Raw genomic sequence first — 55,905 nt, forward strand, 5'->3', positions numbered from 1 at the left:
AACGCTCCCAGCATTAGAGACCGATGGGAAATAGACTTATCGCCAGGCACCTGGAGCCGCCCTTTTAGCCCTCGACCATTGGCCGTAATAGTCCACGCCTGGTGAGAGGCGGCATCAGTTTCAATAAGCAAAGCAGAAGACGAGGTAACCATGGCGATGGAATCAGCAAGCGGCGCTATAGATTCTATCGTGAAGGCCTACCTATTCATCGGCAGGTGCTGCGGGAGCCGTTTCTTCAGTGCCGATGGGGACCTCGGCACCACAATAGGTATTAATGTCATTCACCAGGGTGGCTTCGTTTTGCGACAAGGTTTGCAAATTGGTGAATGCATTGTTGGCTTTGCCTTGAAATTCCTCCAATACATTGCTGAGGTCAGTTTCTGATTCGGCATTGGCCACCAGCTGCATGGCTTCACCGGCCACATTGAGTTCTGTGGCTGAGCCAGAAATGATTTCGGCGTAACCGTCACGGTATTGGGATAACTGTTCATCAGCCAGTTCTAACTCACCCAGGCTAGTGACCATGCCATCGATGCTAACCACCACCTTTTCGACTGCACTGATGTATTGGGTGGCCGCGGTTTGGATGTCCCCTAGACTTTCAGCACCTTGGGCCTGTTGGGTGAAGCTATCGATTTCAGTTTCAAATTCATCCTTGAACACCTGGGCCTGATTGATCACATCGGCAAACGCGTTGCACTGAGCGACCTTTGAAGGGCCACAGCTGGCTAGTGTTAGGGCTGCTAACCCCACTGGCAAAATCGAGCGTGAAAGGCGCATTAGTATCGGTTTCCGTTATGGTCGCTACAGCATTAACCATTAAGTAGTTAATGCGGAATAGTAATCTCTTTTACAATTTACCCGGCCTGATAGTAAATAGGTTCAGATCGATTTAACCTCCATCCGGAATCTGTAAAAAACCCCCAGAAAGCCTGTCTTTACGGACAAAATAACCGATGCAGGATAGATTAAACTTGATAAATCTTTAACTGGCTTGGTTGTGCCTTCATGAGTGTCAGCATTGCGCAATATCGTCAGACAATTCCAGCGCTGCAAAACAAATCTTATTTCAACTACGGTGGTCAAGGCCCGATGGTGCTCAATGCGCTGAAGGCAATTCAGTTTGCCCATCAGACCATGCAAACTCGCGGTCCCTTTGGGAGTGCGGTTAATACATGGATGCAGGTTGAAGGGGAGAAAACCCGACGTGTTTTGGCGGACGAGCTAGGTGTGTCACCCCAGACCATGGTGCTGACGGAGGATGTTACTGTTGGCTGTAACATTGCGCTGTGGGGGATGTCCTGGCGTAACGGTGATCATATCCTGCTATCGGATTGCGAGCATCCTGGTATTTTTGCGGCGGTGTATGAGCTACAGCGACGCTTCGACTTAGAGGTCAGTATTTTTCCTCACCTCAGTCAGATCAATAGGGCCAATCCGGTGGCCATGATTCAATCCCAATTGCGTCCCAATACCCGTTTGGTGGTGGTGAGCCACGTTCTTTGGAATACGGGTCAGGTGATGCCACTAACGGAGATCTGTCAGCTGTGCCATGCGCAACCCCAGACGGTGCGTGTTTTGTCAGATGCTGCTCAATCGGTAGGTATGTTACCCCTACAGATGGCTGAGACCGGTGTGGATTTCTATGCATTTACCGGCCATAAATGGTGTTGCGGTCCGGCTGGCTTGGGGGGGCTGTATGTCAGTCCCGCAGCGATGGAGGATCTGTCACCGACGTTTATTGGTTGGCGCGGCATTACTATGAACAAAGAGGGACAGCCTACGGGGTGGCAGTCCGATGCCCGGCGGTATGAAGTGGCTACCTCTAATGTGGCGCTATGTAGTGGCTTACGGGTTGCGATCACAGCCCATAATAGCTGGGGCACTGCGGAAGAACGCTACTTTCGCATTTGTCAGCTCAGCAGTTATCTCTGGGGTAAGCTCAACAGCCTGCGGGCAGTCCAGTGTCTTTTGAAGTCGCCTCCAGAGTCTGGTTTAGTATCCTTTCAACTTTTTCAAGCAGGAGAGTATTCCCCAGATCTGCATCAAAAACTTGTTACCTATTTGGAATCGCAACAGTTCTATCTACGCACCCTATTGTCACCCAGCTGTGTGCGAGCTTGTGTCCATTACTTTACGACTGAGGCGGAAATTGATCGCCTAATTGATACCATAGAAGCCTTTCTGCATGGTCATTCTCTATAAATAATCAAGATCGAAAACAGCTCCATCTACACGACGGTTGCGGTCCAAGCTATCATTTCTCCATCCTAAAAAACTGGAAAGGGGCTTGGTGCTTAAGGGACTTAGTGAAGGATAATTTCTCTACATACCCTGTACTAGCAAAAGATGCTGCTAATGGCCAATCAGGAAATCAAAGGCGAAGATTACGTTGTTCACTACGATGCCGATGCTGTCGTTGTAACGTTTCAGGGTGAGTTGGCATTAAGCGGTCCCAAAGATTACGCTCCGATTAAAGACTTGCTACAGGAGATAGCCAGTGGCAACCCTGCTGTCATGACCATCGATCTAAGACAGTTAGGGTTTCTCAACAGCTCTGGTATCAGTATGTTGTCTAAATTTGTCTTGGGTTTACGCAAAAAGAAAGAGATTCAGTTAACCATTTTGGGTTCCCATGAGGTGCCTTGGCAGGGCAAATCATTGAGAAATCTCCAGAAATTTCTTCCTAGCCTACGGTTGGACGTAGAGTAGTTCTATTAGTCTGCCTCAAGACTTGATTGTCCCCAGCAGCCAAGGTGGAGTATAAGCATGAAACGCTTGTTTAGTGGATTACCTAGTGATTTTCGCATTCCTATGCGCAGAATCCTGGTGGTTCCATTTGTTCTCCAAATTTGTGCCACTGTAGGGTTAGTTGGCTATCTTTCATTTCGCAATAGTCAACAGGCTGTACAAGACTTAACCTCTCAGCTACGCACCGAGGTGTCAGCCCGAATTCAGAGAGAACTGCAGGGCTACTTTGAAACCCCCCACGAAATCAATCGATTGAATTCAACGGCATTGATTCATGGCGTGATTGATGTCACAACTGCCACCCGTGGCGAAGCCCAGCTTTATCAACAAATGAAAATTGCCCCAAATGTGGCGTTTGTTTACTGTGGTAACAATCGAGGAGATTTCTTTGGTGTTTTACGAGACCCAGAAGATGGTTCGTTACAGCTGTCCTATAGCAATGCTGCAACTAAGGCTAAGCGTCAATATTACACCCTCAATGTCCGGGGGCAACGGACTTATTTTCTACGTCAGTTAAAAACTATATTTGATGCTAGACAGCGCCCCTGGTATCGGTCAGCTACCCAAGCCCAGCAACCAGTTTGGACAGATATTTATATTGCGTTTACCACAGGTCTACCCAATATCACAGCGGCATTGCCTGTTTACGATAGAGCAGGGCAACGTTTGTTGGGTGTGTGTGCGGCTGATGTTGTCTTACCAGAAGAGTTTCGGGATTTCTTAAGAGATTTAGATATTGGTAAGTCAGGCCAGGCGTTTGTTGTGGACCGTGAAGGTCGTTTGATCTCGAGTTCGGCGGATGAACCCTTAATGTTAGGAGATGAAGAAGATCCCCAATTTTTACAGGCTGTGGATAGTCAAGATCCTTTGGTGCAGGGAACCACGCAACATATTGAAAAACGGTTTGGCAGCCTTAAGGAAATTTCGCGATCGCAACAGCTCAACTTTAAACTTCATAGACAGCGGCATTTTGTCCAAGTTCTCCCATTTCGTGATGGCCGTGGTCTTGATTGGCTAATTGTGGTTGCCATTCCAGAAGCTGATTTTATGGGACAAATCTATGCCAATAATCGTAATACCATTGCACTAACATTACTGGCCCTTGGGGTTGCAGTCGGTGTTGGGTTATTAATTACCCGCTGGCTGACCCAGCCTGTATTACGTATTACTCAAGCGTCTAAAGCCATTGCCAGCGGAGACCTAAAACATGGAGAGCTTAGACTGAGCGATAGTGAAACAGGTCCCATCCGCGAATTACGCACGTTAGCGTACTCGTTCGATAGCATGGCCAGTCAGCTCAGAACATCTTTTGAAACATTAGAAGATAAAGTTAAAGAGCGTACGGCAGAACTTGCTAATGCTAATGCTCAAATTAGTACCTTAAATGACAAATTAAAGGCCGAAAACCTGCGGATGGGGGCAGAACTCGATGTTGTTAGACAAATTCAGCAAATGATATTGCCTAAGGCTGAAGAACTAAAAAATGTGGACGGCCTCGATATTGTTGGCTTTATGGAACCTGCCGATGAAGTGGGTGGAGATTATTATGATGTTTTAGAGACGGAGGGTATCGTTACCTTAGGCATTGGTGACGTCACAGGGCATGGCCTGGAAAGCGGTATGTTGATGCTCATGACCCAAACGGCGGTGCGAACCCTCAAAGAAATTCAAGAACATGACCCCATTAAGTTTCTAGAAACCGTGAATAGTACGATCTATCAGAATGTCCAGCGGATGGACTCTGAAAAGAACTTAACCCTTGCTATTCTCAACTATTCAGACGGATACGTTAGTATTAGTGGTCAGCATGAAGAGATTCTTATCGTTAGAGTCGATAGCACGGTTGAGAGCATTGATACGATGGACTTAGGGATGCCAATTGGGTTGGACGATGATATAGGTGGCTTCATTAGCTATGTCAAAGTTCAGTTGCAGCCTGGTGACGGGATTGTACTCTACACTGACGGAATTCCTGAAGCCTATAATTCACATAAAAAACAATATGGTATGCCTCGTTTGCGCCAGGTGATATCCCAAAGTTGGCATGGTAGTACGGCTGAAGATGTTCAACGAGCTATTATTAACGATGTTAAAGCGTTTATTGGTGAACAAAAAATATTTGATGATATTACCCTGCTTGTCCTCAAACAGCAGTAATACTTTCGTATAGTTTGGCCCTTCTCTCTGAATTAACCCTTAACCAAAGATTCCCCTAACAGATCTTATATAAATCGACGTTCCAGGAGAAAATTGGATGCATCAGATCTTTGGTGATTATATTACTATTCTTCCTCCTGAGCGCGATTCCCTAGAACTGAGTTTTACCTCTACATCAGAAGATATTAAAAACCTTTGGCGTAATCAACGGCTGTCAGCGCATTTTTTGGCCAATTGTTTTATTAATTTTCTGCCATTAGATGAGAATAACCCTGAAGAGGAACAAAGGATAAAAGAAGCCCAGGGCTCCATTAGCTATGTCGCTAATGAACTCATCGAAAACGCTGTGAAGTTCAATTTAGAAACGTCTACCCATCAAGTAAAACTTGGAATTTATTTTCTAGAGAATCCAGAGTTAGTTGCTGTTATATTCGCTACCAATAGTGTTAATAAAGTCCAAGCAGAGGAATTCCAGATATTTATTAAAGAATTATTAGCATCTGATCCCCAGGAGTTATACCTACAACAAGTGGAAGAGAGCGCTATGGAAAACGATACTACGCGCTCAGGATTAGGGTTTCTCACAATGATTAATGATTATCAGGTTCGCCTAGGTTGGAAGTTTGAGCCTTTACCAACACTCCCTGATGCGATCGCTGTAACGGTGATGGCCCAAGTCACCGTATAGCCTATTTTTTTGAGTAGGTTTTCCCTACAGTAGAAAGTCTACACAAACATCGGTTTTCGTTGTGAATGGGATGGAAGCGGTCGCTAGAATGTCTGAATCCTTTAAAGATTGGGCGTTGCTGAGCTTCCCCCATGATTCCATCCGTTGAATTTAGGCTGTTTGAAAGTTCCACAGACGATTCATCCTCTAAATCGGCAACGGCAAAAATTGATTTTTGCTGCATTTTTATGCACTATCCCTGGCTCTGTGCTAGCGTTTGGTCAGATTTATTTTCGGCTATGCAATCTTTTCTAAAATGGTTCTCCGAATATAACTCTGTGTCCTTTGAATTTGAATGTTTGGAGAATCTCATATGTCAGTGTATGTTGGCAATTTGTCTTACGATGCCACCAAAGAAGATGTGACTGATGTTTTCGCTGAGTACGGTACCGTCAAAAGTGCTCATCTACCTACCGATAGAGAAACAGGTCGACCTCGTGGGTTTGCCTTCGTTGAGATGGAGACAGATGCGGAAGAGACCGCTGCCATTGAGGCTTTAGACGGTGCTGAGTGGATGGGACGCGTACTCAAGGTTAACAAAGCTAAGCCCCGTGAGCCTCGGGGAGGATCAGGGGGAAATTGGGGTAACAAAGGGGATCGCCGTTACTAATTGTTATTGCGATTACCGCGATTAAATTGTTTTTGAGCCTTGCAAATAGAAGTCATGTAGGTTGATCTGCATGGCTTCTATTTGTGTCTGATATCCACTCCGAATCCATTAAACCCGGTTAAAAATGGATAATCCTGTAGGGGCGCTCCCTTGTACGGTTCGGCTGAACTCACCGTTGAAGCCATACCCTTCGATACTGGGTGCTATTAGTCAGGATTTTGTATCAGTGGGATTAGTAGGATAAATTCATTGGCGTGTGATTAATGTCACATCCTCAAGCCAGGAATCTCTTCTGGTGACGATGGAGCTTGTTTGGTGTCCTGTGGCTAAGTATTGCAGCCGTGCTCTAAGCAATCTCTGTGGTTGTTATAGCCTGTATATTCTGAGTTCAATAGTCAGTACATTCTCCCTCTATTGTCTGAATTCAGTGTTTTGCTTACTCACCTGTTATTCAAAGGAGCTGTCATAAATGTCTGCACTAAATGGTGTCATGATGCAATATTTCCATTGGTATGTGCCGGGGGACGGCAGCCTATGGAATCAAGTCAATACTCGATCTAAGGAATTAGCAGATGCGGGATTTACGGCGATGTGGTTGCCTCCAGCCTATAAAGGCATGGGTGGTGGCTACGATGTGGGATACGCCGTTTACGATATGTATGACCTGGGTGAATTTGATCAATGTGGCTCGAAGCGTACCAAGTACGGTACCCGAGACGAGTATTTAAGTGCCGTTCAAGCGCTTCAAGCGGCTGGTATCCAGGTCTATGCCGATGGTGTGCTGAACCATCGGATGGGGGCCAACCAGACGGAAGTTGTGAAAGCTACCCCCTTTTGGCAGAATGATCGCTTAAATCCCAAAGGTGGGCAGCAGGACATTAATGCCTATACGCATTTCACCTTTCCAGGACGCGTGTTGCCGGACGGGAGTAAGAAATATTCTGATTTTGAGTGGCATTGGTGGCATTTTGATGCCGTTGACTATGATGACTACTCCAAAGATAGCAATACGGTTTATCTCTTTGAAGGAAAGGCATTTGATGATGATGTCGCCCTAGAGAAAGGAAATTTTGCCTATCTGATGGGAGCCGATGTGGACTTTCAAAGTGTCGATGTGCAAAAAGAAGTTGAAAACTGGGGTAAGTGGTATCTAGAGCAAACCGGTGTAGATGGTTTCCGGCTTGATGCAATTAAGCATATTTCTGCCTGGTATTTTCCGCTGTGGATTGATGCTCTGGAACACTATGCTCAGAAAGATCTGTTTATGGTGGGTGAGTACTGGTATAACGACCTTGGTACCCTCCAATGGTATGTAGATGCTGTGCAAGGTCGGATGTCGGTGTTTGACGTGCCTTTGCACTATAACTTCCACTATGCCAGTAAAGCGGGAGGGCATTATGACATGGGCAAAATTCTGGATGGGACGATGATGCAAACGCGTCCTACCCAGGCAGTCACGTTTGTTGAAAACCATGACTCTCAGCCACTACAAGCGTTAGAGGCTCCGGTAGAGGCTTGGTTTAAACCCTTGGCCTATGCCCTTATCTTGTTGCGAGCAGAAGGTTATCCCTGTGTTTTCTATGCTGATTACTATGGTGCTCAGTATGAAGACTATGGCAAAGATGGCAATAAGTATCCCATCACCCTTCATGCTCATCGTTGGCTGATTGATAAGTTTTTGTATGCCCGCAAGCACTTCGCCTATGGTCCTCAGTATGATTATTTTGATCATTTCAATACCATTGGTTGGACTCGACTAGGAGACCCAGAGCATCCCCAGGCGATGGCTGTGATTATGAGCGATGGTCCTGAGGGTTCTAAGTGGATGGAAGTGGGTAAGGCAAATACTCAGTTCTATGACCTGACTGAGCATGTGAAGACGCCGATTACTACTAATGAGTCGGGTTGGGCAGAATTTCGCTGTAATGGTGGTTCTGTCTCTGTTTGGGTAGAGGCGTAAGTCGGTCAGTATTGCCAAACTACTGTCAAACTATGTTTTGAGACAGTGATTGATCAAAAAGCCGCTTGTTGTTGATGCAAGCGGCTTTTTGAGATCTTTGGTGCTGTTAATCAGTGTGACAGTTTCCCGATGCGTCCTTAAATGCGTTGCACAATGCTTATCCCTTCTGCGGTAATAGTATCTGTATAGCTGTAACTGTAGATGTCTTTGTCAACCTTCTTGAGGGTCTATTGGGGCTGACATGATAACGATCGATTATCTAGAACTCATCGAGCAGGGTGTAGAAGCCTGGAATCATTGGCGTGAAGAGCATCCTGATGAGTGCCCCGAATTAGAATCTGCTTACTTATTTGAAAAGTCGCTACAGGGCATTAACCTGCGCAAAGCCAATCTCAGTCGGGCGTGTTTGATTGGTGCAAATTTAGATGGCGCTGACCTGGCGGAGGCCAATCTTAGTGGTATTTATGCGAATAATGCTAGTTTGCAAGGGGCTTGTTTAGCGGCGGCTAATTTGCAGGATGGCAACTTTGTAGAGGCAAATCTGAGTGAGGCAGATTTGTCCGATGCGGTGACTGATAATGCTAATTTTACAAACGCTAATTTACAAGGTACTTGTTTAGAGGTGGGGGCTGAGAGCGCCTCGCCACCACCTGCACCTGTTGAACAGCTGACGCCTTTGCCGTCTAAACAGCCTACAGTGGCTCCTGATGTGTCACCGGTTGCTTCCCAGGTGCAGGTATTGGTAAAGCCGCCGCCTTTGTTACCTCGAATAGTGATGATAGGCGGTGCGATCGCAACCGCCGTCGTCGGCCTCTACTTTATACTGCGCCCTAAAGGTCCTAAATTTGTGACTCCTGATGGCACCATAACGATTCAGCTCGTGTGTAACGAGCCTGACGTTACGCCCATTAAGGCCGACGAGCCCGATCACATTTATCAAAACGGTACCCGATTTTATGGCCCGTTTGCCGATGGTAAGCCAGCCAACGGTCGTGGCAGCATGCTTTTCACCAATGGTAATCGCTACGATGGTGAATATCGTGACGGTCGACGCAATGGTTGTGGCACATTTACCTTTGAAACTGGCCGTCGATATGTGGGCGAATTTCAAAATGATTTATTTAGTGGTCGTGGTGTGTGGATGTTAGAAAATGGCGATCGCTACATCGGCGATTTTGAGTTTAATAAGTGCAATGGTGAGGGGGTGTATATCTTTGCCGATGGCACCTCAGAATCAGGCATATGGCAACAAGGACGCTTGGTCGATGGCAATGTGACATGTGATCACAGGCCGATCGATTTACCTGAATCGTGACATTGTTTTTGCAGGAGCATAGCTATGCTTACTTTTTCCAACCGATTTTCCAAGGTTCGTCTGTTATTAGCCGTGATCTCAGCCATTAGTTTCACCCTAGGAGTGACCCCTATCGTCTATGGTCAGGACGTCCCGACTCCCACACCGCCGGCAGATGGAGGAGAATTTGAAGGAGCGCCTGATCCTACCCCAGGTGCTGAACTAGAGCCAGAACCGACTGACGTTTTACCTGAGGACGATGAGCCCACATCAATCGATTTACCGGATGATGCTGACTCTGAATCTCCAGGGGAAGATACGGATGTGGACGACCCCGATACCGCCGTTGAAGAAAATCCTGATGAGCCAGCTGCAGCGGAATCACCGGAAGATTCAGACGCCGCTCCAGACGATGAAATTGCTGACGACCCTGATGCCGAAGACGCGGATGCCGAAGACTCAGCGGTTGAAGACTCGGATGCCGAAGACCTGGCCAATGAAGATACTGAGGACGCTATTGGTGGTGAAGGCCCCCTTAACAACAGCCCTCGGGGGCTATGGTAGGTGAGGCGGCAGCGCCCTGCTTAAGGCAAAACGGTTACTGCAAAACGGTGACTAATGTGCCGGGGGTAACCAGCTCATAGAGTTCGCGGATGTGTTCGTTATACAGACGAACACATCCATGGGAAGCTGCCTGGCCAATGGAGTCCCGATTGGGGGTACCGTGAAACCCGATTTCATTGCGGCCATCGGTCCAAAAAGCAATCCAGCGTTCCCCTAATGGGTTATTAGGGCCAGGGGGCATCAAATCGCCTGTAAATGGATTGGTCCAGCCTGGATTTTCGAGCATATAAGACACTTCAAAGCTGCCGGTAGGTGTTTCCCAGCCAGTTTTACCCACCGCGACAGGAAACGTCTTTTCAAGGGTATCTCCCCGATAGACATGCAGCTGACGTTGGTCGAGTTGGAGCACGAGTTCAACGGTCTGTGTGTCAGTCAGTTCATCTATTTGTTCATTGGGGGGCGGCCATTTTCTCAGCTCTGAAGCAGGTAATTTGACCGGTTGAGGATCTCGGTCTAGGTGGTAAAGGGGCGTCGGCAGTGGTGCCAGGGCCGTTGGTGCCAGAGGCTGCTCTGGGGCAGGAGTTTGAGCCACACCAGGCAGTGCCAGTAGACCCCCAAAGAGGGGCACTGTCAAGCTAACTATCAAACTGCGAAGAGTGTTAGTCACCGAGTATCTCTATTGCGTTTTACAGCTTTTTTGATAGTGACAAAATTCAGCCATGGCATGTAGGGGAGTAGACAGAAATTCGCCACTGGCACCCTCCGGTGACCATGAGCTTTTGATTTTAACTGTGAATTTCCAAAATTGGAAAAAATAACATTCCAGGTTTCCCCAAATGGAAAACCTGGGAATAGCAATGTCGGCATACTGTTATCAAGCGTCCGATATCGAAGGGCATGGCTTTGACGGAACTTAGCCGAACCCTATAAGGGAGTACCTCTACAGGATTATCCACCTCTAACCTATCGCGGCAGTCGCTACAACGCCCAGGGCTTAGTAATCTCCAGCGTTCGATTCGCACAGTGCACCAGCCCCCGACAATACTGTCGGAGGCTTTTTTCTTGAGAGATAATCCGCAATCCTGATGACCGGCACCTCATAGGGCATGGCTTCGACGGAGTTCAGCCGAACCGCACAAAGGAATGCCCCTAGAAGAGTGTCAGACTTTGGCCCCTGCTTGGGGTCTGACCTGTTTGTAATTGATGGCTGCACCGATCAGATAGCCTGCTGTACATAGCATGAGGCCATACACATTCACCCCCAGATCGATGGCATATCTACCGGCTCCGATGATGACCCAGTCTGGAAAAATTTGAGTGCTAAGGGCACTTTCTAGCACCCGTAGAATGCCGAAGATGAGACCGGGCCAAAAGGCAAAGTGAAAGCTGAGACGCCCAGCACTGGGAATAAAGGACAATAAGAAAATGGGAGCCAAACCCATGACCATGGTGCCACTGATGGTGGTTGCCAGAATAATGGCTGGTCCAATCTGATCGCCTAGATAAATGCTTAGCAACGGTACATTACCAAGGATTGCGATCGCAACAATCCACCAGCGGCCTATGGATGCCTGACCCTCTGTGGGGTGATCTCGACGATTGGCCCAATCGCGGGCTCCCAGTTTGGCCACACTGGAAAATGTGGAATCCAGGGTGGAACCGGCACTGGTGAGCATAATGGCATTAAACACCAGCAACATTGGCAAACTAAATAAGACGGGCACTGCCAGTATCGGTGACCCTTCAACGGCAAAGGCACGGGCATAGAGCCCAACAAAACTGAAGAGAAAGATAAAGCCGCCGCTGATCACACCCGCCAGTACAAATCCCTTGAACATGACTTTGGGAGACGTAATAAAGGCGCGGTCTGTCATGACCGGATCATGGAAGGGATAGCTAAAGATTTGCACAAAGGCTAATCCGCAGAAGGTTAATCCTGCGAGGGTGGTATCTCGATCCGCAGGGGGTAAGCCTTGACTGACCAGCCCTGGGCCTAACACAGCCAAAATAATAACGAGTAAAACAGCCGCCAGCAGCATCTGGGCACCATCGGTTAATAAACTGCTGCGCAACCCACCTAGAAGACTGTAATAGACGGTAAACGAGGTTACCAGTAGTGCTGCAAACCAATATCCACCGCTGCCTTCAGGACCAAAATATAGAGAAAACACTTTGGTGTTGGACCATACTTCATTGAGAAGACGTATGGCAATGGCTAACAAAAATAATCGAGAACACAGGGTGCCATACTTGCTCACTAAAAATTCGGAAATGGAGCGGTAGCCGCCCCGCGTGCGAATCAGATAGAGCGTGACTGCGGCAGTCACAAAGCTCAGGTAGTAAATGGCATAGCCGATGCCACCAGTAATACCAAAGGCATTGCTTAAGCTCGCCGCATTATCAATGGATTTAGCAAAAATCCATGAGATCGTCGCACTAGATACCAGTAACCAGAGGCCAGGATCGTTCCCTTGACGTGAATGTCCCTGAAAGAATTCAGAGGCTGAGACTTTTCCAGGTGTTGTTGTTTTAACAATGCGATAGATAAACAAACCATACCCGGCTAATAACGCCCAGGTGAGTGTTGCGGTGGACATATTGTTGTTATGAGTTTTGAGTTGTTGTTGGTTGGCGAAACAATGGGGTGATTAAGCCATTACCCTTGTTCTTACAGCCTTTTCAGCTGTTTCAATTTCCCAGACAAAAGCCACAGTCACGTAGCCCGTGACCAATCGATAGGGTTTGTCAGCAGTAGTTGTTAAAAATGCAGTAACAGCCGCAAAGTTGCTGTAGGGACCACCACAGATGACAATGCGATCGCAAGTATCAGGAACGTGAACATGTTGAACAGATGCAACCATTGGCACAGATGCAGGGAATGAACAGCCAGTAAGACTCGATCTAACCACAGATTGTCTGAATCAACGCTGAGTTTTTAATTAGAAATGTGGCATAAAACGCCCTCAGTCTTTTATAGACCGCATAGAAAAGATCAGGGGTTCTTGTTAATAATTAAAGCAATAAAGTATTACTCACCCTGGGTATGATGTCATCTGCCAAATTCAGGCAGTTAGCGGGCTTTACAGATCAACTGATCTCTTCGATCAGTAACGATGGCAACAAAAACAACAACTTTTGTATCCCGAACTAGTACCCGATGGCGGAAAATTGGCAGCGATGCCATCCACCCATCACCCTGTCCCTTACCGGGCTTCGACTCCGCTCAGCCCTTGTTTACTCACCCCATCATTCCATCATTTGGCAGTTAATATACTGGGGACAGATAGATAGGACAGATTAACCTGATTGCTTTCGCCATGGGCCTATTTTATGGATAACCCAGCTCGTTATCAACGTTGGTGGCGCTATATCATCGGTTTTCTACTGGGGATATTGCTGGTGTTTGCCAGTGCCTACCCAGTAGCCGCACAGCAGCCGCAGCCGCAGCCCATTACCTGGCAGGACCTGCAGCCTGAAACCACCCGGTTGCAGAATCCCTATGGGCATTTATCTATCGACCAGGCCTACGAGTTATCGATGTTGGTACGTCTTCAACTCTGGTTGGATCAAAATGAGACCTACCCAGAGGAGTTGGAGACCGAGGAAGTACAGCGGCTGAGGCAAGACCTTGAGGAACAAGGGTTAGACGTTGATAAACTCCTCACCCAGGTGGATCAGGCCCAAGCATATTGGCAAGAAAAGTCCCAATCTACCAATACTGTTTTAGAAGAACAGTCAGTCAATCTGTCAGGCTATGTTTTACCGCTTACTTGGGACCAGGAACAGCGGGTTACCCAGTTTCTGTTGGTTCCCTATGTGGGAGCTTGCATTCATGTACCCCCACCCCCACCCAATCAGATTGTCTATGTAAACCCTCCGGTTGCCATTGCGGCCCCTGGCTTGTTTGCACCTGTTTCAGTAACTGGCCAACTCCGACGACAACCTGCCAGCTATGACTTGTTTCGTGTTGATGGCTCGCGGGCGGTTGATGTCAGTTATGCCCTGACCCCCACAGACATCGCCTTGAATCAGACCGACTCTGTGAATCCTCAACCCCCTCAGGTGGTGATACCCGCTGGGCCAATTTGGAAAACATTGCCAGTCAGGGTGTCTGCTATTTTGACGCAAGCTATGGGCAATTTGCATAGCCAGCGTTCAACCGGAGCGTTTCTGTTGGGACTGCTGATGGCGTTTAGTTATGGCGTGCTGCATACCCTCGGCCCAGGCCATGGTAAAGCCGTGATTATTTCCTATTTTGTGGGTAAAGGCGGCAGCTTACGACGGGGAATCACGATGGGTGTGCGCATTGCCGTATTCCATGTGTTGTCGGCCATTATTGTGGTGGTGCTTACGGATACCATTGTGCGTCAGACAGGGGGCGGTACATCTGAGAACTATCAGATCGTGCAGTTAATTAGCTATGGCGCGATCGCAATAATTGGTGCCTGGCTACTCTGGCAATCGTTGCCAGTTGCAAAGAATTTTCACCCGGTGACCCCTAATGTTGTCTTATCGCCACCCCTGACTCACCAGGTTTTAGCAACGCAGCCGCCCCAGGCTAAACAAACGAAGGCAAGGCTGTGTAATTGTTTTACGTGTAATGATCGTGAAGGGGGCGGCTGGCTCTCCCTGGCGGTGGGTGCAGTACCCTGTAGTGGAGCCCTGCTGGTGTTACTCTACGGTCTGGCCAATAATCTATTGTGGCCCAGTGTAGCCATGGTGCTGGCGATTTCGGCAGGTATGGCCATCACCTTAGCCTGGATTGGCACTATGGCCATTATGGGACGACAATATGCTGATCGTCGTCTGGGAAAAAGACGACAACAGTTCACCCTGTGGCTCAGGGTATTAGGCGCAAGCTGCGTGATGTTGCTGGGGATAGGCTTATTTGGGATAACCCTTGCATCTAGTAGTGTATTAGCCACACTCTAGTGGGCCCAGAACAGCTAGCTGCCTGGGCCCACTGAAGTTATATTACAGCTGCAAACGCCTACATGGAGGTCTGTTGCTGTCCCCATAGACAGCGGGCACAGCTGCAAGTCAGTGCATCTGTAATTGGGTTGGAGTCTGCTTGTACTAGATTAGTGAGTCCATCCTCAACAGTGTGCTCTGTAGGTTGGCTGGCTACGGCAGGCTGAGTTACTGATAGGGCTAAAGCTAAGGAACCTGAGCATCCAAGTGCCGTTAGTATATTGCGCTGATTAAGCATAGGAATTGCGATCGCATCCATCTCCCACATCATATATAACCACCCAAACCCTGGCAATGCGTAACAGTTCCTAATTTGCGAGCATACCCTTTAATACCGAATTTGTAACGTTACCCTGGCATTGACGGTTTGTTCTCCGCCTTCTACGGGGGTGCTACTATGGGCAGCGGCTTCATCAGCTAATCTGGCTTGAGCTGCATAGGGTATGGGTTTGGGAGGAACCGCATTATTAACCTGAATGCTGACAATCTCTCCGGCACTTAGATTAAGGCTCTCCAGTACTGCATTTGCCTGAGCTTGGGCATCGGCTGTGGCCTCTTGCAGAGCGGTATCGCGGGCACTGTCGATGGCATTGTCTTCGGCAATAAAGCTAACGTTGTTGATCTGATTGGCTCCAGCGGAAATCGCATCATCCAACAATGGGCCAACTGCATCTGTTGGCATTTCAAAACTAACGGTATTAGAGCCGTTGTATCCTGTAATCCGTGGGCGGCTACTTTCATAGTCATACTGTGGATTTAGCCGGATACCGGTGGTCTGGAGTTGTTCAACATTGTTCGATTTTAATAGCTCAATCACGGCGGATGAGCGTTGGGCTATCTCTTGTTGCACAGCCTCTGCAGTATTCCCTTGTGCTGTAACTCCAAGCTGGACCTGGGCTAGGGTGGCTGGAATGCTTTCATTACCTTCACCGGTAACGGTTAATACTCGCAACAAGGGTTCCTGCGCGTTAGCGGGGGAAATTGTTGCTGTATTGATCAACCCTAGGGCCAGGGCTGTGGCCCCTAGTACTAAACCTGCTGATGGCAAAATCCATCGTTGTAATGTGATCATTGGTTCTATATCCCCTTTTCACGTTTGTGGAAGCACCTTTCTAATGTGTCATGGGAAAATGCTTTTGTTAGCTTTGTTACGGTTTCCGTAACCTAGTGATCGGTGGGGGTGGAATGGATGTCACGGGGGCAATGCCAACCCCATGGATACATGATATGTGTGGATGAGATCGCGATTGATGGGTTGCGATTGTAAGATTATGGGTTATCATCCCCCATAGGGGATAAAATGCCCTAATTAAATTCTTCTTCCCGCTCAGCTGGGCGACGTCGAAGCTATGCCGCGTACTAAAAGATCAGACACCAGCCTCAATCTCTCTGCTAAGACCTACTGGCCTAAAACGACTGAGGTGGTCAGTTTAGAATTTGTCCTTAAGCCTGTGGCTAATAGCGATCTCTATGCTCAATATACCATTGGGCTCCATGCTTGGTTGCTGCACCAGATACAAGGTATTGACCCGGAGCTATCTGCCTATATGCATGATGGTGAATCAGAAAAGCCGTTTAGCCTCACCGGATTAGACGGGCAGTTTATTTCCCAAAGTCAATCGCTGCAGCTACAAAAAAATAAACGCTATCGTTGGCGCGTTAGTTCTCTTTGTAAACCTGTCACTCAGGGACTCGTTACCTGGCTGCGACAATTGCCTAACGAGATTGTCCTAAGAAATACACCCCTGATCATAGAATCGGTTAATTTGGCACAGCCGCCCACTACCTATGCCAAACTTTTGCGGCAAGGGCAAATGGGAGAAGGCAGTGTTAGCCTTAGCTTCCATAGCCCTACCAGTTTTCGGCGTAAGGGCCATCATCTACCCTTACCCTGGCCTCCCAATGTATTCCATAGTTATCTACGTCGTTGGAATCATTTTGCTAAAAAGCCTGTTAATCAGGATGACTTTCTCGACTGGGTTGATACCTATGTGATTCTGACCCAACATCAGATAGCTACAGAAAAAGTAGCTGTCGGCAAACGGGGCTCTGTAACCGGGTTTACCGGTGCTGTGACCTATGCGCTTGACCGACGCGGTATCACTGAACGACCTTTTGTGGCTATGTTTTATGCCCTGACTCAGTTGGCTCCTTATTGTGGCACAGGTCATAAAACTACTTTTGGTTTAGGGGAAACTCAGTTGGGGTGGCATACGGCCCAGGCCTCACCCCAGATGCCGACTCAGCAGCGATTGCTGGCTGAACGGATGGACGAATTGACGGAGATATTTCTCTCTACTAAAAAACGTCAGGGTGGTCGTCGTGCCATTGATACGGCTGAGACGTGGGCGACGATTCTGGCGCGTCGGGAGATGGGGGATTCGTTGCAGGAGATTGCGGATGATATGGAGTTGGCGTATGAGACGGCGAAGACGTATTCGAAGTTGGCGCGGCGGGTGATGCGGGAGTTGGGGGAGATGGAGTGATGGGTGGGTTGATTGTGACTCCAGGTGGTTGGAGGAAAAACTATAAAAGCTTTTATGTTTCAATCCCCGTGAGAGGCTACGGTGTATACATAAGTCGGAGAGTGGTTCTAAGTATCGAGCCCTTCTCCCCCAACCCCTTACTCCCTGGGGGAGAAGGGGGGCCTGACCTCAAAGTCCTTCGCCCCCAGGGAGAAGGATTTAGGATGAGGGCCAATTCAAGGTCAGGTCTATCTTTTGGGACATTATCTTCTAGATGTGTATACACCGTAGCTTACCAAGGGAGGGATTAAGGTGGTAGTTCAGGATTTTGAACCTCAGTCTGAGATGTGTGTACACAGTAGCCCGTGAGGGGAAGTGGTTGATTGTGACCAATAATTTTAATGGTGGCTCTGGACAGCGCTGTGTTTTAATCCCCGTGAGGGGAAGTGGTTGATTGTGACTGGCTCTACGCTTGCTTAGTTCACAAATATCATCCGTTTCAATCCCCGTGAGGGGAAGTGGTTGATTGTGACCTGAAGGTGCTTGAGTTGCTGTACTCGCAACACTCAGGTTTCAATCCCCGTGAGGGGAAGTGGTTGATTGTGACTGTTGAAGGTAGTCGAGCCGGTAAGCAAAGATGGCGTTTCAATCCCCGTGAGGGGAAGTGGTTGGTTGTGACCCGCTAATTGTTCTGAAGAGGTAGAAAAGGAAGTCTTGTTTCAATCCCCGTGAGGGGAAGTGGTTGGTTGTGACGTTTGTGGGGGAGTCTGAGGAGAGGAGAGCTAGGCGTTTCAATCCCCGTGAGGGGAAGTGGTTGGTTGTGACGTACCCTGTGTACCGGCTAACGTTGCCCAATAGGGTGTTTCAATCCCCGTGAGGGGAAGTGGTTGGTTGTGACATCAGGCCTGGGCAGCTACCATAGGCGCGCTTAAACGTTTCAATCCCCGTGAGGGGAAGTGGTTGGTTGTGACCCGTAATTCAGAAGCCCAAGTCGTTGGGGTGATGGGTTTCAATCCCCGTGAGGGGAAGTGGTTGATTGTGACGGCAGCCCATTGAAACGTTGGCTGCATTTAGTTTTCAAGGTACATTTGCGCGAATCTACCCCATTATAGTTCTCAGTCAAGTCAAAGTGCACGTCTTTAAGTTACCTTCATCCCACAAAACATTGCACTGATAAGCCTTCCAGCGTTTGCGCGGATCCCAAAGACGAGCAAAAAGCCGCTAATCCGCTCTGACAAAGCTTTTCACCCCCTTTATTCAGTCTGCCACAGAACACAGCCCCACAGTCGCGCAACCTATGACAGCACAAGACATGAATATGATAACCGTCTTAGATCAGTAGGTAGGTAAAACTCAGATCTTGCACCAAGGTCGGTTGTGAAGCTCAAACCCACGTTGGGTTCAAAACCCAACGCTAATTGAGGGCTGTCCACTAAAGGGACAAGATTGGCTGGGCAGCCCTAGATATAGAGCTTCTAGGGAGTCTTTAACCGCTTGAGCGGTTTTGAGCCAGTTAGCCTTGCAACTTTGAGTCCAAGGCGGGTTAATGCTTCCTTGCCAGGTGCAAGATCTCAGTAAAATAGATTACACCCATAGAGGCTGCACAATACTGTTGCCGATGATGGAGGCTATTTCACTGATAGACCAGCCTTGGTCGATTGCCTGAGAAATAAAACTGTGTATGGCTGGCGATAGGGCACATTGGCAGCGGCCAGCGCTGGTGTCCAATGCCGCTTTCTAAGCCCATAAGGGAAAGTGGCAATGCCATCCTTTCTTACGTTGTTGAGGTTGACTGCACCTCCGGTAATTTTGCACCGCAACGTCGACAGTAAACGGCGTCGCTTTCATGGCCTGACAAACCACAGTGTTCACACCTCATGGCATTGACGGTTTGAATCCGGTTAATGTTTTGAATCAAACTACCAACCTGAGTCGGGATGAGAGTAATCCCTGTCAAAATCATCATGACTGTAAGGGTACGTCCAGCGTCAGAGACGGGGGTAACATCGCCGTAGCCCACAGTGGTCATGGTGACAACAGCAAAGTACATCGCATCCAAAAACGTGCCAAAGACGTTGGGTTTAACGGGATGCTCTACCTGATAAATAGCACCCGAATAAATAAAAATAATAGAAACCAGGGTAAACACAATGCGGGCAATGATCAGCCCCTCACGCCCTAGCCAGCGTTCTTCTTCTAGAAATCGAGCCAGTTTGAGCACACGTAACCAGCGGATGAGCCGCAGCAAGCGCATGTCAAAAAAACCAACTAAAATTGGCAAAATTGCCACCAAATCCACAATCGCGTAGGGGTTAACGATATAGCGTAGCGGTCGCTCAGCCGCCCAGAGGCGCACACCGTATTCCACCATGAAAATAGCCAGAATAAGCCAGTCAAGGTAGGTTAAGGCCACACCCACAGTCGTGGGCAAGGGATAGGTTTCAACGATAAACAGTCCGGCTGAAATCAGGATTAGGGTTGCGATCGCAATATTCACCCCCAGCCCCAGTTTCGTCTCTGCCTCCTCCAGCTCGGATCTTATGCGTAGTTTCAGCGATTCGACTGGGCCTCCCATTGCAGATAAAAAACCTATCGATTAAAGAAAAGTCATTCTACAGTTTCATACGTCATGACTATAAACCCAAGCCTCATATCATTCAGTAGCAGAAGAACTCTAGTGGATAAACGGTGACACCACTTAAGAGATTTCTTTTAAGAGATTCCTTTAAGTAGCCAAGAAAACCTTGGCTACGAGATACAGCTGCCCAATAGTTTTGCAGTGAAATCAAAGACTTACGTTGGTATTTTTCTGTCAATGCTATAGGTTAGGGTAATTCTGTTGAAGTACCAATAACCTGCCATGGCTGACAAGCTATTCACGGTGGGCGATCGCGTCACGGTCACCACCCCACCTCCCTATCTCAAAACCGCTGCCTCCATGCCCATGTTGCGCCCCCCCGATCTAGTCAATCTGGGGGAAGAAGGCATTGTCCTTGAACAAAAACTGGGCGGTTATTGGGCCGTTAAATTTGAGAGAGGCTCTTTTCTAATTGATGGCCGCTACATCGACCGTGTTACCACCTAAGCAAAACCACACGACGCATGCGAAGTGGCCATTGTCCATCAAAAACGAATTCCACAGACCCGCAAACCCAAGTAGCCATTAGGCTTAACCCAATTGACCCAAGACCAATCCACAGGTTTTTAAATTTTCTACTCGAACTTGGAAAACATCTGTTATATTAAATAACTGTGTTCGAGATAATTTTCTCAACGCGGGTTGCTAGCTCAGCGGTAGAGCACTCGGCTTTTAACCGATTGGTCCTGGGTTCGAATCCCAGGCGACCCATATTGTAAAGCTCGTTTTAAACTTGTTTTGATTTGAACTAATTTGGTTAGGCCTAAAGGGCCTGATGGGAAGGTTTCTAGATTTTTATTGACAAAGGAATTGTCAAAGTTACCGATTCCACAGAGCCATTATTATGGATGCTGCTATCCTTAATGAAATACTCAGGTTTCAGAAACAACTCGTCATAAGTTCGGGGTTGTGACCTAATATTGATGAGTAGGGATACCTATTCGACCCTTTAATTGAAGCTGCCAAAACGGCGAAAAGTACTAGGAGGATTATATGGCGCTTGTACCTATGCGGCTCTTGCTGGATCACGCCGCTGAGAACGGCTACGGCATTCCCGCTTACAACGTAAACAACATGGAGCAGATCCTGGCAATTATGCAGGCTGCTGATGAGACTGATAGTCCTGTAATTTTGCAGGCTTCCCGCGGTGCCCGTAAGTACGCTGGTGAGAACTTCTTGCGCCATCTTGTTTTGGCGGCTATCGAGACGTATCCTCACATTCCGGTGGTTATGCACCAAGACCACGGTAATAGCCCTGCAACTTGCTACTCTGCAATCCGCAATGGCTTTACTAGTGTGATGATGGACGGCTCCCTTGAAGCTGATGCCAAGACTCCCGCTAGCTTTGAGTACAACGTTAACGTAACTGCTGAAGTGGTTAAGGTTGCTCACTCCATTGGTGCCAGTGTTGAAGGAGAACTGGGTTGCCTGGGCTCCCTAGAGACTGGTCAAGGTGAAGCTGAAGATGGTCACGGTTTTGAAGGTACTCTTAGCCATGACCAGCTCCTGACTGACCCTGACGAGGCTGTACAGTTTGTAGAAGCGACTCAGGTTGATGCCCTGGCTGTTGCCATTGGTACTAGCCACGGTGCTTACAAATTTACCCGTAAGCCCACTGGCGAAATCCTAGCCATCAGTCGCATTGAAGAAATTCATAAGCGTCTGCCCAACACTCACCTGGTAATGCATGGTTCTTCCTCCGTTCCCCAGAAGTGGTTGGACATGATTAACGCCCATGGCGGTAGCATTCCTGAAACTTACGGTGTACCTGTTGAAGAAATCCAGAAGGGTATCAAGAGCGGTGTTCGTAAGGTGAACATTGATACTGACAACCGTCTGGCTATCACAGCTGCTATCCGCGAAGCTGCGATGAAGGATCCTGCCAATTTTGATCCTCGCCACTTCCTCAAGCCTTCCATTAAGTACATGAAGCAAGTGTGCTCTGATCGCTACACTGCATTCGGTACTGCTGGTAATGCTTCTAAGATCAAGCAGGCTGGTGTTGAAATCTTCGCTGCTAAGTACGAAGCGGGTGAACTTAACGCTAAGGTTGCTGTTGCTGTTTAAGTTTCAGCACGCGTTAGTTTAACTGAAGTCGTTAACAAAGCTAAGTAAAAGGGGGATGGCTGTGGCCATCCCCCTTTTTTATGGGCTGAGAAAGTTTTTAACGGTTAACCCACCCCCGATCCCCTTGTATGTTGAGAGAAGGAAGCGGAAAGAACTCGGTTGGTGTTTCAAAATTGGAACAGTGTGCTGGAAAAACATCAAGCCTTCTTTGCTACCCAGTACTTACTCATAAAGTGGTTGGACATCTCTACACTTTGGAATCCTGCAGACTCCAGACGAGCCTCAATATTATCCGTGCTGTACTGACGGTAGTAGGGCTCGTGGAAAATAGTAGGGAAGTTTTCCATCATAGGTGCAAACTCAGGGGCATCGAGTTTTTGGATCGAATCGCAGATGACAAACACCCCGCCAGGCTTAGTGACGCGATAGCACTCATTAATCACGGTCTGGCGCACCTCGGCAGGCAATTCATGGAATAGGAAGACGCTGACCGTGGCCTCAAAGTAATTGTCCAGATAAGGCAGCGCTTCAGCATTCGCCTGAATCAGTTGAGGCAGCGTGCCTGGCTCCTTACTCAGCAGCTCATTAGCTTTACGTAAATAAGTAGGAGATAAATCCACACCATAGAGTGATGTTTGGGGTAGAGTATCCCGAATCATCTTGAGGGTACGCCCGGTCCCGCAGGCAACATCCAATACTTTTGGATTACCCGCCAAGTTATCGATATGACGCTTCAACGGAGCCAGGATGCGACGACGCATTGGATCGGCTGAGCCGTTGAACAAGAGCTCTACCTGGAGGTCATACAGATTAGCCGACATCTCACTCAGGTAACCATCGGTTTGATGGTGAAAATTTTGCACATAGTAGCTGGGATAGCCTTCAGTGCTAATCTCGGAGTCAAATTCTTGATACTGCTTATTTTTTGAACGGTCCCATGCACTGGGCGTATCCAAAACCACCATGGGGTAATACTTAAAAAAGTCATCCCAGGGATTATCAAACAGCAAACTTTTGGGATATACCCCAGATTCTGCATCCTGCCAATCAACTTCAGTCAGGTCATCAAGTCGCCGCTTTAGAAGCGCCAATGTAGATGCGGGAAGTTCAGATCTGCTAGTCGTTTCCACTGGAGAAACTACATCGCGTAGATGATTGAGCACAGTTTTGTGGGTGTAACCAAAGGCTTGTTTACCCTGCTGAAAGGTTTGGTAAACGAATTTCGTCAATGTATCTGGCATAATTCTGATCGAACAACAGGGGAAAAGGTGCTTAAGTGATGGGCCAGAAAACTCAAATGAGATAGCGTGCTGTTAATGATTAGTGGGGATGGTCCCCTAACCTAGCCATCAACCCGCCATCCCACAAGCTCCGATAGTTTATTGTAGAAAGCCTTACAGATAAAGGTATGCGGAACCTTATTCAATTTAGAACTGGCCACAAAATATTGGTATATTAATCATTGTAAAAGTTTATGAGAACGTAGGCAGCGCGAAAAGAAGATTTGCGTTGTCATGACTGCCAGTAAGCTGCGTTAGTATGGATAGGTTCTAAAAAACCGACCCTAGAGGACTCCTTAATGAAGCGTCTGGCAATCGATACCACTCAGATGATGCGCCGTACTGAAGACCTAATTAGTGCAGCATCAAACCGCTATCGCATCACTGTTCAAGTGGCCAATCGCGCCCAGCGTCGTCGTTTCGAAGAGTTTGACAACATCGATGAGTCTCGCATGAAGCCTGTGCTGCGCGCTATCGTTGAAATGTCAGATGAGCTGACTCAGCCCGAGATTATTGGCGAATAAAGCACCGAAGGAACTGGTTTACTACACCGATAAACCAGTTTTCTTCGGTATATACAACTAGAACTACCAGATATCTTTCTTTTATTTATTACTAATCGCACTAATGCTCAGCGGTATGGGTAAGCAGCTCAAATTTTTATTCCTGGCCACTTTAGCCACCCTAATGGTCTTAGCTGGCAGCATTTTACAGGTGGGTGAGCCTCTGATGGCGGCTCAGACTCCACAGACTAACTGCCAAGTCGTCGCTTGCGCGACCACTAAGCTAGCAGACCAGCTTTACGGTAAATATCCCGATATTCCCCGAGCAACGGCGGAGAACACCACGCTATTAAGTCGCTTTATTGACTACCATCTCGATACTCAAGCTCGACCGGCTCAGTATCACCTTGATTGGGAGTTATCCATGGCTGACTATCTTGATGCCCCTTATCATCGAGGTGGCTCCAAGGTATCTGTCGTCACGAGTGCTGACAAGCAGGCGATGCAGACTCTAAGTCGTCAGCAACGACATGAGCTTGTCCGTAGTTTGGAGCAGCTTTTCAATCAGTAATGACTGCATTGCTCAGGGAAGGTAAGGGTTGGCGATTAGGTTGGGATGACGATCGCGCTAATTTTAAGGCCTTAGTTGGCGGTGAGCATTGGGCCATGGAGCTGACGCAGTCTGAGTTCGAATCCCTGCGTCGTATAGCCCAACAGTTAGCAGCCACGATGACGTCTATGGCCACCGAGCTGATGCCTGATGAGCACATAACCTGTGAACAAGAAACCCCTCAGCTTTGGATGGAAGCCGAGGGGTTTCATCATACCTATGGCTTGCGCTTTATATTACTCAATGGGCGTGGTGGAGAAGGGGCATGGCCCCCTAATATTGTTCCAGAGGTTTTAGCCGAATTAGACCGTATCAACGTATTTTGATATGGACATCGACCGATTGCTTTACACTGGGCAAATGTATGGTAAATCTCTGCAACATTGAAAGTTTTCATTGGGATTAACCGGGCATGATGCTCTAGTGATCAGGGTGTAAAAACGATATGAAAAAACTAAAGGTCGTTAGCGATACTCAATTCAAACTTCGTCCTGGTCTATCTACCGATCTGGCAAGGCAGGAGAAAGTATTCGTTGCCAATGGTACAGAGTTTGATCTGGCTAAGCTAGACGTTACGCGGGATGGTCACTATAAGGTGACTCTGGTCGAACCCTTGGGGCCAGCGAGTAAAAAAGACTGGTATGTGTATAAACCTGATGCGCGGGTTTATGACACTAATGTCAAGCTGACGGTGATGAGCGATACCTTGTTTAAGCAGCGTCCTGTATTGTCAAATCAGCTGAGCGATCGCGAAAAGGTGTTTGTTCCTAATGGCACAGAGTATTACCTACAGTCCCATTTACCAGCGGAAGGGCAGCACATTAGAGTTGCGATCGCAAATGCATTCCTGGGTCCCGAAAATCGGACAACATGGTACGTCTACAAACCAGATGTGCGCATTGTGGGCGACACCATTACCCTAACGGTCACTAGTGATACCCTGTTTAAAACATCGCCCCAGATGTCGTCTAAGCTCAGCAACCAGGATAAAGTATTTGTTAAAAACACAACTGAATTAGAGCTAATCAGCCATGAGCTAGCCTCATCGAACCATGTCAAAGTTGAGCTGGCAGAACCCAGTTTTAACAATCGCCCTGAACTAATTTGGTACGCCTATAAACCCGACATTGAAATTGAGGGCAACGAAAAAGATAACCAGCCCAAAAATGAAACACCACGGCCAAAGCCCAGTGGTCCCTACATTAAACTGCCCGGGTTTCAAGGCAACTTCTATTTATCAAACCCCATTATTCCCAACGGCCACTTCACCTGGGGAGAAGCCACCCATGGTGGCAGTCGTATTCCAGTCAATCGCAATGTAGTGTACGGCATTATTCGCATTGCCCGTGTGATGGAAGAGGTCCGCGATCGCTTGGGAGGGCGTCCCATTACCATCAACTCCTGGTACCGTGATCCAGTCACTAATCGTCGTGTGGGCGGCGCTAGCCGATCACGCCATCTATCCGGTGATGCCGTTGATTTTGTGGCCTCCGGTATTCATCCTTATGATGTTTACGATCGACTTAACCGTTGGTGGGGATCTAAAGGTGGTTTAGCCAGCGCTACTGTGTTTACCCACATTGATACTCGGGGTTACTATGCCCGTTGGAGCTATGGATTTTAGTGGGTATTGGCTCAAACAGAGCTTAACCCAACACCAGAAAAGCCGCCTTTATTAAAGTGTCCCAGTACACCATATTTGGTGTACCTATAACCTGACCGTATGCTATGCTAGTCAAGCGTTAAAAACGCATCGGGGCGTAGCGCAGCTTGGTAGCGCACTACTTTGGGGTAGTAGGGGTCGTGGGTTCAAATCCCGCCGCTCCGATTAATGAAAACCGCTGGTATCAGCGGTTTTTGTGTTTTTAAAGCCAGGGTTCGTCAAGTATCAATTGGTCGACGGTGACGCCTGAAAGCGTCATTGTCACGTCACAATACGCCATAAACTGGTCGATAGTTGGTCGACGAAAACTGGTGACTGAGCCTAAGCAAAAGAAAGCCCGTAAGGGGCAAATCGCACTACATGTAGATAAAGGGTGGCTTCGACTGCGGTGGAACCACCAGGGAAAGCGCTACACCATGGCGGTGGGCTTGCTCAATACACCGGCAAACCGCAGCTTAGCAGAGGCTAAAGGGGCCATCATTAGAGCAGACATCCTGTCTGGTCAATTTGATAAATCTTTGGTCAAGTACAGATATGAGTCGGTCGATAGCCTGACAGTCGTTGAGCTCTATCAGAAATTCGTTGACTGGAAACGTCGACAGGTGACAAAACGCTCACTAGATAAGTATCTTGGGTTGCGATCGCAACTTGAAACTTACTTTGGTAGCCGCCAGGCGGAGCGGGTCATTGAGGACCATGCTTTAGACTTCCGTGATTGGCTGGTGAAGCGCCTGGCCCCGTCAACAGCGAAGGAACGTATCGGCATGATTCGCAGTTGCTGGAGCTGGGCGATCGGCAAGAAGCTGGTAACCGAAAACCCATGGGTCAATGTCAGGGTGAAGGTGCCTCCGAAGCAACGCCCCAGACCCTTTACTCAAGATGAATATGGCCGCATCCTCGACGAGTTTAAAGCTAACCATGCCCATTACTTGGACTTTGTTAAATTCCTGATGGGTGTTGGTTGCCGGACGGGTGAAGCTGCCGGTTTGAGGTGGAAGCACCTATCGGAAAATTGCGATCGCGTCTGGATTGGTGAGTCGTGGGGACGTGGTGAGCGGAAGCCGACTAAGACCAATCGGAGTAGAGCATTTAAACTATCGCCCGACCTGGTCGCTATGTTTCGAGCCAGGCGATCAGCCACGGTCCGCGACGATGATTTAGTGTTTACCAGTCCCAAGGGTAACCCCATCGATGACCATAATTTTAGGAAGCGACATTGGACACCGGCGCTGGCCGCTGCCAATGTGCCCTACCGCAAGCCGTACAATACGAGACACAGTTTTATCTCTCAGGCAATCGACCAAGGCTGGTCTATCAGTGAAATAGCCTCCATTACTGGCAACAGTGAGGAGACTATTTTGAGACACTATACGGGAAGTGTGAGAGGTGAAACTGAACTTAAATCTGTTTGGAGTAATCAAACTGAGGCTCAATAAATCTCTCGTTGTAACCAGTGCACCTCGCAATATCTTCTGTCCAATATTCACCACAACCCTTCACGTGAATGAGATTGAGTATCTCAGCGATGTTCTCTACTTTGTTTTTAGATGGGAATGCCATTAATCAAAATTATGGTCTACAATCCGTTGCCAATCAAGATAAACGGTGCCCAATAGTAAGGATGACTGAGCTGACTATAAATCGTTTCAGCATCGGCTGGACGCTGGCCAATAATACGTTCCACATCGGCCAGGTTAACGCCCTCACCACCGATCAGGGTGCGCTGCGCATGCTGTAGAGCTTCAGCTTTGCCCAGGCCATCTTTTAGCGCTTGGTAAAACTCGGTCATCAGTATTTGGGTGCCGCCGTCACTTACCTGCCAGAGAGATGCCATGGCCGCACTGGCTCCCGCTGTCTGCATCAGATAGCCAAAGCCCAGGATCTCCTCACCATCGGCATCGCGTACATTGCCCACACCAGTTTCACAGGCACTCAGTACTACCAGGTCCACATTGCTAAAGCGTCCGCGCCAGTTTTTTAGCTCTTGTAAGGTCAGGCGATCGCCATTGCCAAACATAATAAATGACTCCAGGGGTGACTCCACAAGAAAGGCGGCATGTGTGGCAAAGTGCACAATGGTATGGTCATTCATCAGTGGGGCAGTGCCTGCTAATGAAAACTCTTTATTGAGTAACAGGGGACTGGTGGGCAACAAATCAGCTAGTTTTTCTACTTCCACACCAGCATAGGGTAGTCCCCACAGGTCACCCGCTGGGCTAGGATGATTGCCTTCGCTAAAGGCCCCTGCTAATACTAAAGGCTCTGGGTCATCCTCTAGGTTAAGGTCAGTGAGGCTAGCGGCAGTGATGTGGTTAATCTGGTAGCGCTCGATCAGCCATTGGTCACCAGTGTGGAGAGCGGCTAAGGGGATATAACGCAAAATGCCGTCTGGGGCATAGAGGATGGTTTCAATGCCCTGCTGGGTGAAGGCGGTTTCTAACGCCTCTGGAATAACCCAGTCGTAGAGCTGCTGGGCCAGGGGTTCGGGGGTGCTGGTTTTATCTCGTAGAGCCTGTTGAAATTCAAAGACGGTGTCCCGCAGGGTGTCTTCATCGACGGTGATGGGGTAGTGGGTGGGTGGACCGCTGCTGGTGACCAGCACTAGCTCTAAGCGATTTTCAAGGATAAGAGGATAGATCAGAGCGGCGTTGTCGATGTCGGCCAGGTTGTTGCGCAGGTTGATAAATTCATCGCTGGCTAGTTTGGTGATCAGGTCACTTTGTTTGGCAATGTCGCTGAGGTTGGCGATCAGGTCGGTCACTTCAGGACTGGCGACAAAATCTAAAAATGTTGTGAGCAGTTCTGACTGTAAGTTTTCTAGAGCAAAGATGCGCTCGTTGTTGGCGACAGTTCGCTCTGCCAGGGGAATTTGTCTGAGTTCACCGAGTTCTTGGGAGATGCCGATGCCCTGTTGGAAAATTTGTTGACTTCGGGCCAGAAGAGTTTTTTCTTCCTCAAGCAGAGGTACACCGGATGCAGTGGATGAGTTGCCTCGTACACCGCGTAATGTGTCGTCTAGCTCTTGCACTTTAAGCAAGTCGATTACTCGCTGGGCCTCTAGCACTCGGTTTTGCTGTAGTAAGAGATCAGCCAGGGCTCGATAGTCATCAGCAACGGTCTCGGTATAGCTTTGCTGCAGTTCCTGAGAAGAAAAATCTTGATTGTTGGTGCGGATCACTTCGTAGGTGTTAACCGCTTGCTTAAAAAAGAGAATGGCTAAAGCAGGCTGTTCCTGCTGCTCAAACCAGCGACCAATATTTGCCAGGGAAGCCGCCTCTAATTCTGGAGCACTGATGTCTTGACTAATGGCCAACGACTGCTGGTAGTAGTCCAGCGCTTGCGGATAATTCCCCTGACTATCATAGATGACGCCGATATTGTTGAGCGTTGCCCCTTCGCCACTGCGGTCACCGATGTCTTGACTAATGGCCAACGCCTGCTGGAAGTAGTCCAGCGCTTGCGGATAATCCCCCTGACGAGAGTAGATGAAGCCGATATTGTTGAGCGACTCCCCGACGCCCCGGCGGTCGCCGATGTCTTGACGAATGGCCAACGCCTGCTGGAAGTAGTCCAGCGCTTGCGGATAATCCCCCTGACGAGAGTAGATGAAGCCGATATTGTTGAGCGACTCCCCGACGCCCCGGCGGTCGCCGATGTCTTGACTAATGGCCAACGCCTGCTGGTAGTAGTCCAGCGCTTGCGGATAATCCCCCTGACTAGAGTAGATGCCGCCGATATTGTTGAGCGACGCCCCGACGCCCCGGCGGTCGCCGATGTCTTGACGAATGGCCAACGCCTGCTGGAAGTAGTCCAGCGCTTGCGGATAATCCCCCTGACGAGAGTAGATGAAGCCGATATTGTTGAGCATCGTTCCTTCGCCCCGGCGGTCGCCGATGTCTTGACGAATGGCCAACGCCTGCTGGTAGTAGTCCAGCGCTTGCGGATAATCCCCCTGACTATCGTAGATGAAGCCGATATTGTTGAGCGACGCCCCGACGCCCCGGCGGTCGCCGATGTCTTGACGAATGGCCAACGATTGCTGGAAAAGCTCTAAGGCTTCTGGATAATTAGCCTGGTTATATTGCTCTATGCCCTCAGCATTAAGTCGATCCGCTTCTGCTTGTCTCGGGTCAGCCTGGGCTATTCGCGTTGACTCGGCCAGCGGTAACTCTAGGCGATTCTCTAACCAGATTGGCCCAGCTCGCTCTACCAACGCCGCTTGGGTAACCTGGGGAAACAGTAACCCCAGGACAGTTACCATAAACACCGTATTCAGAAGCTGACGAGATTGGGGCATTGGAAAGCGTAGCTAAACGGCGATGACCTACCAAGTATTTTTATACATCGGCTTACAGAGTTCTTACAGTACTAAAATCAAATTTTCGGATTTTTCTGGGTTTGTAGCTAAAGGATGTGGAGGAAAATTAGCCCGCATCAACGTAGACATCTGGCCCATAGCTACAATCAGGTTGAAAGCTTACAGGTTGTCTAACCTCAACAATCCAATAATCCAATTCTTTGGAAGAACAATCCTCATGATCAATGAATTTGGTTGTTTGCTGGGGTGGCAACTAGTCAACGTAGTTACGCCGGTTTCATTCACAGCCCCCAACGAAGGAATGGGGCGTTGACCTGTGTGACAGTTGGCCTATTTAGGCCCGATGTAGTCCACTATGCATATCCATCGATTGCATTCAACGTTTGAAGATTATCTAGTCTCGACAAAACAGGCATAGGAGTCTTGAGATTAAGCTTTGTCATTAACTGACCTACAGTCACCACAGAATGAACTGTATTCTGTTGTAGATACAACATAGCCTCGTACAACTCTCTCTGGCCAGACGACAAGGTCCCTTCATAATCAGGTTCAACAACAATGTAATAAACATCTTTACAAGCTTGTTGTTTCTCTTCGTCAGATGCGTTGAAAATCAATTGACATGCACAATCTCTTTCAATGTCTAGTAAGTCTTCTGGATAGCCTACCCATCCAGAATCTTGTTCCAGAAAAAGTTGAAGATTTTCAATGTGGTTGATGCGTGTAATTTCCATACCCCAGGCTCAAATAGTACTTGTGAACTATTTTACCTCACGTATCTATTGCCACCATCTATATTTTTTAGGAACTTTAGATGAATTGTAGTCAGTGACCTCATAATCCCAATAATCATGGTCACGAGTTCTATCATCTTCATAATCAAAGGTGCTCTCATCATCTTCGTCTTCATCAACAATACGAGCTGCTTTAAACCTATATTGCTGATGGTCTCTAGAGTCGTACTCTTGCTGAGCTTTTTTAGGTTGGTAGTAAAGTTCTTCATCTTTATCCACCTCTGCACCAGCCCCTATCAATGAGCTGCCCGTTTGAAGTAAATCGTGAGTCGGAACATGCATTACCCAATGATCACCTTCATCATTACTAATTTCCATGATGGCTTCATCGTCTTCTGGAACATAGCCAAGCAGATGGCGAACTCTATCCAAAGCAGATTTTTTGTTTTTCATTATGCGGCATCCTCCCAGTTATCCCATTCGTCTTGGTATCTTTGAGTCCTTTGAAAACTCTCTTCTGAATAATTAAAGTCTTGCCACTCATGGCGATAGTCTTCAACTACCCTTGAGCCGATCATTGTCCTTGGCAGCCTTTGTCTGTCATCGGGATAACGATCATCGTCATCTACGTAAGCGTCAGAATCGCTGGCAACAGCCAGCAAGCCAATTACTGCTATTAACAACAAAAGTGGTTGGGCCATTTCAGTCTTCCTCGTAGTAGTAATGTGGAGGTGGCATGGGTGGGCGATGTTTAGATGGTCTACGCCCCTTAGGTTTTGGCTTTGAAAGAACAGCTTTTGAAAAGAAGATAAACACAAGGCCAAAAATAATTACTGCTAAAATCATGTCAATCCTCCACCAATTTTTCGCTTACAGATTCACTTGAATCCTCCAACGTGCTGCAAGTGTTTGGCAATAAGCTTTTAATTTGTTGGATAGCAACATCAATAGACTCTGGATGCTTGATATCCATTTGAACTAGTGATGAAATCACTAGTTCATCAACATTTCTTAAATTAAAGGCAAACTTTATGGCAAGACTTATATCTGAGGCTAACAGACAACTTCTAGATGCCATAACGTTAAAAACATCGTATTCATTTGGAATTTCATCCCTACCTATTCTCTGAAGAGATGAACACAAAAAACCTATGCACAGGCCGTTCTCAGACGCTTTCACTATGTCCTCTGCCGTTGACTGTTTAAAGGCATTAAAGCGTTCGATAATCAATGTAGCTTGAGATGCTGTTTCCTGAAGCTGAGAAGCAACAAAAGGTGTGATCTTGTTAAACTCAGCCAACACATTAGGAATGAGTAGTGGTGAAAATGCAAAATATTCACCAAGCGTTCGATATTGTTTGAATTGTTGGTGCAGCATACGTTCCGTGTATTCAGAGTCCGCGCATTCCATAATGGCCAGTAATTCCAATTGGTAAGGGCACCCTGTTTGAAGAGCCCTAAGCCGCTTTTCTGGATAACCAGAAGAACCAATTTTGTATCTATCAGTCCCTTGAACCCAAATCAAGTAAACAAAACCTGCCATATATCACCTCAAAAAACGTCTGAATTAAATCTATTTATGAGCGCAATCATTGCGAGCGCCCACCATTTCCTCCAATAACTGACTTTCCCTGGCTTAGTTCCGACATCCCTTCGTGAATTTTTCGGTCTAATTCATCATTGTGCAGAGAAATAAACTCAGAACGCATCCTGTAGCGCATATTCTCTTCTTTTACTTCCTCTACCTTTTGTTCTACCCGAGACAGCTGCTGCTTCTTTTTGTGGGTAATAGCAACCTGATTTTGATAGTCCGCTCGCATCCCTTCAACACAGGCATCACAAACTGACAGAAAGGCGTCAATATCATCATCTGAAACGGTATTGAGAGGTGCATGTCCTCGGTTGTCAGACAAATCTAGAGAGCCAGGCATCTGAGGCAGGGACAATTCCCCACGATGATTACCGGTATGGATCGTCACACCCTGCCCAGGCAAATCCTCTTCTGTCTGAACCAAGTGAAATACCTTGGATAATTCATCTATTGCTTCATCAGAAAGGCCATGACTTGTGTCAATTTTAAGTTCTTTTGCTTTTGAATGAACAGTTCCTTTGGCAAGACCGTTGTCTTTACACCAAGAACTAAGCGATTGAGGCATTTTGAACACTCCTAAACATTGATAAAACTAAGCTGAACACTTTTTGAACACCTTTTTGAACACTTTTAATGTGAAAACGTTGTCATTAGACCGTTTAATGCCGTTCAGAAAGTGTTCAGCTTCTGAACAGACATGGCTTGATTAGTTGGCTTGGCGGCATCCCATTGTTCAATCGCGTCTTCTACGCTATTTGTGTTTTCAATCAGAACAATTTCAAAGTCACCACTGATGACGATGGCCTCTTGTTGTTTAGGGAAAAAGGCTGCTTCGACAGTGTTGTTTCCCCAGATTGAGAAAGTACCTGGTGGATGGTAACTGAGAAGCCTTCCAAGCGCTGGGTTCTGGACTGTTTTTCGTTGTGTCAATCCGTCTTCAGGAATATGTTGTTGCATTTTAGTTATTGCTAAATTACAGAAGTAATGAGCCTTCTAATTGGCCGACTGTGTCAATCAAGTTTTTGGATGGGTTATCGGTGACACCCAACTCTTTTACTAGTCGCTGGTGCCGTTGATAGATTTGCTTCCATTGGTCAAACTGCATAAACCCACCACGGGCTTTGTATTCCTGGAATCCCTCCGTTAACTCATCAGGTTCTAGGAACATGCAGCGGTCTGGATGAGTGGCCCAAGCCATAAGCTTTTGAAACTCATCAGCTTTTAGCTCGTAGGGTTCTCCGGCAATGCAAGTTATCCAGTAGCTGTCACTGCCTCCTTCTTGTTCTGTCATATGGTGAAGCTCAGCAATATTGCCGGTTAAGCCAATGACGCGATTGTCACTCAGCTTTAAAAACTGTTGTTGCATAAGAGTTTTTTGACACTACAAACTGTGGCCACGTATGCGGCCTACCTCACGAAAACCTGAGGAGTTAGATCACACGGACACAGACATTAATCGGTCATAATCGATCAGTCCTTTTTGAATACATCGCGGTATTGAATTGGATAATTTGCGGCGTGGGTGGAGCCACGCCGCAGTCAATTTGTCAAGACTCAGAAACTGGTTCGAAAATCTCGAATTTTCCTCTTTTGAAGGGAACGTGTAAAGATACCTCCTAACGAAATTTTGGAAGGATAGACGCCTGCAGATTGGATCTACTCGCACCGCAGGTGTCTTTATAACTAAATGACTAGTGGAGAAATGGTAAATCTCCATTTTGAGTATCATCTGGCAAGGCATGAATATCCACACCAAAATGCTCCTTCAACAACAAGTCAAGATTTTTTATCTCAGGAATAGTAAACGTAATCTCACTGCCACTCTCACTACGAGAAATTTTCTTAGCAGAGCAACCAATAAGTCTGGCAAACCGTTCTTGAGATAAACCAAGGGCTTCTCTTAAGCGCTTCATAACAGGCCCTGTAATTTGCTCATTTGAACCATTCGGATCTAACATAGCATGTATCAGGCGATTCGTCAGTCGAAGCGCCCGGGTAGACAACATGCAAAGGGGTTCTTGTTTGGCGACACGATCACCCCTTTGCCTCTCCTATTTTCCCGCGTCAGACGATACGTCTAACACCCCGAACGCATGAACTACCCTACGATGCTCTGCTCATTTTTCAAAATAAATTGAAATTGAACTCACATGCGTATTAACCTCCTAAATGACCCGCCGCCGAGCGATTTAACCGCCAGGCGCTTGTGTGAAACATTTCATTACAGATGGCGAACGATCCAACGTACCGACAATACTGAATGGATTACTCACTCATTCCCAATGCGCCCGCGTGCTCTGTGGTCAAGATGGCAGGACGCGGGCGTTTTAGTAGGTGTCCGATTCGCTAACCAAACCCGTTACGCCGTTATCGATATTGACGCTGGTGGCGATTATCACAATGCCGAAAGCCTGGATAAAATCCGAGAAGCCCTAGAAACCATAGGCATCGTACGTACTATCCTTACCCGATCATCCTGGTCGGGTGGCTGGCATCTCTACTGCCCATTGCCAGCGCTGGTGAGCACGTTCAACCTGGCATGCACCTTAAAACATGCATTGGAAGCCCAAGGCATCAAGGTAAAGCCTGGTCACTGTGAAACCTTCCCTAATATCAAACCCTACGCCCGTAAGTGGGAGGTCACTGAATACAACGGTCACCGGCTCCCACTACAACCTGGTTCGGGAAGTTGCTTAATGGATCACAATCTTGCTCCCACTGCTGGAGACCTGGAACGGTTTTTCTGGCAGTGGGATTTTTGTATGCAAGCCCAGGATCTGTCCTTACTTCAATCAGCATTGGAGCAAGGCCGTGAACTGCAACGTAAACGACGGCGATCGGTCGCAGGGAAGGTTGAGCTATGGGTTGATGATTTACGCCGTGAAATCGACCTTGGTTGGACAGGCCAGGGGCAAACAAATGGCATCCTCAAAGCGATCGCATGCTATGGACGGGTATTTGAGGGCCTGGCAGACGATGAGCTGTGGACCTATGTAGAGCAAATGGCGGTGACCCGTGATGGATATCACGAGTGGTGTCGTCATCAGGGTGCGATCGCAAAAAAAAGCCGAGCCTGGGCGAGATGGGCCACACGCTTCTGGTGGCCAATTGGATCTCAACCCACGACTACAGCTGTGAGCACTATTCAAAACCTAAACGACGAGCGCCAGCTCGACGCCAGGAAGCGGATATCTCAAGCCATCACTTACTTAGCCAAAAGAGGAGAGCTCTTAGAGGGTGTTACGGCAAGGATGACTCAATTATGCAAGTTAGCGCAGACATCCGCCCAGACCCTTTACAAAAACCTAGCCCTTTGGCATCCCGACCATTGGTGTGTAATGCCAGACTCAGAGCGCGATCAACCGCGATCTCAGGCAAGTAAAGAACCGTTAAGTGATTCTGCAAAATCCTTGGTATCAGAGGGATTACACACCTTTGGGGGGTTACTGAGGTGTGTTCCCGTGACGGACGCCCAAAAAAATCTTTACCCCAGGGGAGGAGGAGGGGGTTCAGGGGGAGGAGAGGGGTTTTCCACAGGCTTGCAGGGATGTTGAGCTGTGGAAAACCCCAAGAGTGACTTGGCTCTCAGAGAGGGTCCTATCGACTTCTCAGATCAGATAGCGAAGGTAGAGGTTTTGATGACTATTGCCGGACTGTCGTGGAGATCTCCACTGATAAATCAATGGCTAAACCAATGGCTAGACTGCCCCACAAAGGAATGGTGTAGCTTTAACGACCTGTTGCTGCTGGAAGAAAGGCTGTGTATTGAGCTGATAGATGGAGGATTGGCGCGTGCTTAAGCTACTGGATGCATTAACCCGAATTGCGATCGCCTTGGAGCGCCAGGCCGAAGCTCAAGAACGGATAGCCACCACAATAGAAGAGACAGAACTGCCCGAAACCATCGACAAACAACAGGCAGCAAAGTTGTTGTGTGTTTCCCCCAGAACAATCGAGCGATACCACGAACACTGGTTAGAGGGGGTTCACTATTTCAGGGAGGGTTCACGCATCACTTACAATCGCCCATTGTTGCAGGACTGGCAAGCCAATAGAGCTAATCCTTTAGTTCATCAACGAGCCATTAAGAAATGGCTAAAAACATTACCCAGCTACAAAAGTTATAAGAAAGGGGCTTAATAAATCTCCTTACCCATAGAACTTGTCCGAACTGGCATCTCAGTGAGTTCTACACTTGGACGTTTAAACAAGATCTTAAGTACTATCGGAAGGTACCAAAAGCTTGAACTAGTGAACGATGCAATTCCAAGCCAGTCATATTCCCGCCGATATCGACACCTACGAAAAGCTAGCCGCCTGGGCATGCACCATCCTCAATGCTCACGGGTTTGCCCTCGATTACAACGAACGCCCCCCCTCTGTCGTCACTGGCGATAGTGGCATTCAATCGCAGTTTGAGCGGAACGGCCCATTCATATCACATCAGAAGGACCAAAGATTAATCTTCCGCTGCGCCTTCCTTCTGGAGGATGACCACGCCAGTGCCGCTTATGACATGGAATACAAGGCCGTCAAGGAAGTATTAACAGCTCCAGTGAATGTTGACTTCATCCAAAGCTAGTCATGCCAGATTGGTCGCGCTACACCGTACAGGGGGGGCAGCTCCCTGCCGAAGCACTTCAACACAAACCCTATAGCCCGCAACCAGCAGACCCTAGGCCCAATCCATGGACAGCCAGGCAAAGACCGGGGTTTCAACGAGCCGCTAATCACTTTGCGTCAAAAAATCATGCGGCGGCACCAAGGCCCTTGAATGTGAGGATGCCATTGAACCTTAAGCCCGTGTCCCCAGTGAGGGCGGCGGCGCAAGGGATGAGATTACAGGTCCCCAGAGCTAGAACGGCCATCCAATCCGTAAGACTTCCAGCCCCCGCAAATGTTCTTTCAAATCTATCCGGTCCCCAGAAAGCTAGCGCGGCCTTAGCTACCGCCACAGCCGTAGGAACAGCGGCCTACAATCTCGGTCAAGGCCAAGGGCCTGCCCAAGCCACAGCCAGGGCCTTAGCTGACCCGTTTTCAAGTGCCGCAGGAATGATCAGCGAAGGCCTACTCAACGCCCCTGCTGGACTGGCATCCACATCAGCGGCCCTCATGAGGGGACGTTCAGCAGCTGACGCCGTTCAAGCGGGCAGACGGTTCGACAACTCGCTAGGCGCTGATGCCGTTTCCGGGAGAGTCAATGACTTCTTCGGCAATATAGGTTCAGGGATAGACAGCTTTTTCGGTTGGAGCAGAGCACCACACAGGCAAAGCCGGGAAACGCCTGATCCAAGCTACGGGACTGAGCCTGACTTCTGGGGAGAGGCTGGAAAGAGGTACGACGTCACGTACGAGCCATCCAGAAAATACGGCGAAGACTCCTCTCAAGGGGCAACCGACTGGATTCCTCTAGGGCCAAGAACAGAGAGAGGGGTAACCGGACCGATCGGAAAGACCAGCTACAGTGACCCCGACAATGTCACTGGAAATCACAAGTTTATTGGTGTCACCTCTCCTGATGGCGCGTCCCAGACATTCGATAAATTCAGAGAAAGACATATCGTATTCGGCACAGGAACGAGCAATTCAGAGATTATTGACGTTCGACTTGAAATTATTGATGTAGTCGAAGTCTCTAGCGGGAAATCAGCAGGCAGAAAGCCGAACCCATACGTTCCTCAACCAGCCCCCAGGACACCGGGGTATGGTGAGGGTCAGTCATCGCCTGAGCCAAGTACGTCAACACCCAGTCCAGCCTCACTCGCCCTGCCCGCAGCAGCTGCAATCGGTCTCGGTGCCGCTGCTGGGCTTGGGGGACCCGGACCCGCCAAGCCCAGCACGCCAGCGGGTGGACCAGGGGGTAAGCCGAGCACGCCGAGCCTGCCTAGACCGGCAAACAAGCCGAGTGCTGCGCCTGGCAACGGTGGGGGTGGTCAACCGAACCTGCCCCCTGGAAAGAAAGGCGACAAATGTGGCTGTAACAAAGGGATCTTGGATGGCGTTAAAAAGCTTTTTGCCAACAATGCCACGGATGCCGCCCAGCTGGGGCTGTTGACAAAAATTGATGCAACCACCACGGCCAATAGTGTTGGCATCGCTGCTAACAATGCGCAAGGCGTCACGATATTAACCCGGTTGCAACAGGCTCAACAATTTGCCGAAAAGGCCTGGCAAAACACCCATATCGATAAGCTCATTAATCTCATGACCCTTGTCACCGTGCTCCACAATGGCGCAATGATCAGCCGTGACATCGGTGAAACGCTGGGCTATGTCGTGAGTAATGCCTTAGCCGCCGTTGGGGTCAAGGACGAGGATGGCAACGCATTGGATATCAATGGCTTGGTGGGTGACAGCGTTACCAATTTCATCAAGTCAGTAGTGGGTGAAGACGTTTATGAAGACACCCGCACTTCATGGCAAAAGGCAAACCGCGTGCTTCAGGCTGGCAGTAACATCATTTGGACCATTCGCAACATCAGCGATACCACATCAGACCTGATGGAGTGGACCGCTGAAAACACCGGCAAGATTGGCAACGCACTTAAAAAATATGGAGTTGTAGGAGAGCGTTCATATCCCTGGATGACTGAGCGCGCCAAGGTACAAGATGCCTACCGCAATAAGCTAAGCCGTGTGTTTGAGGGCCTGGAGTCAGTCGAAGACACCGCTGATAGTCTCGCCGTCGTCACCTCCAATGTTCGTGAAATTCAAGAGGAAGTCACCGAACTGGGAGAAGCAAGACAACGGTTTAAAGATGCGATCTCAGATGTGGGACCCGACGATATACCAGGGCAACCAGAGAATGAACCAATAGCCACCGCTGCCACCAATGAACAGCAAGTCAGTCAAGGCCCAGATGTAGTTATTGGAACCGACGCTGCTAAAGGAGACCCTCCAGACGATGCCACTCCCTGACAACTTCAGCCCAGTTGAACACCTTCAAGACACCATCCGCCGTACGTTTAAGCGAGAAATACGTGAATGGTTCAAAGATATGGACCTGGATGGTGATTTAGATATCAGCACTCCCCGGAGCAGCCTGGCGCTAGCCTGTGACCATCGTGATGATGACTCATTCAACATGACTATCGGTCGAATGCTGCTATTTGAAACATTGCGCGGGCGCTTTGCAGATCAGCTTCTACGTGGTGGTTCAGATGGTGTTGACGTTACCCGCTACAAAGCGGCTGTCCACCGAAAGTTAAAGCCTCAAATCGTACTTAGATTTGCTGAAGATGTTGGCGACACAGACGCGGGTTATGCACCGGTCGATGGTCGAATCTCCTTCAGATTAATGGATTACGATGCATCTACCATCACTGAGCCGATTGCTTTAAACTATGCCAACCGCATTAAAGCTAATTTCATGCAGGCTGAGGGCTTTGTGTGGAAGAAAGGGCGAGAAATGTGCTCATATTCTGATTGGAGCAAGGGCTACCAGCTTCAATTGCTCTGTCGTTCAGAAACTGAGGGCCGTCGAGTAGTCGAACAAGTTCTCGATATCCAACAGGAAACACCCGACTGGTCCTTGTTTAATCATGAGGTGAACGCAGAACCAACAGAGGCGTATCCAATAATCCCAAAACTAGACCGTGTGTATGGACAAACCCGACGCCTTCCTCGAACTCGCCCAGTCGCAGACGTACGTTTTCAATGGGCAAAACTACTGGTACACGGTCTACCGAATCCTATAGTTTTGGCAGACCGATCAGGCATTTTGCCTAATGCACTCGTCAATTAGCCTAACTCTGAGCACTAGAAAACTTTAGCTAGAAAGGTTAAACCTTTCCGGGCAAAAACTTTCGATATTTCAAGAGCTATAACGGGGGTGATTCACCTCAGATAATTCACTATGGCCAGACGATTACCCAGCTGGGTATTGCGCCGTCGCGCTGCTCAAGCTGAAGCCCGAGAGAACTACTACGCGACGCGCAACGATAGTAACGATACGTTTAATTCCAACGTAGAATCATTGCCCCGAATCCTGGTTGGGTATCGTTCACTGAATCAAAAAATTGGGGCAACGCCAGTCCATGCCAGCCTTCTTGTGCGTGCATCAGAAACCGCTGTCAAGTGGTTTGAAGGGGTTGCCGATACCGGCGAGCTGACCGCTGCCAACACCCGATTAGGGTTGGAATACGCAGATTTAGCAGACTATATCGAGGTCACTAAATTTGAGATTTCCAAAATACACGCGGTCTTGGGGGCGACCACACCCACCGCTAAACGTACACCTTGGGGTACCCGGTACCTCTCGTACACAAAGTCCGGTGAGGGCAGCGCTCGCAGCAGCTATACGGCACCCATCTCAGTCAAGACTGGGGATTTCACGGCTGCTGACCTCAGAACTGCGGCTCAAGCAATTGCCTCTCTTGCCAACATCCGTACGGAAATCAAAGAAAACGGTCGGATGTGGATGGAGCCCGAAAGTGAGGACTACACCCTGGATACCGACTAATGCAAACGCTCTCGCTAGACAGGAAAGACCTAGCTAACCATTTGGCCACGCCGATGATCATCTTCGACCACCAAACACCGGAGGAAGTCATGATAGCGGCGGACCAAATGGTGCAACGGTCATTTGCACTCCAGCAGTTCATCCAAGGACAGCTCAACTGGGATGACTATCTCATGCTGTTGGATGACCATGGCATAGACGCCATCCACGCCCACGACGATTGGGTCAACGGCATCACCTACCTATGACGCTTAAACTTGACGTTACGGGAACTGGAAAATGGGAGTTAGCCTATCTCGATACGGTTGTCGCAGAACCAGAGCGGCTAAGGTTTCGTAAGAACCACCGCCGACTGATAGACACGTTCGACATCCCGCTAGTCTTTGATACGCACATCCTGGCAGTTGCCGCTAGTTATGCCCAAGCTCCAGCGACTTGGTACAACTGCGCGGATATCATCCAGGTGGCCATAGGGGCCACCATTGATGATCCAGACATCTGGGAAAGTAGTACCGGCACTGAAGCGATTGTGGTGGGCCGTCAGCGACTCCGGCTCAACCAATCCTTAGAGCTGTTTGTCTTCCCCCCAGTCTCATCCGACTTACGCATTAGTTTCTCTCCCCTGCCGTGGATACCTGAGTTCAGCTTTGGCATCTATGCCTTTCGGGGCCAGGCCACAAACAGCATTGAGGAGAAAATCGACGCCGCCAGAGCGCAACTTGTGACCATAGAGGCCAAGATTGACTTGCTATGACATTTACCCGGTCTGTCCAAATCATCAAAGCCTTTCGACCAGGCGTACCGATTGCTGAGCTACGGTTCTACCAACCTGGCACGCTGGAAAGCTCCAGTTTGAGGTTTAACACGGTCTATAACGGCAAGATCGTGGAACTGGCGATTTTTACCGGCCTCAAAACGGTACAGGACATTAACATCTGGATTGAAGACTCAGACGGGGAACGCTTCACCTTGGTTCAAAACCTGAGGCTAAAGCCCAGCGTCAAGCGCGTTGATCTATTGGAATTGCTGGGCGGCGGGGAACCGCTAAGTGTCTCCCCCAATGCCATCCTAGGAGCCACCCTGGTTACCCCCGAACGCCGGGCGACTACCGACGACATCACTATCCTGGGCTATGCCGATGAAGTGGGTGAAACGGCGACAGCCCCCGGCACTAGCCCCGATCAGGAGGTCTATTTAACGGTCCCTGAGCAGGCAAGCGATTTATTTATTTCGACGAAAGAGACCAATCGAAAAATACCGTGGACAGCGTCCCCGAGGGCCTCTGATGATGTTTGCTATCGAATTGGTGACGACATCACGTTATCGCCAGATGGCAAAGACATCACGCTACCGATTGGCACCTTCGATATTTGGTATCGCATCCATTTTTCCACCATGGAAGGCTATGCCGTGGTGGCCATCTTGGATTCCGATACGTTAGAGCCACTGAACAAAAGCTCGGTGGCCGTAGCTGAACCGGGCAGAGAACCCGGCAAAATCCGGGAAGCCATAGGCAGGGCTGTCTTTTTTGTGACGTCACCGATCACCATTAGCGTCGGAGTTGAGTACGCGGACTCGACTGAGGATAAACGGCTGAGTTGGTGGGAATGCTGGTGTCACATACAGAAACGCTGATGGGCTCTATTCCCCCTGGGCAGATTGCTCCGATGGGGACGGCAACCTTGCCTGTCAAGCAGCTGCAAACGCTCCTGATTAGCCTTAACAATCAGGCGGTTGAGATTTCTATCCAGGATGGATCTCTGGAAATAAAAAACCTCACTGACCACACGGTTTTTTATGCTGGCTCCTGTTTACAGCCAGACGATTAAGCTCAAGTGGCACATGGCAATGCTACAAATCCTTGAGTACAGGCCAGGGCGCGATCAGCCCATTAGACACACGATCAATTTGGCCCGACTACCGGCCACCATTGGGCGATGGGACCAGGCGACCTACCCAGTGGCTGTTGGCATGGATCCACGCCTCGTATTTGTGCGCTCGATTTCTCGTATCCATGCCACGGTGTACCGCGAGGGGGACCAAATCATGCTCAAAGATGGGGGCGACCAACCGAGTCGCAACGGCCTCTGGCGCAATGGGGTGCAATTGAATCGCCCCGTGCGGATCTATGAAGGCTGTGAATATGCGCTCGTGCCCAGGACAGGGGACTATGGCCTACTCCTGAAGTGGCCTGTCACTGAACCGAGCACTGACTATCCCACCCTGGGACTTGAAGATGTGGATAGTTTGAAAGCGGAGTTGAAGGACTCTGACGAGCAAATAGCGACCCTGACGACGCAAGTTGACCAGCTGACGATTCAACAGGGAGCCACCCGTGATACAGCGCTCTCGCTACAGAAAGAGGTCATTACGATCAAAACTGAACTCAGAACTGTGAAAGCCAAAAATCTGCGTCAGGACTCACGGTTGAAGCAGCAGAACCGATGGTTATTAGGCCTGGCTATCGTGGTGTTGGGCGCTACATCGCTATTGCTGTTTGGCGATTCCGATACGCTGGAGCTGATTTGCAAAACCGTGCTGTCCGTGATCGGCATTGTCAGCGCGATCGCAGGGTTCAATCATGAAAAAACATCCCAGAGTTAATCCGACTGGAGGTGGTCGATGACAGACCAAAGAAGCCCAGATAGACGATCCACAAGGCTCTTAGAGATGGCACTCAAAATATTAAAATTCATCAGAGGGGTTAGGATTTAAATATCCTGATGCTAATCTGAGGGGGTTAGACGAACCTTGAAAACCTAATTCTTCCGTTGACCCCCTCAGATTGATTACTGTGAGGGACATTCAAGCGTTTTTCACAGGGTCTTATTGGGAGTCATTTTCGATTGTGTGGGGTCAGTTTTGCCCCCCTCAGATTTAGGTGTCTGGAAAGCCCTAACCACAGTAGTTTCAAAAGGTAGGGGTTCAGATTCCATTACCCCGAAAGGGGACGGAAACCATTGCAGGCTTCTGCTTCCTCAATAGACATTGCATACTGTTCAGATTCCATTACCCCGAAAGGGGACGGAAACGGTTACGGCTTCTGTTACTTGCGGGGCATCAATAGGGTTCAGATTCCATTACCCCGAAAGGGGACGGAAACCATTGGTTGGCAATTCAAACCCTGACTGATTCAAAATGTTCAGATTCCATTACCCCGAAAGGGGACGGAAACATGAGACATGACCCCGAAACCCGGGAGCACGTTCCACTGGTTCAGATTCCATTACCCCGAAAGGGGACGGAAACCAATATTGGCGCTCAACCTCGTTCGCACGGGCAACCGTTCAGATTCCATTACCCCGAAAGGGGACGGAAACGTTCACCTTCGGCGTCATCCAAGCGGGAAGCTGCTGGTTCAGATTCCATTACCCCGAAAGGGGACGGAAACTACAGTGTGGTCAAGACCTGGTATCCAGATCCAGAGTTCAGATTCCATTACCCCGAAAGGGGACGGAAACTACAGATCATCGGCGTTAATGTGGGTTGGTCGCACAGTTCAGATTCCATTACCCCGAAAGAGGACGGAAACCGGTTGAAGCAGAGTTCTTTTTCTCCAACCATTTTGGTTCAGATTCCATTACCCCGAAAGGGGACGGAAACCTTAAAAGTATCAGTCGAAGCCCCACCACCACATGCGGGTTCAGATTCCATTACCCCGAAAGGGGACGGAAACATTGATTAATTGCTGTAAAACCTCTCCGCCCACCGAGTTCAGATTCCATTACCCCTTTGAACATACAAAGGGACAGAAACCGGTCCTGTTCAATTTGTTAGGGGATTAATTCAGAGGTTGCCAATTCCATTACCCCGAAAGCGAACAAAAACTTTACTGCTGAAAAAGACTAAGTAAATAGTCGATAACTGGACCACGCTTGTACGTTATTTTGCTCAATCACATGACATACATACGTTTCATGCAATATCGAGTAATTTTGGGGTAGTAGGGGTCGTGGGTTCAAATCCCGCCGCTCCGATTGATTGAAACCTCCCATGTATGGGGGGTTTTGTCGTATCTAGGGTCAGTGGCTTAACACTTCATTTTGAGTATGTACTACCCGATATGACACGAAAAAATAGGGTTTTTAGCTTTCTATTGGTTGCGGATTGGTTGCGAGCATGGCCTGAATAGTACAAAAATAGGTCAGTTCAATTTTTTATTTTTTACTGTATACCTAGGAGTATAGGAAGGTCCTACACAGTCCTACACGCCCTACACAGCTCTTTCACTACAAGGGTTTCAGAGTGTAGGACTTCATTTTAAGTCCTACATAGCGCCCTACACAGTCCTACACACCCTTTCACCGTAAGGGTTTCAGCCTATGCCAAGAACGTCCAAAGGTGAAGTTAGTATCCTGGATAAGGATGGGATGATACAGCTTTACTGGAGATACCAGGGCAAACGCTACTACTTCAGTCCTGGGTTACGGTATGACTCCATCAATATTGAGGTTGCAAAAAGACGGGCGTCACAAATCAAGCTCGATATGCTGTCGGGTCATTTCGATAAGTCCTTGGATCGCTATCGCAGTGATCGCCCACCGTCTAAAGGGTTAGGCGCTGTAGAGCTGTTTGAGAAATTCATTGAGTGGAAAGTCCAACGGGTACAGCCACGAACACTAGACAAGTACCGAGGCTTGGTTACCTGGCTTAGAGAATTCTTTGGTAATCGCTCAGTCGATGAAGATAGTGCAACAGAGTTTCTTGGCTGGCTGCAGGAAAACATGGAGCCTATCACCGTTAGAGAACGCCTGGTCTTATTGCGAGCCGGTTGGAAATGGGGACTTGAAAAGAAGCTGGTCAGTAATAATCCTTGGTCTGATTTACAGATACGCAAACCACCAAAACAACCTACCAGGCCATTCACCAAGGAGGAGATTAAACGCATTTTGGAAGGCTTCGAAAATAGTCGCTATTACAGTTATTACACCGACTATGTGAGATTTCGTTTTAGCACTGGGTTTCGTAGTGGAGAGATTAACGGCCTACGCTGGCGGCATTTCAACTCCGATTGTTCAGTGGTTTGGATTGGTGAAAGTCATACCCATGGCGAATTCAAGGACACCAAGACAGGTAAAGCTCGTGAGGTAAAGCTATCGGTATCACTCTCAGAAATGTTGCGATCGCAACTAACAGAAATTAGCCCTGATCCTGATGATTTGGTTTTCCCAGCTCCAAAGGGTGGGCCTATCCATGAAGGCAACTTTGCCAAACGCGCTTGGAAAACTGTTCTAGGAGATGCAGGGATTGACTATCGGAAACCTTACAATACCCGTCACACCTTTATTAGTCATGCCCTGGAAGCTGGGATGAGTCCGATGGAAGTAGCCAAAATTACCGGCCATGATGTGCGGACACTCTATGAGGACTATGCAGGGCTGATTAAGTCTCATCCCACTACACCAGACCTGTTTTAGCACCTACGTTTCGCACCGCTGGGAAGAGAACGCCTAAAGTTCTCTATAGCTGTTTGGTGAGTTTCAGGTGCATCCTGATTGACTAACCAATCAAGGATCATTTCTTTGATATAAAGGATAGGAGCTGTGGGACCTTTGCCACGCCGAACATAGTGAACCCCTTGTATCCAACTGTCTCGTAGTCCTTTTAACGAATCAGACTTACATCGCAACAATTCACAGGCTTCCTCCGTAGTTAGAAGACTAACTTGCATTTACTGGATGCCTCCTTTTGACTGCGACCTGTTGACAGAAAAACTCCATCTGAGGTTCGCTTAAGCGTTCAAATTCTCTGTCAAAGGTGGGGCTATCCATTTTGAGTAGGTTGCTGAGCCGTTGAATAGCTCTGTCAGATAGTGGTCCTTCTTCACCCTGGCTATGAGTACCGTTCAAGGCTTTGGAAACAGTTTCTGGCAAAACAAAGCTGTCAGGCTGGCCAATAGAATCAGTACCCACTAATCGAATCCCTATGAAGCCTGCTCCTCTATGTCGATCTTGTTTGCGTTCCGCATCTATGCCAAGTTGACTTTGCAATAAGTTCTCCAAATCTTTTGAGAAGTTATTGAGAGAAATAGGTTTGACGTTGGCAGACTCACAATAGTCAACATAGTTGGGATAGAGACAACTGACTTTGTCGTTTGATTTATTACCCGTTTTTGTCCAGCATTCGGCTTCTACATCAACTCGATCATTTACCCACTGAGCTAGGCTATTAGTATTTAGTAGGGTTGTTGCTTGGAAGTCTGCCATTGAACCTACATACTGCCGTGGGTTGCGGATATAGGCTTCCATGAGTTCGTCAGGCATAGCCAGCACCCAGTTAAAAAGACCTGGTAGATGATCTGCAAAATCACCTCTTAGTGAGCCATCGGGCGCAAATTCCATCAATGATCGTCGTTGGCCATTGGGAACGATGCGATTAAAGTAAATTGGTATTCGTCGCCTGAACAAAGCATTAGTGTGATCGGAGGCAATTACTTCTTTGTTGGTGGCTACCATGACCCAGCCTTCCAAAGTGAAACCATTGGTATAGTCTGGATTCTCTCCTTTTCGCTCCCATGGAATATAGTCCTCACCTGTGAGCTGCTTAAGCACATCAACAGCAGTAGGGTTGTAATCAGCATCGGGAATAAAAACCAAGCGCTTACCCATAAAACGGGAGGTTTCAAAGCGACTGCTAGCTATTCTAGAAAGGCTTGTACTGACAGTATTTGAGCGTCCTAGGAGGGCCTGAATTAATCGAATGAGTGTCCCTTTGCCAGTACCGCCAGGGCCAATAATCTCCAGATACTTTTGGAAGTCTGTCCTGCCCATTACTATTGCTTTTAGGCAAGCTCGAATGAGCTGAACAACCGTTTCATCTTCATTTACTGCCCAGCGCATCCACTCAATGATCGGGTCACCCGTCGCACTTGGTAGATATTCGTAAGGCAGTTGCCAAGTAAAGCCATACTTGGGGCTATGGGGCAGAAGAGTATTGTCTGAAAGGCGCAAGACTCCATTTTTGAAGGGAACCAGATCACGTTCCACGGGCCATTTCCGCACCGACACTCGTTGAGCAAGTAATGTTGCAGAAGACTCTACAGAAGTAAGCCCATAAAATCCCTCAGCTCCAGTAGCATCCAGCTCCCGTTGGATCAGTTCCTTTACCTCTCTATCCGATACTCGCTCCCATTTGCCGGGGGTACTTCTCCCATAGGCATAGAAACTACTGAAATCTAGGCGATATTTCAGCTCATCACCCCAACTCACTTCCATTAGGCCAGCGATCGCTCCAGATGGAGCCATGGTTGTCTGTCCTGTGGGTGAAATGGTTACGGCATCATTTAGGCAGTGTTTAACAGGCCAAGAACCACGAGATACGCTATCCTTTGCAGCTTCCTTACGTTTCTCTATCTGGGCTTTGGCCTCATCCTCTCGATAGGGCCTTTCTGCGTCAGCTTTAAACTTTCGGATTGCTGGCAAAGATAAACTTTTGCCGATCCATTTCTTACTGTGAGCTTTGACAAATTGCTCAACCTTAAGGGCTAGAGTTTCTCCGTTGCGATCGCACAGATATGCCAGCTCAAAAACTTTTCGGTACAGCTTATCCAGGGACTCAATTTGTTTAGGTAGCTCCTGTTCCCAGGCCAGCAGGAACGTTAACCAACGTTCTAGAAAAACCCTGGGAGATACCGCTGCTTTTAACAGGTCCTGGAAGTCATCAGCGGTTTTACCAACCTTGAAGAATTCCTCACAACCAGCTTTCGGACCACACTCCAATGGGATTAACTGAATCTTTCCCCTCAGATGCAGACCTGCCTTAATCAGAGCTTGCATTACCCCCCCATTGGTCATGCCGTCTGCATCAAACAGAACAGTTTGACCTGTGCTCGCTGGCAAGGTGCTGGGGACGTGAGAAACACCTGCCGTTGCTGCAACATTTACCTTCCCTCTCTGAGTGCCTATAAAGGCATCGCACCAACCTTCGGTAATGGCTTCACAGTCTTTTATGTTGCCAGTAGGACTCCATGCAGTTGGAGTACATTTCTCTTTTTTAGGATTGTGGTATTTGGGCTTGGCTGTGTTGTACCTTAGTTGGCCATAACCACCACCAAAAGGAAACCAGATACCAAAGTCCAAGGCTTTGAAGCCTAACAGCTGAGTCGCCTCTCCTTCGGTGACCGAACGAACACCATAGTTTTTTGTTGCCAGATCGATTTCTTGATCAATCCAGCCACGCTTGGCTAGCTTTGTCCTAATTTCTAGCATTCTTCGCCCCCCATGACTCAATTAACCGTCCCTCGGTCTCTTGGTATTGCAGGGATGAGCAAGTATGCGATCGCCATTGATTTAATTTCTCAGCATCGCTCAGGTGATCATTATTGACTGAGCGATACGGAATTTTGCGACCCATATATAATGGGTGTACATTTGTTTTTTTTTGCTCTATCATTTTATTGAGTTGACAACTGTGGTTGACTCATAGCGAATACGTTGCTCGGTTTGGCAACTATCAACGTGTCGCTTATTTTTTGATTCGAGGCCGCTTAGTGGATTATCTCTAGGCGGCTTTTTGCTGGGACTGTCGCTCAGCTTCTAGACCTAGAAGAATGAGATGGGTTAACTTAGCGCTTTTTGTTGCACCAGGTACGCCTAGCAAGGCCCGGTGAAGATCGGGCTTCAATCGCGCTGAAACAACAAAAACGTTGTCGCGTCGCTCACGTTTCTTGCTCATTTCAAAACTCTCCTCAATTCAATCAAGCATATAACATTTTTCAAAGCCATGGGTATACCTAATCCATCAAAACGCCTACCTATCAGTGATCGTGTACTTTTTCGACTTGTACGCGACACTTTATATTTTCCTGTTTCACTGAATGTTCAAACCAGAACTGCGACAAGGGTTTTCACAACTACAAGCAACAACTACAGGCAACAGATTTTGAATCCCCATCTATAAGATCAAGCTATTCTTACGGCTAATTCATTTGTACTTCTAATCATTTCAAGATATTAAGAGGTGATATCGCACCCTCTACTCATCACTATCTGGCAGCTGCCAAGGTTCAATACCAACGTCCCGTAACTGCTGTCGTAATCTTTCGTTTTCCTCACGCAGTAGATCGGGCTCTGCGTAAGCACCACCCAAGGCTTCGAGGCTAGATTCTAGTTGTTCAATTCTCTGGGTGAGCGCCTGATTGTATTCATCCTCAGAACGTTGTACGCCGAATGCGGTATCAAAGCGTCGAGCTAGTGACTCCGTAGTCAGTGCAATGACTAGTGTCAATGCCTGTTTATTGCCCTTGCTGCACTCGTACACCCAATAGGCGGTTACTACCTCCAGAGTTAATGCATTGAATCGGGTGCTTCCTCTTCGTCCTTGAGCACCTTCAGCTTCAATACTGTCGGGCGTATAATACTCACCCAGCAAGGCTTTAGACCCCTTTGACCCTAAAAAGCGTCGGGCGTTAATTTCAGGTTTTCCGATGATGTCAGCTGCTTGGGTTTGGCTCATGCGATAGGCCCCATCGGGTAACATAAACCCATCTAAAATTAGTTCCCCGATTTGGATAGCGGCTCGGGTAGCTTTTGCTGATGATTCACTCATGGACTTTGTGGCTCATATTTTGCGATATATGACCGGCAAATCAATATGTGGGTCATATGTGAACAACAATGCTCAGAAGTCGATACAGATGTAGCGATCTCAACCCTCAGTTTTCTTTCCCTTCGCTTGACTGAGGCAGTTCACCTGAGTGCTTTGCCCTTGCAACATCTTGCCGGATCAATTGAATAACGTAATTGCTCACTGACCGATCAGCACGTTCAGCCAATATCTCAAGGGCTTGCTTGAGATCGCTATCGATATACAGCGTGACTCTGGGCTTGTCTGACGGCACAAGACATTCATCGTTTTGGACAGTCATAAGTCTACTTTGGTACACATTCTTTTGCTAAAAGTACTTGCACAGTACATGTACTTTAATGCTACCTTAGCAGACGTAAGGCAAAAAACGGTTAGTCAAACCAGTCGCCGCAGATTTAAACCGCTGATTACCGTCGCTGTCGTTTTTCTCTCATCGTCCGTAAGAATGCAATCAACCCCAGGCACAGTAATGCTTACAACAGAATCTACCCAACAAATCACTTCCCAATCAGTCGGTTTACTCAACCTCTCAGGACCGCAACAGCCCGAGACTATCCCTATGGGTATTGCAGTCGGTGCTGGCTGGGTAAAGGCTACAGATGGTGTCCAACGTGTTAAGGCTCGGTCCCTAGTTTTAGAGGCTGAGCCCACTGATTTTTTTGGTGTCAACTCTCAAAACTGGCGCTGTGAACTTCTCAATTCTCCTGTCGGCCAAGGTGTTTTTTACATTGGTGACAAGTTGGATGACACCACGGGGGTTAAATCACTGGCCAATGGTGAGAAAGGTAATTTTTACCCAGTGCTGGCGTTAGCTGCGATCTCGCAGTTGTTGCCAGAGCAGCCGCCCTATCACGTTCATACCGTAGAGATTGCCTGTAGCATCCCCACTCAGGCAATGAAGGGCCAGCTAACCAACCTGAAAGGTCACCATCTGGTGAATGTGAACGGTCGCAATGTACAAATCAATGTGACTCGCGTGGTGGCCCAGCCGGAAGGATTCGGTACCTGTGTTGCAATTGCGACAACGCAGAGGGCACGGGGTGTTGAGGCGGCCTCGTTTGCGGTGCTAGATATTGGCTTCGCGAATACGACCATCTGCGGTCTGGATGCTGAAAGTACGCTGCTTGGCTTTCATAGCACGACACCAGGCGTTGCTAAGCTCTACGAGACGATCGCCCAGCGACTAAATACTAATGGTCACGCGGCAACTGTCGAAGAAGTGCGGCTTGGTGTGGAGACACCTGGGGGCCCAACATTTCGACTTAAAGGGCATGGCAAAACTGACTTTCAGGCTATCTACTACGAAGAGTTAGAGCGCTGGTTTGATGCGCGGCTATCAGCTATCCAGACGGGAGCTCAGTCGATCCTGGACAAAGCTCAACACAAGTTTGTTGCTGGTGGTGGTGGTCAGCTGCCAGGGGTCAACGATTTGGCCAGAGCTCGTGGTTATGGCATCGCCAGTGACCCACAGGGGAAAGAAGTTCATGGCCTATGGCTGTTAGCTCATTAGGGAGGCGCGACCCATGGCAAAACAAGAAAATCGGATCACATTACCCCTACACGTTCGTAATCGTGCCCAGCAAAGAGCTGATGAACTGGGCTATGGCACGGTGCTGGATTATCTCGTGGAGCTGGTGGTGGTGGACACGTCGCCACTAATCACCCGCCAACTCGCACAGGTAAGCCCACCCCCACCGGCACAACAACAAGCCCCCGTAATCACAGCCACTGCTGGTAGTGACTGGGGAGAGGTTTAACTTACTCAAATCTTTAGACACCAACCCAACACCAACGACAAAACTATGGAACTACAACGACTCCGACAACTCAGTCAAGGCATCCCCCAGGCTCAATACAAGCTTGGCCAGATTGTTGAAATCACACCGGTTGAATTCGACACGTTCGGCAATGACACCTTGGCCCTAGTCCTGGCTGTACATGCCTTCAATGATTCTGAGGGCAACATCCCTTATGTCGGATATAGCGTACAGGTTACCGATAGTGAGCCATCTGAAATTAATGATTTCTTTGATGGGTTCGACTATGAGAATGTTGAGATCATTTTTGAAACTCAAATCACACGGGTACTTGACTAATACAACAAAGGGATAGGAAGCCCTGAGAAAGCCCTATCCCCTCTATCCCATTGAGAAACAGGATTTAAACATTATGCACATCAAACCCCTGGAATATCGGGTTCATATGGCGTTGTTGGGCTGTATCAGCGTTGCCAGCCTGTTTAGCACAGTGAAGTTGAACAACACGATCTCAGCTTGGAATGACCAGCGTGACGCTAGCGCAGCGCATCAAGCGCAAATCAAAGCTATCGAAAATAGGGCTGATATCGCCCAGGCTGCAATCGACAACAAGGTGGACCAGTACGACTCTGTCAATCTGGGTTGGTACACCTGCGATCCAACTGATGAGCCCATTTTCGTTACGACTGCTTTTGTTGATGACGAGTATTTAGAAGTCTCGGACGCCAACGACCGGATCATTGGCTATCTCGAATACGGCACCTTTACCTTTCAGCCCAAGAACTGCGCGTAGGAGCTCTAACAATGGTTGCAACACCCAATAGCAAAAAGAATTCAAGCCCTCCTAAAACCGACCCTCAACCCACGCCTCAACCCACCATCCGAGACGAACATGTCATTGTTTCCATGGTGATGAGCCTTCCGCGCTGGGGCCAGCGCTCCTATCGGCATCTATCCAGTGTGAAAGGGTTTGGCATTATTGCTAGTCTGATGACGCTTTACTGCGCGGGCCTGTCGATTGAGTCGATCATGGTCTCCATGCCCGCAACGATGCGGATGGGAGACTATGCCGGTATCGCTCGGGGGAGGGGGTCCAGAACTCAGCTAGAGGCTATTAAGCGCCAACGCCGCTTTATTCCTAAGCCCTACGTGGATGATGGGGCAGAGTTAGGCCGACTGAACCCCTGGCCCAATCTCCAACGCAGCATCCTACAGAACTATTTTCAGTGGTTACCGATGTGGATTAAGGGGCAAGTTGCGTCTGACTATTGGACCGTCTGGAATCAACCCGCCATTCTTGCCTTAGCGGCTGTTTTTGCCATCACAATCCAACGGTTTGAAGGGATGATTTGGCGCAAGAAGAGCACGATGGAGACCTATAAGGAATTTATCCAGGCCAATGCTCAGAAAGAGGTTGAAGCTGACCCCAAGGCGATCGCATTGGCCCAGTACAAAGCTGCTCAACACAACGCTCAGGGTATAGGCGGTATCGTCGGTACCTTTATTGCTGTGGTGCTGCTGTATGGCCTAGAAATTGCGGCCTTTGTGGGAAGCTTTGCCGGTGCGGGTAGCTGGGTGGTCAACACCATTTATGGATTCCTGAATATCTGCGGCTTTGAGCTGTTTGATCGGATGGGGGATGACCAATAATGCAATACCAAAACGGGTTTGTATCAGAATCACGGCAGCTCAGAAATAAAGGCCAGCAACTCAGCCAGCTGCACCAGATATATAAAACCTTAGGCCTGGTCACCACTGGAGTAAGTAGTTTAGCGCTCGTTACCTCTGGCGGTGCCTTACTACCTCTCATCATGGGTTTGGTCACCTATGGGGGCTCGGTGCTTTCTGAAAATCAGCGGACTAAAAAGCTGAAGCCGTTGCCCTGGGTATCAAGTGATCTAACTGCGATCGCATCGGGAGCACTCCATCAGGAAACCCAATCCACACTGGGTACCCAGGCTCATCACTATCTAGACCCTGAGGATAAAGCGCTCTTCTACCTCACCAACTTTCAGGGACACAGGCTGACCCAGCTGGCAGACCAGATGGAGCCTGACCAGGTGATCCACCACATTCTGACGAATCTGGTGGATCACCTGGTCACAGCCCATGAGCCAGCATTGAACCATCCTGAATTGCTGGGACAGGCTCTAAAAACGGATTTCTTTGACAGTGCGATCTCAAATCTACCCAAGGCTGCAGCCCAGGTCGTTGGGGCTAAAACTCAGCTAGCGGCTATGGATGTTCAAGCGCTACCGGTGAGCCATGAAACGCTGGGTCAATCCGCTGAAACCCGCATGGGTCAAAGTGACCCAGAGACCCAACCCAGTCACCCAGCGCCAGGCGGCTTACCAATTCGTGATGATTGGCAAGCAGTATTCTCTCGTGTCGTCAATCAGGCTGAATTTCCCAGCGTGTTTATCTATGGCAGACAGGGCAATGGCAAAACGACGATGGTTAATTACCTGCTAAGCCTGATCACGAACCGCAAGGTCGTCTTGGACCCGCATTACCGTTATGGCGCTTGGAAAGGTTGCGAGGTAAAGGGTAAGGGCATGAACTATGTCGAAATAGACGAGTACATCACGGAATGCTTGGACGATATCCAAAGCCGTTATCAGATGTATGCCACGGTGCCCCACTATCAGCCTGATATCGTCACCATCGTTTGTGAAGAGCTGACTAACTGGGATGAACACATCAGTAAAGGCAAAAAGTTCACTAAGGCATCCCTAAGCGACTTTAGAAAAGCTGGGTATCAGTCCATCAGTGTTTCCCATGGTGAAACGAATACCGCCCGTGGGGGTGCATCCGGTACTCGCAAGATGCGCGATGAAGGGGAAGTGCACATCAAGTTAATGGCCAAGGGCAACGCGCGGATCACGTTCCCAGATGAAGCGCCGTTCATTCTGCGCTATCCCAATCTAGAGCCCTACACCCAGGCGGCTGATGATGAACCGCCTATCGTCGATATGGGTGCTATTCGGGCTGAACCTGACAGCTTAAATGCACTGCTCGAGCAGACGGTTCAGCATCCGAATGAGCCCTCAGTTTGGGACGCTGCTAAGGCTCAAATGGTTAAAGTAAACAGTCCATTACTGCCAGTAATTGAGTGGATTGAAAACCGTGAGGGTAAGGAATTCACCCTTACATTAGCCAAGGAAAATAAACAGTTAAGAGCGGCTGTTGATGGCGTAAT

The 55,905-nt window shown here is 48.5% G+C and carries 59 protein-coding genes, 2 tRNA genes and 2 CRISPR repeat arrays (2 of these 63 only partly in view); of the genes, 38 read left to right on the forward strand and 23 right to left on the reverse strand.

The window, feature by feature from the left end; translation table 11 throughout:
• Together aroA and QGP82_RS23570 are read right to left on the reverse strand one after the other, a co-directional pair.
• A protein-coding gene (gene aroA / locus QGP82_RS23565; RefSeq protein ID WP_499061207.1) for a 3-phosphoshikimate 1-carboxyvinyltransferase crosses the window boundary here: on the reverse strand, nt 1-152 show its beginning. It extends 1,198 nt beyond the left edge of the window; only the first 152 of its 1,350 coding nucleotides appear in the window; it begins with the start codon at nt 150-152; its stop codon lies beyond the left edge, outside the window.
• Between the two features lie 49 nt (nt 153-201).
• Nucleotides 202-780 carry a hypothetical protein gene (locus QGP82_RS23570; RefSeq protein WP_163662151.1) on the reverse strand — a complete coding sequence of 193 codons (579 nt, stop codon included), beginning with the start codon at nt 778-780 and terminating at the stop codon, nt 202-204.
• A 228-nt stretch (nt 781-1,008) separates the two neighbouring features.
• Between QGP82_RS23570 and QGP82_RS23575 the strand changes: the two genes are divergently transcribed.
• The 8 genes from QGP82_RS23575 (at nt 1,009) to QGP82_RS23610 (ending at nt 10,063) form a co-directional block, all read left to right on the forward strand.
• Complete coding sequence (locus QGP82_RS23575) at nt 1,009-2,205, forward strand: aminotransferase class V-fold PLP-dependent enzyme (protein WP_499061208.1); 1,197 nt, start codon at nt 1,009-1,011, stop codon at nt 2,203-2,205.
• A 153-nt stretch (nt 2,206-2,358) separates the two neighbouring features.
• Nucleotides 2,359-2,712, forward strand: coding sequence for a slr1659 superfamily regulator (locus QGP82_RS23580; RefSeq protein WP_499061209.1), 354 nt, complete (start codon nt 2,359-2,361; stop codon nt 2,710-2,712).
• A 57-nt stretch (nt 2,713-2,769) separates the two neighbouring features.
• A complete protein-coding gene (locus QGP82_RS23585; RefSeq protein ID WP_163662145.1) occupies nt 2,770-4,908 on the forward strand; it encodes a SpoIIE family protein phosphatase in 2,139 nt (712 codons plus the stop codon).
• Nucleotides 4,909-5,005: 97 nt separating this feature from the next.
• Entirely contained in the window at nt 5,006-5,596 is a 591-nt protein-coding gene (locus QGP82_RS23590) for a slr1658 family protein (RefSeq protein WP_499061210.1), read from the forward strand.
• Nucleotides 5,597-5,948: 352 nt separating this feature from the next.
• A complete protein-coding gene (rbp, locus tag QGP82_RS23595; protein ID WP_006516039.1) occupies nt 5,949-6,245 on the forward strand; it encodes an RNA-binding regulator in 297 nt (98 codons plus the stop codon).
• 469 nt (nt 6,246-6,714) lie between these two features.
• A complete protein-coding gene (locus QGP82_RS23600; RefSeq protein WP_499061211.1) occupies nt 6,715-8,205 on the forward strand; it encodes an alpha-amylase in 1,491 nt (496 codons plus the stop codon).
• Between the two features lie 241 nt (nt 8,206-8,446).
• On the forward strand, nt 8,447-9,520 hold the full coding sequence (locus tag QGP82_RS23605) for a pentapeptide repeat-containing protein (RefSeq protein ID WP_499061212.1): 1,074 nt from the start codon (nt 8,447-8,449) through the stop codon (nt 9,518-9,520).
• Between the two features lie 24 nt (nt 9,521-9,544).
• Complete coding sequence (locus QGP82_RS23610; protein WP_499061213.1) at nt 9,545-10,063, forward strand: hypothetical protein; 519 nt, start codon at nt 9,545-9,547, stop codon at nt 10,061-10,063.
• Nucleotides 10,064-10,097: 34 nt separating this feature from the next.
• Here the strand turns inward: QGP82_RS23610 and QGP82_RS23615 are convergent, their stop codons facing one another.
• The 3 genes from QGP82_RS23615 to QGP82_RS23625 form a co-directional block, all read right to left on the reverse strand.
• A complete protein-coding gene (locus QGP82_RS23615; protein WP_163662135.1) occupies nt 10,098-10,730 on the reverse strand; it encodes a L,D-transpeptidase family protein in 633 nt (210 codons plus the stop codon).
• Between the two features lie 493 nt (nt 10,731-11,223).
• Nucleotides 11,224-12,660: a Na+/proline symporter gene (locus QGP82_RS23620; RefSeq protein ID WP_163696912.1), complete on the reverse strand. Its 1,437-nt coding sequence runs from the start codon at nt 12,658-12,660 to the stop codon at nt 11,224-11,226.
• Nucleotides 12,661-12,711: 51 nt separating this feature from the next.
• Entirely contained in the window at nt 12,712-12,924 is a 213-nt protein-coding gene (locus tag QGP82_RS23625; protein ID WP_499061214.1) for a hypothetical protein, read from the reverse strand.
• A 469-nt stretch (nt 12,925-13,393) separates the two neighbouring features.
• On the opposite strand from QGP82_RS23625, the gene QGP82_RS23630 reads away from it, so the two are divergent.
• Nucleotides 13,394-14,995 (forward strand): HoxN/HupN/NixA family nickel/cobalt transporter, encoded by a 1,602-nt coding sequence (locus QGP82_RS23630; protein ID WP_499061215.1) that lies wholly within the window; start codon nt 13,394-13,396, stop codon nt 14,993-14,995.
• 58 nt (nt 14,996-15,053) lie between these two features.
• On the opposite strand, the gene QGP82_RS23635 is transcribed toward QGP82_RS23630, so the two are convergent.
• Nucleotides 15,054-15,305, reverse strand: coding sequence for a hypothetical protein (locus QGP82_RS23635; protein WP_163662126.1), 252 nt, complete (start codon nt 15,303-15,305; stop codon nt 15,054-15,056).
• Nucleotides 15,306-15,362: 57 nt separating this feature from the next.
• A complete protein-coding gene (locus tag QGP82_RS23640) occupies nt 15,363-16,106 on the reverse strand; it encodes an SIMPL domain-containing protein (RefSeq protein ID WP_163662124.1) in 744 nt (247 codons plus the stop codon).
• A gap of 277 nt (nt 16,107-16,383) precedes the next feature.
• Here QGP82_RS23640 and cas6 point away from each other — a divergent pair, with 277 nt between their 5' ends.
• Nucleotides 16,384-17,520, forward strand: a complete 1,137-nt coding sequence (cas6, locus tag QGP82_RS23645; protein WP_499061216.1) for a CRISPR-associated endoribonuclease Cas6 — start codon at nt 16,384-16,386, stop codon at nt 17,518-17,520.
• A gap of 403 nt (nt 17,521-17,923) precedes the next feature.
• A CRISPR array of direct repeats spans nt 17,924-18,542; the repeat unit is 37 nt; unit sequence GTTTCAATCCCCGTGAGGGGAAGTGGTTGGTTGTGAC.
• Between the two features lie 731 nt (nt 18,543-19,273).
• On the opposite strand, the gene QGP82_RS23650 is transcribed toward cas6, so the two are convergent.
• Nucleotides 19,274-20,074, reverse strand: coding sequence for an ion transporter (locus QGP82_RS23650; RefSeq protein ID WP_163659085.1), 801 nt, complete (start codon nt 20,072-20,074; stop codon nt 19,274-19,276).
• 285 nt (nt 20,075-20,359) lie between these two features.
• On the opposite strand from QGP82_RS23650, the gene sipA reads away from it, so the two are divergent.
• The 3 genes from sipA to fba all read left to right on the forward strand — a co-directional run bounded on the left by sipA (nt 20,360) and on the right by fba (nt 22,204).
• Nucleotides 20,360-20,584, forward strand: coding sequence for a regulatory protein SipA (sipA, locus tag QGP82_RS23655; RefSeq protein ID WP_006516028.1), 225 nt, complete (start codon nt 20,360-20,362; stop codon nt 20,582-20,584).
• A 192-nt stretch (nt 20,585-20,776) separates the two neighbouring features.
• Nucleotides 20,777-20,848, forward strand: a tRNA-Lys gene (locus QGP82_RS23660).
• Between the two features lie 282 nt (nt 20,849-21,130).
• On the forward strand, nt 21,131-22,204 hold the full coding sequence (gene fba, locus QGP82_RS23665) for a class II fructose-bisphosphate aldolase (protein ID WP_163659084.1): 1,074 nt from the start codon (nt 21,131-21,133) through the stop codon (nt 22,202-22,204).
• Between the two features lie 197 nt (nt 22,205-22,401).
• On the opposite strand, the gene QGP82_RS23670 is transcribed toward fba, so the two are convergent.
• Nucleotides 22,402-23,445, reverse strand: coding sequence for a class I SAM-dependent methyltransferase (locus QGP82_RS23670; protein WP_499061218.1), 1,044 nt, complete (start codon nt 23,443-23,445; stop codon nt 22,402-22,404).
• A 338-nt stretch (nt 23,446-23,783) separates the two neighbouring features.
• Between QGP82_RS23670 and QGP82_RS23675 the strand changes: the two genes are divergently transcribed.
• The 6 genes from QGP82_RS23675 (at nt 23,784) to QGP82_RS23700 (ending at nt 27,696) form a co-directional block, all read left to right on the forward strand.
• On the forward strand, nt 23,784-24,008 hold the full coding sequence (locus QGP82_RS23675; protein ID WP_006516025.1) for a DNA-directed RNA polymerase subunit omega: 225 nt from the start codon (nt 23,784-23,786) through the stop codon (nt 24,006-24,008).
• 115 nt (nt 24,009-24,123) lie between these two features.
• Complete coding sequence (locus QGP82_RS23680; protein ID WP_163659082.1) at nt 24,124-24,558, forward strand: hypothetical protein; 435 nt, start codon at nt 24,124-24,126, stop codon at nt 24,556-24,558.
• Complete coding sequence (locus tag QGP82_RS23685; protein ID WP_163659081.1) at nt 24,558-24,923, forward strand: DUF1818 family protein; 366 nt, start codon at nt 24,558-24,560, stop codon at nt 24,921-24,923. The genes QGP82_RS23680 and QGP82_RS23685 overlap by 1 nt, the downstream gene beginning before the upstream one ends.
• A gap of 119 nt (nt 24,924-25,042) precedes the next feature.
• A complete protein-coding gene (locus tag QGP82_RS23690; RefSeq protein ID WP_499061219.1) occupies nt 25,043-26,221 on the forward strand; it encodes a D-Ala-D-Ala carboxypeptidase family metallohydrolase in 1,179 nt (392 codons plus the stop codon).
• 130 nt (nt 26,222-26,351) lie between these two features.
• Nucleotides 26,352-26,425: transfer RNA gene (locus tag QGP82_RS23695), tRNA-Pro, on the forward strand.
• 74 nt (nt 26,426-26,499) lie between these two features.
• Nucleotides 26,500-27,696, forward strand: coding sequence for a tyrosine-type recombinase/integrase (locus QGP82_RS23700; RefSeq protein WP_499061220.1), 1,197 nt, complete (start codon nt 26,500-26,502; stop codon nt 27,694-27,696).
• 140 nt (nt 27,697-27,836) lie between these two features.
• Here QGP82_RS23700 and QGP82_RS23705 read toward each other — a convergent pair whose 3' ends face one another.
• Nucleotides 27,837-30,557, reverse strand: coding sequence for a tetratricopeptide repeat protein (locus QGP82_RS23705; protein ID WP_499061221.1), 2,721 nt, complete (start codon nt 30,555-30,557; stop codon nt 27,837-27,839).
• Between the two features lie 22 nt (nt 30,558-30,579).
• On the opposite strand from QGP82_RS23705, the gene QGP82_RS23710 reads away from it, so the two are divergent.
• Nucleotides 30,580-30,891: a hypothetical protein gene (locus QGP82_RS23710; protein WP_499061222.1), complete on the forward strand. Its 312-nt coding sequence runs from the start codon at nt 30,580-30,582 to the stop codon at nt 30,889-30,891.
• Nucleotides 30,892-30,931: 40 nt separating this feature from the next.
• On the opposite strand, the gene QGP82_RS23715 is transcribed toward QGP82_RS23710, so the two are convergent.
• From QGP82_RS23715 to QGP82_RS23750, 8 genes are all read right to left on the reverse strand, one after another.
• Nucleotides 30,932-31,312, reverse strand: a complete 381-nt coding sequence (locus QGP82_RS23715) for a hypothetical protein (RefSeq protein ID WP_163702818.1) — start codon at nt 31,310-31,312, stop codon at nt 30,932-30,934.
• Between the two features lie 45 nt (nt 31,313-31,357).
• Nucleotides 31,358-31,765, reverse strand: coding sequence for a hypothetical protein (locus QGP82_RS23720; RefSeq protein WP_163702817.1), 408 nt, complete (start codon nt 31,763-31,765; stop codon nt 31,358-31,360).
• Complete coding sequence (locus tag QGP82_RS23725; RefSeq protein WP_499061223.1) at nt 31,765-32,013, reverse strand: hypothetical protein; 249 nt, start codon at nt 32,011-32,013, stop codon at nt 31,765-31,767. The genes QGP82_RS23720 and QGP82_RS23725 overlap by 1 nt, the downstream gene beginning before the upstream one ends.
• A gap of 146 nt (nt 32,014-32,159) precedes the next feature.
• Nucleotides 32,160-32,855 (reverse strand): GIY-YIG nuclease family protein, encoded by a 696-nt coding sequence (locus QGP82_RS23730; RefSeq protein WP_499061224.1) that lies wholly within the window; start codon nt 32,853-32,855, stop codon nt 32,160-32,162.
• Between the two features lie 46 nt (nt 32,856-32,901).
• Nucleotides 32,902-33,468 carry a hypothetical protein gene (locus QGP82_RS23735; protein WP_499061225.1) on the reverse strand — a complete coding sequence of 189 codons (567 nt, stop codon included), beginning with the start codon at nt 33,466-33,468 and terminating at the stop codon, nt 32,902-32,904.
• Nucleotides 33,469-33,572: 104 nt separating this feature from the next.
• Entirely contained in the window at nt 33,573-33,860 is a 288-nt protein-coding gene (locus QGP82_RS23740) for a hypothetical protein (RefSeq protein WP_499061226.1), read from the reverse strand.
• Between the two features lie 16 nt (nt 33,861-33,876).
• Nucleotides 33,877-34,269, reverse strand: coding sequence for a hypothetical protein (locus QGP82_RS23745; protein WP_163702812.1), 393 nt, complete (start codon nt 34,267-34,269; stop codon nt 33,877-33,879).
• 325 nt (nt 34,270-34,594) lie between these two features.
• Entirely contained in the window at nt 34,595-34,909 is a 315-nt protein-coding gene (locus QGP82_RS23750) for a helix-turn-helix domain-containing protein (RefSeq protein WP_499061227.1), read from the reverse strand.
• A 276-nt stretch (nt 34,910-35,185) separates the two neighbouring features.
• On the opposite strand from QGP82_RS23750, the gene QGP82_RS23755 reads away from it, so the two are divergent.
• The 12 genes from QGP82_RS23755 (at nt 35,186) to QGP82_RS23810 (ending at nt 46,781) form a co-directional block, all read left to right on the forward strand.
• Nucleotides 35,186-36,457 (forward strand): bifunctional DNA primase/polymerase, encoded by a 1,272-nt coding sequence (locus QGP82_RS23755; protein WP_499061228.1) that lies wholly within the window; start codon nt 35,186-35,188, stop codon nt 36,455-36,457.
• Nucleotides 36,458-36,680: 223 nt separating this feature from the next.
• On the forward strand, nt 36,681-37,043 hold the full coding sequence (locus QGP82_RS23760; protein ID WP_499061229.1) for a hypothetical protein: 363 nt from the start codon (nt 36,681-36,683) through the stop codon (nt 37,041-37,043).
• A 118-nt stretch (nt 37,044-37,161) separates the two neighbouring features.
• Nucleotides 37,162-37,485 carry a hypothetical protein gene (locus QGP82_RS23765; RefSeq protein WP_499061230.1) on the forward strand — a complete coding sequence of 108 codons (324 nt, stop codon included), beginning with the start codon at nt 37,162-37,164 and terminating at the stop codon, nt 37,483-37,485.
• Nucleotides 37,486-37,487: 2 nt separating this feature from the next.
• Complete coding sequence (locus QGP82_RS23770; protein WP_499061231.1) at nt 37,488-39,821, forward strand: hypothetical protein; 2,334 nt, start codon at nt 37,488-37,490, stop codon at nt 39,819-39,821.
• Nucleotides 39,808-40,647 carry a hypothetical protein gene (locus QGP82_RS23775; RefSeq protein ID WP_499061232.1) on the forward strand — a complete coding sequence of 280 codons (840 nt, stop codon included), beginning with the start codon at nt 39,808-39,810 and terminating at the stop codon, nt 40,645-40,647. Before QGP82_RS23770 ends, QGP82_RS23775 begins: the two co-directional genes overlap by 14 nt.
• 111 nt (nt 40,648-40,758) lie before the next feature.
• The gene (locus QGP82_RS23780; protein ID WP_499061233.1) at nt 40,759-41,364 is read left to right on the forward strand and encodes a hypothetical protein; all 606 of its coding nucleotides are present in this window, start codon (nt 40,759-40,761) and stop codon (nt 41,362-41,364) included.
• Complete coding sequence (locus tag QGP82_RS23785; protein ID WP_499061234.1) at nt 41,364-41,612, forward strand: hypothetical protein; 249 nt, start codon at nt 41,364-41,366, stop codon at nt 41,610-41,612. The genes QGP82_RS23780 and QGP82_RS23785 overlap by 1 nt, the downstream gene beginning before the upstream one ends.
• Nucleotides 41,609-42,118, forward strand: a complete 510-nt coding sequence (locus QGP82_RS23790; protein WP_499061235.1) for a hypothetical protein — start codon at nt 41,609-41,611, stop codon at nt 42,116-42,118. The genes QGP82_RS23785 and QGP82_RS23790 overlap by 4 nt, the downstream gene beginning before the upstream one ends.
• Nucleotides 42,115-42,999: a hypothetical protein gene (locus QGP82_RS23795; RefSeq protein WP_499061236.1), complete on the forward strand. Its 885-nt coding sequence runs from the start codon at nt 42,115-42,117 to the stop codon at nt 42,997-42,999. Before QGP82_RS23790 ends, QGP82_RS23795 begins: the two co-directional genes overlap by 4 nt.
• Nucleotides 42,999-43,193, forward strand: a complete 195-nt coding sequence (locus QGP82_RS23800; RefSeq protein WP_499061237.1) for a hypothetical protein — start codon at nt 42,999-43,001, stop codon at nt 43,191-43,193. The genes QGP82_RS23795 and QGP82_RS23800 overlap by 1 nt, the downstream gene beginning before the upstream one ends.
• The gene (locus QGP82_RS23805) at nt 43,162-43,968 is read left to right on the forward strand and encodes an FHA domain-containing protein (RefSeq protein WP_499061238.1); all 807 of its coding nucleotides are present in this window, start codon (nt 43,162-43,164) and stop codon (nt 43,966-43,968) included. The genes QGP82_RS23800 and QGP82_RS23805 overlap by 32 nt, the downstream gene beginning before the upstream one ends.
• 319 nt (nt 43,969-44,287) lie before the next feature.
• A CRISPR array of direct repeats spans nt 44,288-45,040; the repeat unit is 35 nt; unit sequence GTTCAGATTCCATTACCCCGAAAGGGGACGGAAAC.
• 646 nt (nt 45,041-45,686) lie between these two features.
• Nucleotides 45,687-46,781 (forward strand): tyrosine-type recombinase/integrase, encoded by a 1,095-nt coding sequence (locus tag QGP82_RS23810; protein WP_499061239.1) that lies wholly within the window; start codon nt 45,687-45,689, stop codon nt 46,779-46,781.
• Here the strand turns inward: QGP82_RS23810 and QGP82_RS23815 are convergent.
• The 5 genes from QGP82_RS23815 to QGP82_RS23835 form a co-directional block, all read right to left on the reverse strand.
• Complete coding sequence (locus tag QGP82_RS23815; protein WP_499061240.1) at nt 46,778-47,035, reverse strand: hypothetical protein; 258 nt, start codon at nt 47,033-47,035, stop codon at nt 46,778-46,780. The genes QGP82_RS23810 and QGP82_RS23815 overlap by 4 nt on opposite strands.
• Nucleotides 47,025-49,571: a DNA primase family protein gene (locus QGP82_RS23820; protein ID WP_499061241.1), complete on the reverse strand. Its 2,547-nt coding sequence runs from the start codon at nt 49,569-49,571 to the stop codon at nt 47,025-47,027. The genes QGP82_RS23815 and QGP82_RS23820 overlap by 11 nt, the downstream gene beginning before the upstream one ends.
• A gap of 292 nt (nt 49,572-49,863) precedes the next feature.
• Nucleotides 49,864-50,037: a hypothetical protein gene (locus QGP82_RS23825; RefSeq protein ID WP_499061242.1), complete on the reverse strand. Its 174-nt coding sequence runs from the start codon at nt 50,035-50,037 to the stop codon at nt 49,864-49,866.
• A 300-nt stretch (nt 50,038-50,337) separates the two neighbouring features.
• Nucleotides 50,338-50,910: a hypothetical protein gene (locus QGP82_RS23830; protein ID WP_499061243.1), complete on the reverse strand. Its 573-nt coding sequence runs from the start codon at nt 50,908-50,910 to the stop codon at nt 50,338-50,340.
• Nucleotides 50,911-51,016: 106 nt separating this feature from the next.
• On the reverse strand, nt 51,017-51,229 hold the full coding sequence (locus QGP82_RS23835; protein WP_499061244.1) for a hypothetical protein: 213 nt from the start codon (nt 51,227-51,229) through the stop codon (nt 51,017-51,019).
• 189 nt (nt 51,230-51,418) lie between these two features.
• Here QGP82_RS23835 and QGP82_RS23840 point away from each other — a divergent pair, with 189 nt between their 5' ends.
• From QGP82_RS23840 to QGP82_RS23865, 6 genes are all read left to right on the forward strand, one after another.
• Nucleotides 51,419-52,459 carry a ParM/StbA family protein gene (locus tag QGP82_RS23840; RefSeq protein ID WP_499061245.1) on the forward strand — a complete coding sequence of 347 codons (1,041 nt, stop codon included), beginning with the start codon at nt 51,419-51,421 and terminating at the stop codon, nt 52,457-52,459.
• Between the two features lie 13 nt (nt 52,460-52,472).
• On the forward strand, nt 52,473-52,706 hold the full coding sequence (locus QGP82_RS23845) for a hypothetical protein (protein WP_499061246.1): 234 nt from the start codon (nt 52,473-52,475) through the stop codon (nt 52,704-52,706).
• A 45-nt stretch (nt 52,707-52,751) separates the two neighbouring features.
• Complete coding sequence (locus QGP82_RS23850; protein ID WP_490795170.1) at nt 52,752-53,045, forward strand: hypothetical protein; 294 nt, start codon at nt 52,752-52,754, stop codon at nt 53,043-53,045.
• A 73-nt stretch (nt 53,046-53,118) separates the two neighbouring features.
• Nucleotides 53,119-53,499, forward strand: coding sequence for a hypothetical protein (locus tag QGP82_RS23855; RefSeq protein ID WP_490795169.1), 381 nt, complete (start codon nt 53,119-53,121; stop codon nt 53,497-53,499).
• An 11-nt stretch (nt 53,500-53,510) separates the two neighbouring features.
• A complete protein-coding gene (locus tag QGP82_RS23860; protein WP_499061247.1) occupies nt 53,511-54,356 on the forward strand; it encodes a hypothetical protein in 846 nt (281 codons plus the stop codon).
• Nucleotides 54,356-55,905: the 5' portion of a hypothetical protein gene (locus tag QGP82_RS23865; protein ID WP_499061248.1), read on the forward strand. The gene runs 106 nt beyond the window's last position; the window shows 1,550 of its 1,656 coding nt (coding positions 1-1,550); its start codon is at nt 54,356-54,358; its stop codon lies beyond the right edge, outside the window. The genes QGP82_RS23860 and QGP82_RS23865 overlap by 1 nt, the downstream gene beginning before the upstream one ends.

Origin of the sequence: Leptothoe sp. LEGE 181152, from assembly GCF_032906605.1 — a bacterium.
In the GTDB taxonomy this organism is placed as follows: Bacteria; Cyanobacteriota; Cyanobacteriia; order Phormidesmidales; family Phormidesmidaceae; genus Leptothoe; species Leptothoe turfae.

What these genes read in the sequence shown, in the direction of transcription:
- QGP82_RS23570 (WP_163662151.1), bottom strand. Translation starts at nt 780, where the DNA reads ATGCGCCTTTCACGCTCGATTTTGCCAGTGGGGTTAGCAGCCCTAACA.
- QGP82_RS23575 (WP_499061208.1), top strand. Translation starts at nt 1,009, where the DNA reads ATGAGTGTCAGCATTGCGCAATATCGTCAGACAATTCCAGCGCTGCAA.
- QGP82_RS23580 (WP_499061209.1), top strand. Translation starts at nt 2,359, where the DNA reads ATGGCCAATCAGGAAATCAAAGGCGAAGATTACGTTGTTCACTACGAT.
- QGP82_RS23585 (WP_163662145.1), top strand. Translation starts at nt 2,770, where the DNA reads ATGAAACGCTTGTTTAGTGGATTACCTAGTGATTTTCGCATTCCTATG.
- QGP82_RS23590 (WP_499061210.1), top strand. Translation starts at nt 5,006, where the DNA reads ATGCATCAGATCTTTGGTGATTATATTACTATTCTTCCTCCTGAGCGC.
- rbp (WP_006516039.1), top strand. Translation starts at nt 5,949, where the DNA reads ATGTCAGTGTATGTTGGCAATTTGTCTTACGATGCCACCAAAGAAGAT.
- QGP82_RS23600 (WP_499061211.1), top strand. Translation starts at nt 6,715, where the DNA reads ATGTCTGCACTAAATGGTGTCATGATGCAATATTTCCATTGGTATGTG.
- QGP82_RS23605 (WP_499061212.1), top strand. Translation starts at nt 8,447, where the DNA reads ATGATAACGATCGATTATCTAGAACTCATCGAGCAGGGTGTAGAAGCC.
- QGP82_RS23610 (WP_499061213.1), top strand. Translation starts at nt 9,545, where the DNA reads ATGCTTACTTTTTCCAACCGATTTTCCAAGGTTCGTCTGTTATTAGCC.
- QGP82_RS23620 (WP_163696912.1), bottom strand. Translation starts at nt 12,660, where the DNA reads ATGTCCACCGCAACACTCACCTGGGCGTTATTAGCCGGGTATGGTTTG.
- QGP82_RS23625 (WP_499061214.1), bottom strand. Translation starts at nt 12,924, where the DNA reads ATGGTTGCATCTGTTCAACATGTTCACGTTCCTGATACTTGCGATCGC.
- QGP82_RS23630 (WP_499061215.1), top strand. Translation starts at nt 13,394, where the DNA reads ATGGATAACCCAGCTCGTTATCAACGTTGGTGGCGCTATATCATCGGT.
- QGP82_RS23635 (WP_163662126.1), bottom strand. Translation starts at nt 15,305, where the DNA reads ATGATGTGGGAGATGGATGCGATCGCAATTCCTATGCTTAATCAGCGC.
- QGP82_RS23640 (WP_163662124.1), bottom strand. Translation starts at nt 16,106, where the DNA reads ATGATCACATTACAACGATGGATTTTGCCATCAGCAGGTTTAGTACTA.
- cas6 (WP_499061216.1), top strand. Translation starts at nt 16,384, where the DNA reads ATGCCGCGTACTAAAAGATCAGACACCAGCCTCAATCTCTCTGCTAAG.
- QGP82_RS23650 (WP_163659085.1), bottom strand. Translation starts at nt 20,074, where the DNA reads ATGGGAGGCCCAGTCGAATCGCTGAAACTACGCATAAGATCCGAGCTG.
- sipA (WP_006516028.1), top strand. Translation starts at nt 20,360, where the DNA reads ATGGCTGACAAGCTATTCACGGTGGGCGATCGCGTCACGGTCACCACC.
- fba (WP_163659084.1), top strand. Translation starts at nt 21,131, where the DNA reads ATGGCGCTTGTACCTATGCGGCTCTTGCTGGATCACGCCGCTGAGAAC.
- QGP82_RS23670 (WP_499061218.1), bottom strand. Translation starts at nt 23,445, where the DNA reads ATGCCAGATACATTGACGAAATTCGTTTACCAAACCTTTCAGCAGGGT.
- QGP82_RS23675 (WP_006516025.1), top strand. Translation starts at nt 23,784, where the DNA reads ATGAAGCGTCTGGCAATCGATACCACTCAGATGATGCGCCGTACTGAA.
- QGP82_RS23680 (WP_163659082.1), top strand. Translation starts at nt 24,124, where the DNA reads ATGGGTAAGCAGCTCAAATTTTTATTCCTGGCCACTTTAGCCACCCTA.
- QGP82_RS23685 (WP_163659081.1), top strand. Translation starts at nt 24,558, where the DNA reads ATGACTGCATTGCTCAGGGAAGGTAAGGGTTGGCGATTAGGTTGGGAT.
- QGP82_RS23690 (WP_499061219.1), top strand. Translation starts at nt 25,043, where the DNA reads ATGAAAAAACTAAAGGTCGTTAGCGATACTCAATTCAAACTTCGTCCT.
- QGP82_RS23705 (WP_499061221.1), bottom strand. Translation starts at nt 30,557, where the DNA reads ATGCCCCAATCTCGTCAGCTTCTGAATACGGTGTTTATGGTAACTGTC.
- QGP82_RS23710 (WP_499061222.1), top strand. Translation starts at nt 30,580, where the DNA reads ATGACCTACCAAGTATTTTTATACATCGGCTTACAGAGTTCTTACAGT.
- QGP82_RS23715 (WP_163702818.1), bottom strand. Translation starts at nt 31,312, where the DNA reads ATGGAAATTACACGCATCAACCACATTGAAAATCTTCAACTTTTTCTG.
- QGP82_RS23720 (WP_163702817.1), bottom strand. Translation starts at nt 31,765, where the DNA reads ATGAAAAACAAAAAATCTGCTTTGGATAGAGTTCGCCATCTGCTTGGC.
- QGP82_RS23725 (WP_499061223.1), bottom strand. Translation starts at nt 32,013, where the DNA reads ATGGCCCAACCACTTTTGTTGTTAATAGCAGTAATTGGCTTGCTGGCT.
- QGP82_RS23730 (WP_499061224.1), bottom strand. Translation starts at nt 32,855, where the DNA reads ATGGCAGGTTTTGTTTACTTGATTTGGGTTCAAGGGACTGATAGATAC.
- QGP82_RS23735 (WP_499061225.1), bottom strand. Translation starts at nt 33,468, where the DNA reads ATGCCTCAATCGCTTAGTTCTTGGTGTAAAGACAACGGTCTTGCCAAA.
- QGP82_RS23740 (WP_499061226.1), bottom strand. Translation starts at nt 33,860, where the DNA reads ATGCAACAACATATTCCTGAAGACGGATTGACACAACGAAAAACAGTC.
- QGP82_RS23745 (WP_163702812.1), bottom strand. Translation starts at nt 34,269, where the DNA reads ATGCAACAACAGTTTTTAAAGCTGAGTGACAATCGCGTCATTGGCTTA.
- QGP82_RS23750 (WP_499061227.1), bottom strand. Translation starts at nt 34,909, where the DNA reads ATGTTGTCTACCCGGGCGCTTCGACTGACGAATCGCCTGATACATGCT.
- QGP82_RS23755 (WP_499061228.1), top strand. Translation starts at nt 35,186, where the DNA reads ATGCGCCCGCGTGCTCTGTGGTCAAGATGGCAGGACGCGGGCGTTTTA.
- QGP82_RS23760 (WP_499061229.1), top strand. Translation starts at nt 36,681, where the DNA reads ATGGAGGATTGGCGCGTGCTTAAGCTACTGGATGCATTAACCCGAATT.
- QGP82_RS23765 (WP_499061230.1), top strand. Translation starts at nt 37,162, where the DNA reads ATGCAATTCCAAGCCAGTCATATTCCCGCCGATATCGACACCTACGAA.
- QGP82_RS23770 (WP_499061231.1), top strand. Translation starts at nt 37,488, where the DNA reads ATGCCAGATTGGTCGCGCTACACCGTACAGGGGGGGCAGCTCCCTGCC.
- QGP82_RS23775 (WP_499061232.1), top strand. Translation starts at nt 39,808, where the DNA reads ATGCCACTCCCTGACAACTTCAGCCCAGTTGAACACCTTCAAGACACC.
- QGP82_RS23780 (WP_499061233.1), top strand. Translation starts at nt 40,759, where the DNA reads ATGGCCAGACGATTACCCAGCTGGGTATTGCGCCGTCGCGCTGCTCAA.
- QGP82_RS23785 (WP_499061234.1), top strand. Translation starts at nt 41,364, where the DNA reads ATGCAAACGCTCTCGCTAGACAGGAAAGACCTAGCTAACCATTTGGCC.
- QGP82_RS23790 (WP_499061235.1), top strand. Translation starts at nt 41,609, where the DNA reads ATGACGCTTAAACTTGACGTTACGGGAACTGGAAAATGGGAGTTAGCC.
- QGP82_RS23795 (WP_499061236.1), top strand. Translation starts at nt 42,115, where the DNA reads ATGACATTTACCCGGTCTGTCCAAATCATCAAAGCCTTTCGACCAGGC.
- QGP82_RS23800 (WP_499061237.1), top strand. Translation starts at nt 42,999, where the DNA reads ATGGGCTCTATTCCCCCTGGGCAGATTGCTCCGATGGGGACGGCAACC.
- QGP82_RS23805 (WP_499061238.1), top strand. Translation starts at nt 43,162, where the DNA reads ATGCTGGCTCCTGTTTACAGCCAGACGATTAAGCTCAAGTGGCACATG.
- QGP82_RS23810 (WP_499061239.1), top strand. Translation starts at nt 45,687, where the DNA reads ATGCCAAGAACGTCCAAAGGTGAAGTTAGTATCCTGGATAAGGATGGG.
- QGP82_RS23815 (WP_499061240.1), bottom strand. Translation starts at nt 47,035, where the DNA reads ATGCAAGTTAGTCTTCTAACTACGGAGGAAGCCTGTGAATTGTTGCGA.
- QGP82_RS23820 (WP_499061241.1), bottom strand. Translation starts at nt 49,571, where the DNA reads ATGCTAGAAATTAGGACAAAGCTAGCCAAGCGTGGCTGGATTGATCAA.
- QGP82_RS23825 (WP_499061242.1), bottom strand. Translation starts at nt 50,037, where the DNA reads ATGAGCAAGAAACGTGAGCGACGCGACAACGTTTTTGTTGTTTCAGCG.
- QGP82_RS23830 (WP_499061243.1), bottom strand. Translation starts at nt 50,910, where the DNA reads ATGAGTGAATCATCAGCAAAAGCTACCCGAGCCGCTATCCAAATCGGG.
- QGP82_RS23835 (WP_499061244.1), bottom strand. Translation starts at nt 51,229, where the DNA reads ATGACTGTCCAAAACGATGAATGTCTTGTGCCGTCAGACAAGCCCAGA.
- QGP82_RS23840 (WP_499061245.1), top strand. Translation starts at nt 51,419, where the DNA reads ATGCTTACAACAGAATCTACCCAACAAATCACTTCCCAATCAGTCGGT.
- QGP82_RS23845 (WP_499061246.1), top strand. Translation starts at nt 52,473, where the DNA reads ATGGCAAAACAAGAAAATCGGATCACATTACCCCTACACGTTCGTAAT.
- QGP82_RS23850 (WP_490795170.1), top strand. Translation starts at nt 52,752, where the DNA reads ATGGAACTACAACGACTCCGACAACTCAGTCAAGGCATCCCCCAGGCT.
- QGP82_RS23855 (WP_490795169.1), top strand. Translation starts at nt 53,119, where the DNA reads ATGCACATCAAACCCCTGGAATATCGGGTTCATATGGCGTTGTTGGGC.
- QGP82_RS23860 (WP_499061247.1), top strand. Translation starts at nt 53,511, where the DNA reads ATGGTTGCAACACCCAATAGCAAAAAGAATTCAAGCCCTCCTAAAACC.